47 protein-coding genes (1 of these 47 running past the window's edge) are annotated in these 57,671 nt (G+C 64.0%); 20 read left to right on the top strand and 27 right to left on the bottom strand.

The window, feature by feature from the left end; translation table 11 throughout:
- The 3 genes from VT84_RS00235 to VT84_RS00225 form a co-directional block, all read left to right on the top strand.
- Nucleotides 1-3,726, top strand: the 3' portion of a protein-coding gene (locus VT84_RS00235) for a beta strand repeat-containing protein (protein WP_082838080.1). It extends 1,320 nt beyond the left edge of the window; only the last 3,726 of its 5,046 coding nucleotides appear in the window; the start codon falls outside the window, past its left edge; the stop codon is at nt 3,724-3,726.
- 198 nt (nt 3,727-3,924) lie between these two features.
- Complete coding sequence (locus tag VT84_RS00230; protein WP_052549277.1) at nt 3,925-6,846, top strand: serine/threonine-protein kinase; 2,922 nt, start codon at nt 3,925-3,927, stop codon at nt 6,844-6,846.
- Nucleotides 6,847-7,056: 210 nt separating this feature from the next.
- Complete coding sequence (locus tag VT84_RS00225) at nt 7,057-8,142, top strand: sugar kinase (protein ID WP_082838079.1); 1,086 nt, start codon at nt 7,057-7,059, stop codon at nt 8,140-8,142.
- Between the two features lie 58 nt (nt 8,143-8,200).
- Here the strand turns inward: VT84_RS00225 and VT84_RS40385 are convergent, their stop codons facing one another.
- A complete protein-coding gene (locus VT84_RS40385; RefSeq protein ID WP_052549280.1) occupies nt 8,201-9,148 on the bottom strand; it encodes an FKBP-type peptidyl-prolyl cis-trans isomerase in 948 nt (315 codons plus the stop codon).
- A gap of 96 nt (nt 9,149-9,244) precedes the next feature.
- Between VT84_RS40385 and VT84_RS00215 the strand changes: the two genes are divergently transcribed.
- Nucleotides 9,245-10,126 carry a tetratricopeptide repeat protein gene (locus VT84_RS00215; RefSeq protein WP_082838078.1) on the top strand — a complete coding sequence of 294 codons (882 nt, stop codon included), beginning with the start codon at nt 9,245-9,247 and terminating at the stop codon, nt 10,124-10,126.
- 137 nt (nt 10,127-10,263) lie between these two features.
- Here VT84_RS00215 and VT84_RS00210 read toward each other — a convergent pair whose 3' ends face one another.
- Nucleotides 10,264-11,700 (bottom strand): MATE family efflux transporter, encoded by a 1,437-nt coding sequence (locus tag VT84_RS00210; protein WP_239465623.1) that lies wholly within the window; start codon nt 11,698-11,700, stop codon nt 10,264-10,266.
- A gap of 922 nt (nt 11,701-12,622) precedes the next feature.
- Between VT84_RS00210 and VT84_RS00205 the strand changes: the two genes are divergently transcribed.
- Complete coding sequence (locus VT84_RS00205) at nt 12,623-12,982, top strand: hypothetical protein (protein WP_052549285.1); 360 nt, start codon at nt 12,623-12,625, stop codon at nt 12,980-12,982.
- 135 nt (nt 12,983-13,117) lie between these two features.
- Here VT84_RS00205 and VT84_RS00200 read toward each other — a convergent pair whose 3' ends face one another.
- Entirely contained in the window at nt 13,118-14,533 is a 1,416-nt protein-coding gene (locus VT84_RS00200; RefSeq protein ID WP_052549287.1) for a DUF1501 domain-containing protein, read from the bottom strand.
- Nucleotides 14,534-14,536: 3 nt separating this feature from the next.
- The gene (locus tag VT84_RS00195) at nt 14,537-17,548 is read right to left on the bottom strand and encodes a PSD1 and planctomycete cytochrome C domain-containing protein (RefSeq protein WP_082838076.1); all 3,012 of its coding nucleotides are present in this window, start codon (nt 17,546-17,548) and stop codon (nt 14,537-14,539) included.
- Nucleotides 17,549-17,960: 412 nt separating this feature from the next.
- Between VT84_RS00195 and VT84_RS00190 the strand changes: the two genes are divergently transcribed.
- Together VT84_RS00190 and rseP are read left to right on the top strand one after the other, a co-directional pair.
- On the top strand, nt 17,961-19,166 hold the full coding sequence (locus VT84_RS00190) for a 1-deoxy-D-xylulose-5-phosphate reductoisomerase (RefSeq protein WP_082838075.1): 1,206 nt from the start codon (nt 17,961-17,963) through the stop codon (nt 19,164-19,166).
- Nucleotides 19,127-21,514, top strand: a complete 2,388-nt coding sequence (rseP, locus tag VT84_RS00185; RefSeq protein ID WP_162271541.1) for an RIP metalloprotease RseP — start codon at nt 19,127-19,129, stop codon at nt 21,512-21,514. The genes VT84_RS00190 and rseP overlap by 40 nt, the downstream gene beginning before the upstream one ends.
- Before the next feature lie 57 nt (nt 21,515-21,571).
- Here the strand turns inward: rseP and VT84_RS00180 are convergent, their stop codons facing one another.
- From VT84_RS00180 to VT84_RS00165, 4 genes are all read right to left on the bottom strand, one after another.
- Nucleotides 21,572-22,453 carry an enoyl-CoA hydratase-related protein gene (locus tag VT84_RS00180; protein WP_082838073.1) on the bottom strand — a complete coding sequence of 294 codons (882 nt, stop codon included), beginning with the start codon at nt 22,451-22,453 and terminating at the stop codon, nt 21,572-21,574.
- A gap of 8 nt (nt 22,454-22,461) precedes the next feature.
- Nucleotides 22,462-23,130, bottom strand: a complete 669-nt coding sequence (locus VT84_RS00175; RefSeq protein ID WP_082838072.1) for a hypothetical protein — start codon at nt 23,128-23,130, stop codon at nt 22,462-22,464.
- 167 nt (nt 23,131-23,297) lie between these two features.
- Nucleotides 23,298-24,602 (bottom strand): serpin family protein, encoded by a 1,305-nt coding sequence (locus VT84_RS00170; RefSeq protein WP_082838071.1) that lies wholly within the window; start codon nt 24,600-24,602, stop codon nt 23,298-23,300.
- A 119-nt stretch (nt 24,603-24,721) separates the two neighbouring features.
- Nucleotides 24,722-25,714, bottom strand: coding sequence for a 2-hydroxyacid dehydrogenase (locus VT84_RS00165; protein ID WP_082838070.1), 993 nt, complete (start codon nt 25,712-25,714; stop codon nt 24,722-24,724).
- Nucleotides 25,715-25,959: 245 nt separating this feature from the next.
- On the opposite strand from VT84_RS00165, the gene VT84_RS00160 reads away from it, so the two are divergent.
- Nucleotides 25,960-27,093, top strand: coding sequence for a hypothetical protein (locus VT84_RS00160; protein WP_157469021.1), 1,134 nt, complete (start codon nt 25,960-25,962; stop codon nt 27,091-27,093).
- A gap of 91 nt (nt 27,094-27,184) precedes the next feature.
- On the opposite strand, the gene VT84_RS00155 is transcribed toward VT84_RS00160, so the two are convergent.
- Complete coding sequence (locus VT84_RS00155) at nt 27,185-28,411, bottom strand: TolC family protein (RefSeq protein ID WP_052549302.1); 1,227 nt, start codon at nt 28,409-28,411, stop codon at nt 27,185-27,187.
- A 206-nt stretch (nt 28,412-28,617) separates the two neighbouring features.
- Between VT84_RS00155 and VT84_RS00150 the strand changes: the two genes are divergently transcribed.
- The gene (locus tag VT84_RS00150; protein ID WP_052549305.1) at nt 28,618-29,061 is read left to right on the top strand and encodes a response regulator; all 444 of its coding nucleotides are present in this window, start codon (nt 28,618-28,620) and stop codon (nt 29,059-29,061) included.
- Nucleotides 29,062-29,291: 230 nt separating this feature from the next.
- On the top strand, nt 29,292-29,711 hold the full coding sequence (locus VT84_RS00145; RefSeq protein WP_052549307.1) for a hypothetical protein: 420 nt from the start codon (nt 29,292-29,294) through the stop codon (nt 29,709-29,711).
- Between the two features lie 47 nt (nt 29,712-29,758).
- On the opposite strand, the gene VT84_RS00140 is transcribed toward VT84_RS00145, so the two are convergent.
- On the bottom strand, nt 29,759-30,316 hold the full coding sequence (locus tag VT84_RS00140) for a 3'-5' exonuclease (RefSeq protein WP_052549309.1): 558 nt from the start codon (nt 30,314-30,316) through the stop codon (nt 29,759-29,761).
- Nucleotides 30,317-30,473: 157 nt separating this feature from the next.
- Here VT84_RS00140 and VT84_RS00135 point away from each other — a divergent pair, with 157 nt between their 5' ends.
- From VT84_RS00135 to VT84_RS00125, 3 genes are all read left to right on the top strand, one after another.
- Complete coding sequence (locus VT84_RS00135) at nt 30,474-30,956, top strand: hypothetical protein (protein WP_204249692.1); 483 nt, start codon at nt 30,474-30,476, stop codon at nt 30,954-30,956.
- A gap of 86 nt (nt 30,957-31,042) precedes the next feature.
- Nucleotides 31,043-31,558 (top strand): hypoxanthine phosphoribosyltransferase, encoded by a 516-nt coding sequence (gene hpt / locus VT84_RS00130; RefSeq protein ID WP_052549311.1) that lies wholly within the window; start codon nt 31,043-31,045, stop codon nt 31,556-31,558.
- An 87-nt stretch (nt 31,559-31,645) separates the two neighbouring features.
- Entirely contained in the window at nt 31,646-32,740 is a 1,095-nt protein-coding gene (locus VT84_RS00125) for a glycosyltransferase family 4 protein (protein ID WP_052549314.1), read from the top strand.
- A 13-nt stretch (nt 32,741-32,753) separates the two neighbouring features.
- On the opposite strand, the gene VT84_RS00120 is transcribed toward VT84_RS00125, so the two are convergent.
- The 6 genes from VT84_RS00120 to VT84_RS00095 all read right to left on the bottom strand — a co-directional run bounded on the left by VT84_RS00120 (nt 32,754) and on the right by VT84_RS00095 (nt 38,622).
- Entirely contained in the window at nt 32,754-33,338 is a 585-nt protein-coding gene (locus VT84_RS00120; RefSeq protein WP_052549316.1) for an anthranilate synthase component II, read from the bottom strand.
- Between the two features lie 201 nt (nt 33,339-33,539).
- Nucleotides 33,540-33,827: a hypothetical protein gene (locus tag VT84_RS00115; protein WP_052549318.1), complete on the bottom strand. Its 288-nt coding sequence runs from the start codon at nt 33,825-33,827 to the stop codon at nt 33,540-33,542.
- A gap of 24 nt (nt 33,828-33,851) precedes the next feature.
- The gene (locus tag VT84_RS00110) at nt 33,852-34,061 is read right to left on the bottom strand and encodes a tautomerase family protein (protein WP_052549320.1); all 210 of its coding nucleotides are present in this window, start codon (nt 34,059-34,061) and stop codon (nt 33,852-33,854) included.
- A gap of 37 nt (nt 34,062-34,098) precedes the next feature.
- The gene (locus VT84_RS00105; RefSeq protein WP_052549322.1) at nt 34,099-35,091 is read right to left on the bottom strand and encodes a sugar phosphate isomerase/epimerase family protein; all 993 of its coding nucleotides are present in this window, start codon (nt 35,089-35,091) and stop codon (nt 34,099-34,101) included.
- 297 nt (nt 35,092-35,388) lie between these two features.
- Nucleotides 35,389-37,137 carry a hypothetical protein gene (locus tag VT84_RS00100; protein WP_082838068.1) on the bottom strand — a complete coding sequence of 583 codons (1,749 nt, stop codon included), beginning with the start codon at nt 37,135-37,137 and terminating at the stop codon, nt 35,389-35,391.
- 291 nt (nt 37,138-37,428) lie between these two features.
- Complete coding sequence (locus tag VT84_RS00095) at nt 37,429-38,622, bottom strand: hypothetical protein (RefSeq protein ID WP_082838067.1); 1,194 nt, start codon at nt 38,620-38,622, stop codon at nt 37,429-37,431.
- Between the two features lie 684 nt (nt 38,623-39,306).
- Here VT84_RS00095 and VT84_RS00090 point away from each other — a divergent pair.
- The gene (locus VT84_RS00090; RefSeq protein ID WP_082838066.1) at nt 39,307-41,727 is read left to right on the top strand and encodes a sigma-70 family RNA polymerase sigma factor; all 2,421 of its coding nucleotides are present in this window, start codon (nt 39,307-39,309) and stop codon (nt 41,725-41,727) included.
- 122 nt (nt 41,728-41,849) lie between these two features.
- On the opposite strand, the gene VT84_RS00085 is transcribed toward VT84_RS00090, so the two are convergent.
- The 3 genes from VT84_RS00085 to VT84_RS00075 form a co-directional block, all read right to left on the bottom strand.
- Nucleotides 41,850-42,782, bottom strand: coding sequence for an RNA polymerase sigma factor (locus VT84_RS00085; protein ID WP_232069932.1), 933 nt, complete (start codon nt 42,780-42,782; stop codon nt 41,850-41,852).
- A 132-nt stretch (nt 42,783-42,914) separates the two neighbouring features.
- Nucleotides 42,915-44,117 (bottom strand): MlaD family protein, encoded by a 1,203-nt coding sequence (locus tag VT84_RS00080; protein ID WP_082838065.1) that lies wholly within the window; start codon nt 44,115-44,117, stop codon nt 42,915-42,917.
- A 153-nt stretch (nt 44,118-44,270) separates the two neighbouring features.
- On the bottom strand, nt 44,271-44,540 hold the full coding sequence (locus VT84_RS00075; protein WP_052549334.1) for a hypothetical protein: 270 nt from the start codon (nt 44,538-44,540) through the stop codon (nt 44,271-44,273).
- Between the two features lie 134 nt (nt 44,541-44,674).
- On the opposite strand from VT84_RS00075, the gene VT84_RS00070 reads away from it, so the two are divergent.
- Nucleotides 44,675-44,908, top strand: a complete 234-nt coding sequence (locus VT84_RS00070) for a hypothetical protein (RefSeq protein ID WP_052549336.1) — start codon at nt 44,675-44,677, stop codon at nt 44,906-44,908.
- An 80-nt stretch (nt 44,909-44,988) separates the two neighbouring features.
- Here the strand turns inward: VT84_RS00070 and ligA are convergent, their stop codons facing one another.
- From ligA to ndk, 5 genes are all read right to left on the bottom strand, one after another.
- Nucleotides 44,989-47,034 carry an NAD-dependent DNA ligase LigA gene (gene ligA / locus VT84_RS00065; protein ID WP_052549338.1) on the bottom strand — a complete coding sequence of 682 codons (2,046 nt, stop codon included), beginning with the start codon at nt 47,032-47,034 and terminating at the stop codon, nt 44,989-44,991.
- A gap of 82 nt (nt 47,035-47,116) precedes the next feature.
- Nucleotides 47,117-47,542 (bottom strand): type II toxin-antitoxin system VapC family toxin, encoded by a 426-nt coding sequence (locus VT84_RS00060; RefSeq protein WP_239465621.1) that lies wholly within the window; start codon nt 47,540-47,542, stop codon nt 47,117-47,119.
- On the bottom strand, nt 47,539-47,841 hold the full coding sequence (locus VT84_RS00055) for a hypothetical protein (RefSeq protein WP_082838063.1): 303 nt from the start codon (nt 47,839-47,841) through the stop codon (nt 47,539-47,541). Before VT84_RS00055 ends, VT84_RS00060 begins: the two co-directional genes overlap by 4 nt.
- A gap of 104 nt (nt 47,842-47,945) precedes the next feature.
- Entirely contained in the window at nt 47,946-48,236 is a 291-nt protein-coding gene (locus tag VT84_RS00050) for a hypothetical protein (RefSeq protein WP_157469018.1), read from the bottom strand.
- Between the two features lie 144 nt (nt 48,237-48,380).
- On the bottom strand, nt 48,381-48,827 hold the full coding sequence (gene ndk, locus VT84_RS00045; protein ID WP_052549346.1) for a nucleoside-diphosphate kinase: 447 nt from the start codon (nt 48,825-48,827) through the stop codon (nt 48,381-48,383).
- Nucleotides 48,828-49,397: 570 nt separating this feature from the next.
- Between ndk and VT84_RS00040 the strand changes: the two genes are divergently transcribed.
- Complete coding sequence (locus VT84_RS00040) at nt 49,398-49,835, top strand: acyl-CoA thioesterase (RefSeq protein WP_157469015.1); 438 nt, start codon at nt 49,398-49,400, stop codon at nt 49,833-49,835.
- A 6-nt stretch (nt 49,836-49,841) separates the two neighbouring features.
- Here VT84_RS00040 and VT84_RS00035 read toward each other — a convergent pair whose 3' ends face one another.
- Nucleotides 49,842-50,777, bottom strand: a complete 936-nt coding sequence (locus tag VT84_RS00035) for a UDP-glucuronic acid decarboxylase family protein (RefSeq protein WP_052549352.1) — start codon at nt 50,775-50,777, stop codon at nt 49,842-49,844.
- A gap of 541 nt (nt 50,778-51,318) precedes the next feature.
- On the opposite strand from VT84_RS00035, the gene VT84_RS00030 reads away from it, so the two are divergent.
- The 4 genes from VT84_RS00030 (at nt 51,319) to VT84_RS00015 (ending at nt 55,369) form a co-directional block, all read left to right on the top strand.
- Complete coding sequence (locus tag VT84_RS00030) at nt 51,319-53,658, top strand: WD40 repeat domain-containing protein (RefSeq protein WP_082838062.1); 2,340 nt, start codon at nt 51,319-51,321, stop codon at nt 53,656-53,658.
- 80 nt (nt 53,659-53,738) lie between these two features.
- Nucleotides 53,739-54,143 carry a hypothetical protein gene (locus VT84_RS00025; protein WP_082838061.1) on the top strand — a complete coding sequence of 135 codons (405 nt, stop codon included), beginning with the start codon at nt 53,739-53,741 and terminating at the stop codon, nt 54,141-54,143.
- A gap of 64 nt (nt 54,144-54,207) precedes the next feature.
- Nucleotides 54,208-54,453: a hypothetical protein gene (locus VT84_RS00020; protein WP_082838060.1), complete on the top strand. Its 246-nt coding sequence runs from the start codon at nt 54,208-54,210 to the stop codon at nt 54,451-54,453.
- A 22-nt stretch (nt 54,454-54,475) separates the two neighbouring features.
- Nucleotides 54,476-55,369, top strand: a complete 894-nt coding sequence (locus VT84_RS00015; protein ID WP_082838059.1) for a sterol desaturase family protein — start codon at nt 54,476-54,478, stop codon at nt 55,367-55,369.
- Here the strand turns inward: VT84_RS00015 and VT84_RS00010 are convergent.
- Both VT84_RS00010 and VT84_RS00005 read right to left on the bottom strand, forming a co-directional pair.
- Nucleotides 55,291-56,058, bottom strand: coding sequence for a class I SAM-dependent methyltransferase (locus tag VT84_RS00010; RefSeq protein WP_082838058.1), 768 nt, complete (start codon nt 56,056-56,058; stop codon nt 55,291-55,293). The two genes, VT84_RS00015 and VT84_RS00010, sit on opposite strands and share 79 nt — an antisense overlap.
- Nucleotides 56,059-56,090: 32 nt before the next feature.
- Nucleotides 56,091-57,671, bottom strand: a complete 1,581-nt coding sequence (locus tag VT84_RS00005; RefSeq protein ID WP_239465617.1) for a DnaA ATPase domain-containing protein — start codon at nt 57,669-57,671, stop codon at nt 56,091-56,093.

Here is a 57,671-nt window from a genome sequence, read left to right as displayed (position 1 = left end):
ATCACCTTGCTGAGCGCCTCGTCATTCGGGGCGGCATTGAACGCCGAGCTCCTGCTCTCCGGCCCTATGGGGGGCGCGTTCGCGTTCACGAAGGTCGATCAAGGGAACATACGCATCGCCCGTAACAACAGCGCGACCGGGGTGCCCACGGGGTTCGCCCCGTTCACGGGTAGCACGTTCGTTAACAACGGCACCCTGGAGATCGCTGACGCGCTGGCCCTCGGCAACACGGGTACCGTCACGGTAAACTCGACCACGGGCACCTCGGGCGCGGTCGGTCCCCTTCAGATCGAAGGGAACTACACGTTCGCGCGCCCCCTGGTTTTGAACGGCGTTGGTTTCAATACAGTCGGAGCGGTTCACGTCATCAACCCGGCCGCGGGTGGCACCTCCGCTATCACGTTCAGTTCGACCGTCACCCTCGGGTCCGCGGCGTCCCTCAAGATCGACGGGGGCGACGCCCTGTCGATCACCGGGGTCATCCGCGACGGCAGCGTTCCCGCCGGGGGTGTGATCCCGAGCTTGGAAAAGACCGGGGCCGGCACCCTGACCCTCGCGGGCAACAATACCTACCTCGGGTCCACGGCCCTGCGCGAGGGGCTGACGATCATCACGTCCAACCAATCCCTGGGCGGGGCCAACGGAGCCGGCACGCGCGTGTTCAACGGTGCCGCGCTGCAAATACCCAGCGCGATCACCATGACTGAGGATCTGACGCTCTCCGGGACCGGGATCTCCGGCGGCGGCGTGCTGCTGGTCGGAGCGGGGACCAGCCAGATCACCGGCCTGATTACGCTCCTCGGCGTTAACACAACGCAGGCCGATATTAATGTGGCCGCGGGCGGCTCGCTCACGTTCGCTGGTGTGGTGAGCGGCGACGCCGACCTCCACAAAATCGGCGCGGGCGAACTGCGGCTCAGCGGGACCGCGAGTAACACGTTCCTCACGACCACATTCGTGGACGACGGACGGCTCACGCTCGCGAAACCGGCCGGGTTGATCGCACTCGGCGGCCAGGTGTTCGTTGGTGACGCAGCCGGCACCAACAATTCGGCCGAGCTGCGCCTCGAAACGTCTAACCAGATCCCCGAATCGGTCAGCGCGGTCACGATCCTCGTGACCGTCCGTCAGGACGGGTTGCTCAATCTGAACGGGTTCAATGAGACGCTCGGCGCGCTGACCCTCGTCGGTGGCGAGATCACGACCGCGACCGGGGTGCTCACCCTCATCAGTGATGTGAACGTTACGGCCGCGACCGAGGTCGCGAAAATCTCCGGCAACCTGTCGCTCGGTGGAGCGGTCCGAACGTTCAACGTCGGCAACGGCGCCGCCGACCCCGACCTCCAAATCGACGCCGTTATCAGTAACGGCCCGGGGATCATACTGACCGGGGGCGGGACGCTCGTGCTCGGCGGGGCCAACACGTACACCGGCCCCACCACCGTGACCGCGGGCGTGCTGCGGTTGGGCGCGCACAACGTGCTGCCCGACACCACCACCGTCGCACTCGCGGGCGGAACCACGCTGGACATGAACAGTTTCATAGACTCGATCGCGGCCGTCACCGGCGGCGCCACTACCACGCTCGCCCTCGGGGCCGGGGCACTGATAGTCGGGGTCGGTAACACCACGTCGACCTTCGGGGGGGTGATTACCGGGGCCGCGGGCTCGTTGCTTTCAAAGATCGGTACCGGGACGCTCACGCTGACCGGGGCCAGCCCCGCGTACACCGGAACGACGTTTGTGGGCGGCGGCGGGACGGTGCTCGTGAACGCGAACCAGAGCGCGGCGCGCGTGACCGTTCTGAGCGGCGGCGCCCTGGGCGGCACCGGCACCGTTGGGGCGATCACCGTGAACGCGGGGGGGCAACTCTCGCCGGGTCAGAGCCCCGCGGTCCTGAGCGCGAACGGGGACGTTGTGCTCAGCGCCGGTTCTTCGTTCATCGTGGAGGCGGCCGGTACGACCGTGGGCACCCAGTACGACCAACTCGCGGTCACCGGCACGGCCACTCTCAACAACGCGACCCTGGTGTTCAATCCGAGCTTCACCCCCGCGGTCAACGACTCGTTCGTCATTCTCACCGCGACGGGCGGCGTTACGGGTACCTTCAGCGGACTGGCGGACCTCGCGACCTTTACCACCGGGACGCGCGTGTACCAAATTCATTACAACGCGAACGACGTCACCGTCACGGTGCTCGCGCTCGCCTCGACCGCGACGATCCAGTCGAGCACCAACCCGTCACTCCCCGGCCAGTCCGTGACGTTCACGGTCACCATCACCCCTGCGGTGGCCGGCGACCCGACGCCAACGGGCACGGTCCAGTTCTACGATAATGGTGTGTCGATCGGTACCGTGGCGCTCTCCCCAACAGGCACCCTCAACCTGGCGTCGGCATCGCTCACGACCGCGGCGCTGACGAGCGGGTCACACAACATCACCGCAACGTTCACCCCGTCGTCGTCTTACCAGGCTCGCACCCAGACCGATCTGGCCCTCGTGCAGGCGGTCACCGTCGTTTCGACCGTGAGCATGCAGGCCCTGAACGGGCCGAGCGTCTTCGGGGACACGGTCGGCTTCCTCGCCCGGGTCGCCCAGCAGCCCGGACTCGCGGTCCCGAACGGGACGATCACCTTCATCAACTCCACGACCGGCGAGGTTCTGGGCGTCGTGGCCCTCGACGCGACCGGCGGGGCGGCCATCAACGTCAGTACCCTCCGCGTGGGAACTAGCATCATCTCGGCCGTCTACTCGGGCGACGCCTTCTACCGGGCCGGGTCCGGTACCGCCACCCAGATCGTTGATCGGCAGTCGCGGATGGTGGTCGGCACGGACGCGGGGCCGCAAGCGACGGTCCAGGTCTTCGACCCGCGTACCGGGGCTCTGCTCCGGGTGCTCACGCCCTTCGACGGGTACTCGCTGGGCGTGAAGGTGGCCGCGGGCGACGTGAACGGGGACGGGATCGACGACATCATCGTGTCCGCGGGCGCGGGCGCCCCGGGCGGTCACGTGAAGGTGTACAACGGGGCCGATTACTCGGAACTGGCGAGCTTCTTCACGTTCGTCGGGTACACGGGCGGGGTGAACATCGCGGCCGGGGACGTGAACGGGGACGGGTTCGACGACATCATCGTGGGCACGGCCATCGCCAACGACCACGTGAAGGCGTTCTCCGGGCGCAACCCGGCGGACACGCTCCTGAGCTTTTTCGCCTACGGCGGCGGGAACCCGGTCGGGGTCACGGTGGCCGCAGGCGATGTGAACGGAGACGGGCTGGCCGACGTGGTCACCGGGTCCGCCACGTTCGCCGGGCACGTGAAAGCGTTCTCGGGCCAGAACAACGGGCAGCTCCTGGGGAGCTACTTCGCTTACGGGGCCGGGTACTTGGGCGGGATCTACGTCGCGGCCGGGGATCTGGATGGCGACGGGCGCGCCGAGATCATCACCGGGGCCACGAACGCACCACACATTAAGGCACTCGACGCGATCACCGGAGCGGAGCGCCAGAGCTTCATCGCGTACCCGGGGGCGACGTTCGGGGTCCGCGTCGCGGCGGTCGACCGCGACGGCGACGGGCTGGCGGACATCCTCACCGGCGCGGGCGGCAGCGCCCCACACGTCAAACTCTTCGACGGCCAAACCCTGGACCTGCTCGACAGCTTCCTGGCCGTGCCGCCGAACCAGTCCCCGTCCCCGGGGATCTTCGTCGGTGGCAGTTCCAAGTAAGTTCGCTCAATTCGACCGCCCCGGCTCGCGAGCCGGGGCGGTTTCGTTTTTACACCACCCACGCTCCCAAATTTCTCGGTGTTCGGCGCGAATCCCTTACTGTTCGGCGGTGCCTCTCCGTCTTAATCTCTTGGCACCGTGCCGTTTCGCGGTCACAATAGTTGTTATTCGTCTCCGCGCCCCCGCGAGCCGAGCACCATGTCCGAAGTCAACCCGGCGGATTTCGCCGCTCCCAAAACTCCGACCCGCGCGCCGGCCCCCGACACCTTTACGGGCGGGCGCACCGGACCGAACGGCCCCAATCGGTCCACACTTACACACACTCAGCCCGCGCGCATCGGACGATTCGAGGTGCGCACGCTGCTCGGCGAGGGCGCGTTCGCGCGCGTGTATCTGGGGTTCGACCCGGAACTCGAACGGCAGGTGGCGATCAAGGTTCCGAAGGTCGACGAACTGACGCCCGAATTTCGCGAATCGTTTCTCCGCGAGAACCGACTGGCCGCGATCATCCACCACCCCAACGTGTGCCCGGTTTACGAAGTCGGCACCGACGGCACCCTGCCCTACATCGTGATGCGCGTGGTGCCCGGCACGCTCGCCGGGGTGCTCCGGTACCGCGACGGGCTCCTGCCCCCGCGCCACGCACTCGCGATTGTGCGAAAGCTCGCTCAGGGACTGGCCGCGGCGCACGCGCAGAAAGTCGTTCACCGCGATTTAAAACCCGCGAACGTGCTGTTCGACGAATCCCAACGCGAGGTGCTCATCGCCGACTTCGGCTTGGCCCGGCTCGTCGATCAGGCGACCGCGGCCAGTAACGGGGTGCCCAAGGGGACGCCCGCGTACATGTCCCCGGAACAGGCCCGCGGAGCGGCGGCCGAGATCGGGCCGCTGTCGGACGTGTACAGCCTCGGCATCATCCTCTACGAGATGCTCACCGGGCGCGTGCCCTTTTCCGGGTCCGTCTGGGAGGTCATGCGCGATCACTGCGAGACCGCACCGGTTCCCCCGTCGCGTGTCGTTGCGGGACTCGATCCGGTTCTTGATGCCTTGTGTCTCAAGGCGCTGGCCAAGCGCCCGGCGGAGCGTTATCGCTCCGCGAAAGAGTTCGCTACGGCCCTCGGGACGTATTTGCGCTCGAACGAGCGCCCGGAGGCGCTCCCGGTCCCCGCGGAACCTGAAGAAATCCCGGCGCTGGAACTCGTTGAGGGGCCACTCGCGGACGAGGTTCCCGATCTTCCCACCGTGCCCGTGGGCCGATCGGCGAAGTCTTCTGCTAAGCACACACCCGTTCCGCGTTCGGTTCGCGAATCGCGCACCCAAAAAGCGGCTCCTCCCGTGCCGGAGCCGCGCGCCACGTCGCGCCTTACGGCCCTGCTCGTTTCGGGCGCCGCACTGTTTGTTGGCGGAGTGGCGGTGGCACTTCTGGTGATGCAGAAGCCCGAACCCACGAAGCCCTCGGACCCACCGGTCGCGCAGAACGACAACGTGGGGCCGGCTCCGCCCGTTGCCGATCCGGGCACTTCAACGCTCGTTGCTGCGAAGCCGGTTCCCATTCCCGAAGCACCGGAACCGCACCCGGTTCTGGCGCTGAAACCCGAGATCTCTCCCGCTCCGAAACAGGTGGAACCGGTGCCGACGGCGCCGGAACCGAGGCCGGGAATTGATGCCGAACTGCGGCGCGACTGGAGCGATTATCTCACCGCGTCCGGGGGCGAAACGGCTTACCCGTTCTTCAAAGACCGGGGACCGACGCGGTGGCGCGCGTGGCGCGAAGCGGCCGAGGGCGATTGCGTGTACGGCATGGTTCTGTACGCGAACTGCCTGGAAAACGGTATCGGCGCCGCGAAGAGCCTGAAGAAGGCCGCCGGGCTGTACCGCAAAGCGGCCGAGGCCGGTGAACCAATCGCGATGACCGAGTTGGGCGGGTGCTTCCAGGACGGGAAGGGCGTTCCGAAGGACGAAACCGAAGCGCTCGAATGGTTCCGCAAGGGGGCCGAGGCCCAAGAGCGGATGGCGATGTATCTCCTCGGGATCACGTACCGGGACGGGCGCGGGGTGGATAAAGACCCCAAGGAAGCGGCCGAATGGTTCCGCAAGGCCGCGGAACTCGACGGATCGGCCGCGATGGTCGAGTTAGGGTACTGCTACGCGAACGGATCCGGGGTGGACAAAGACTCCAAGAAATCGGTCGCGTGGTTCCGCAAAGCCGCGGGCCTCGGGAACGCGATCGGGATGGACGAACTGGGTTACTGTCTCGCCAACGGACGCGGGGTCAAGAAGGATGCCGCAAAAGCCCGCGAGTGGTACGAAAAAGCGGCCGAGAAGGGGTACTCTAACGCCCAGAACAACCTCGGGCTGCTGTACGGCAACGGCCTGGGGGTCTCGACCGACTACGCGAAGGCCCGCGAGTGGTACGAAAAGGCCGCGGCGCAGAACCACTCTGGTGCCCAGAACAATCTCGGTGTGCTGTACGAGAATGGCCTCGGCGTCACGCAGAACTACACCACGGCCCGTGAGTGGTACGAGAAATCGGCCGAACAGGGGTACGCCATCGGGCAGTACCACCTCGCGCTGATGTACTACCGCCCAGCGGGTGTGACGCAGGACTACCCCAAAGCACGGGAGTTGTTCGAGAAAGCCGCGGTACAGGGGGACGCGAACGCGCAATTGTACCTCGGGTTCATGTACGGCACGGGTCGGCACGACAGCAAGAGCGGGGCGCCCGATCACGCGCAAGCCCAGGAGTGGTACGAGAAGGCCGCGGCACAAGGGCACGTACAGGCCCTTCACAACCTCGGCGTTCTCTACAGTTCGGGCAAGTACAAGGGCGGGAACGGGAAACCGGACCACGTGAAGGCCCGCGAGTGGTACGAAAAGGCCGCCGAAAAGGGGCATGTCGGGGCCACGAACAACCTCGGCCTCATTTACGAACACGGGCGCGGTGTTACTGCTGATCCGGAGGAAGCGGTTCGACTGTACCGCAAGGCCGCGGACCACGGGGACAAGAACGGGATGACCAACCTCGCGCGGTGCTACGAGAAAGGCATTGGGGTCGCGAAGGACGAAAAGCTGGCCGCGTCGTGGCGGGAAAAGGCCGCGAAGGTCGTCGCGGATAAGTGAGCGCGCCGGTCTGAGCTCTCGATAGTGCTCCCCGATCCGTGCCTCGCACGCGATCCAGAGTGTACGACCCGTTCGAGCGTTAGTTTCACGTGTGGCACCGTGTGGAGCACACGCTTTTGGGCCATCCAACCACTGCCGTTTTACCCCGTCTTGTCCGGTCATTCTCCGGCGATAGCGTAGACCTTATACGACGTTTCCCGGAGTTCCCTCATGCCTCTTCCGATTCGGACCGACGACTGCGCGCTCGACTTCCTCTCGCTCGGGGCTTTGATTCACCGGCTCGACCCCGGCGTTACACCGTTCCGCAAGGCGCGCGCGTTCGATGTCCACGTTTCCGGCGGCGAGTACAACGTCGCCGCGAACCTGTCCGACTGTTTCGGCCTGCGCACCGGCATCGCCAGCGCAATGGTCAACTACCCGGTCGGTGAGCTCGTGCAGGCGCGCGTGCGCGAAATGGGCGTCACGCCGTTCTACAAGCACTTCGAGCACGACGGCGTGCGCGGGCCGAACATCGCGACCGTGTACAGCGACCGCGGGCAGGGCGTCCGCGCGCCGGTCGTGTTCTACAACCGCGCCAACGAAGCCGCTTCGCTCCTCAAAGTCGGCGACTTCGATTGGGCCAAGATCATGGCCGGCGGCGTGCGGTGGTTCCACTCCGGCGGCATCTTCGCGGCGCTGTCCGAGAACAACCCGGAACTCATCATTGAGGGCATGAAGGCCGCGAAAGCGCAGGGCGCGATCATCTCGTTCGACCTGAACTATCGCGGGAAGTTGTGGAAGCCGGTAGGCGGCGACAAGCGCGCGGTGGAGACGCTCCGGCGCATCGTCGCGAACGTCGATTGCCTCATCGGGAACGAAGAAGACATGCAGAAGGGGCTGGGGGTGAAAGGCCCGGAGGTGACGAAGAAAGAGGAGTCGAAGCTGAACCCGGACGTGTTCTTCGGCATGATCGAGAACACGGTGAAGGAGTTCCCGAACATCAAACTGGTGGCGACCACGCTCCGCGAAACGCACTCGGCCAACCGGCACGATTGGGGTGCGGTGCTGTGGCTCGACGGGAAGCGGTACGTCAGCCCGACGGCGCAGCTCGACGTGATCGACCGCATCGGCGGCGGCGACGGGTTCGCGGCCGGCACCATCTACGGTCTTATGAGCGGGCGCGACACCCAGCAGGCGCTCAACCTCGGCTGGGCACACGGCGCGCTGCTCACCACCTACCACGGCGACACCACGATGGCCACGCTCGCGGAAGTCGAAGCGTTCGCGGCCGGCACCGGGGCGCGGGTGCAACGGTAAGTGCGGCACTTACGAGTGCCGGGAGCCGGCGCCCTCGGCACTCGCAAATGGCTTCGGCTTACTTACCCCCCAATCCGAACCCCAGCAGCTCGATTTCAAACACGAGTGTTGAATTGGCTGGAATTGCGCCTTTCGCCTGCATACCGTAGCCCAAACTGGCCGGGATTACTAGCTTGCGAACGCCTCCCACTTTCATTCCCGGGACGCCCTGCTGCCAACCCTGAACCAGTTCGCCGAGAGACATATTCAAAGGGCCTTTACCCTCTAACCAACTGGAATCAAACGGCTTTCCGCCGGTTGTAAGCCAACCGGTGTAATCCATCACCACACGTGCCCCTTCGGGGCATTCCGGGCCGTCCCCAACCTTGAGGTCGCGGCACTTCAAACCATCTTTGCCGATCGGCTTTAAGTTCGGGTCATCGGCGCCGGGTTCGGTTCCGTCACTCAGTTTGGTGAGGTCCGTCGGAGCGGGGTACCGGCGCGCGCGGGGCGGCGGAGAAGACGAGAGCAACTCGACCTCGAAGACGAGCGTGCTGTTGGCCGGGATCTTCCCCTTCGATTGTTTCCCGTAGCCCTTATCTGGCGCGATGACCAGCTTGCGAATCCCCCCCGGCTTCATTCCGGGAATGCCCTCTTGCCACCCGGCAATCAGCTCTTTGAGTGGGAACGTCGCGGGCTGCCCGCGTTCTTTACTGCTGTCGAACACGGTTCCGTCGGGAACCCACCCCGTGTAATGGATTTTCACATCGGCACCGGGCTGGCACTCGTCCCCCGCTCCGACTTTCAGGTCGCGGTACTTAACACCCGCGCTGATCTCCTTCAGGTCGGGGTCTTCGACAGAGCCGTTCGAGCCGTCGGACATGTTCTTCGGCGCGGCGGCATCGGAGACGAACACCACCAGTCCCACGAGGATCACGATCGCCGCGATCGCGAGGGCCGGCACGAGGATCTGCTTGATCTTCTGTTTGTCCAGTCCGTCGGGCTGGGTCTTACCGGGTTCCGCCATTGAGTGACTCCGAGCGCGATTGAGGAAGATGGAAGTTGTTATAGGGCGGCCCGCCGGAATAGGATCATCCCCACTGTTTCCTCACGAGGGGTACCCATGCGCGTGTTTGTCGTTGCCGCGATCGTCGCGGGCGCTTGCCTCACCACGAGCGCGAGCCGGCCCGGGCGCGCCGAAGATAAGAAGGACGAGAAGAATGATAAGGAGCTAGCCAAACTGCTCGACGATATTGAAACCGCGATGAAAGCGCAAAAGTACGCGGACGTGATTCCGCTCGCGAAGAAGGTCGCCGAACTCGACCCCAAGAACCCCGCGGCCCCGTTCGCCGCGGCTACCGCGCACACGCAACTCCGCCAGAACGCGGAGGCCGTTAAAGCGTGGACGAAGCTCCTGGCGCTGGAACCGAAAGCCGTCCGCGCCTACGACTCGCGGGGCGACGCGCAACTGAAACTCGGGAACTTCAAGGAGGCTCTTGCGGACTTCGACGAGTACCTCAAAACGGACCCGAAGTTCGGCCCGGACCACTGGCGCCGCGGCATCGCGCTCTACTACGCGGGTCGCTTTAAGGACGGCGTGGACCAGTTCGAGCAGCACCGCACGGTGAACGGCGAGGACGTCGAGAATTCCGTGTGGCACTACCTCTGCAACGCCCGGGCGACCACGCCCCAGAAGGCGCGCGAGAACCTCATCCCGGTCACGAAGGACGCCCGCGTGCCGATGAAGCAGGTGCTCGAACTGTTCGCGGGGAAGATTAAACCGAAGGACGTGATCGATGCCGCCGAGAACGAAAAACTCAAGGGCGAAGCGCTCAAAGAGGCCCGGTTCTACGCGAACCTCTACGTCGCGCTCTACTACGAGTCCGAGGGCGACACGAAGAAGTGTCGCGAGCACCTGAAAGAAGCCGTCGAGAAGTACGAGATCAGTCACTACATGTGGGACGTGGCCGCCGTTCACCTGAAGTTGCTGAAGGACAAGAAGTAACCGGGTGAACCCCGCCCACAAGGGTGGTGGGCGAGTGAGCGAGCCTCCAGAGGCTCGCTCACAAAGGCAGGATGGGTGGCATCGTTGTAGTTTCACCCACCGCCCTTGTGGGCGGGGTTCACCAGCCACTGCCCATACTACACCGGCTGTTCGCATTCCACGCCCGGTTCGATCACGCGCATCGACTTCCACTTCCCGCTACGGAACCGGAACCAGAAGCACGCGCTCATACCGAGAATGTGTAGCGTAGCGAACACCCAGCACCAGTACACGCTCCCACCCATGAACACCGTGATCGCGGTGGGGATCACCATCAACGGCCATGCAAGGGCGAACGTCAGTTTGGTGACGTATTTCGTGTCCCCGGCACCGCGGAGCGCGAACGCGAACGAAACATTGATTGCGTCCGCGACAGAAAACACCGCAACACACAGCAGGAGCGTCGGTACGAGAGCGACGACCGCAGCAAACTTCTCCTGCTCCTCCGGCTTGTCCGGTCGGAACGGCTCGACCAAAAGACTCGGGATCGTAACGTAGGCGAGCGCAATGAGACACATGTACCCGAACGCCCACTTCAGCCCGGTGTAGGTGCTCTTCTCCGCCAAGTCCGGGCGGTTCCCACCGAGACGTTGACCGACGAGAATGCAGATGGCTTGACCCATTCCCATCATCGGTAAGAACGCGATCATGTTCAGCCGGATCGTGAGCGTGGTGGCCCCGAGCGCCGCGAAACCGAGGTTCCCGACGAGTACCGTGAAGCAGTGGAACACCAGCACGTCCAGGAACACCTGCATCCCGGCCGGACCGCCGTAAATCATCAGCCGGCGGAACAGCTCCCGCTCCGGCTTCCACCCGGCGAGCGTGCCGAACTCGTCGCGATACTTCCTGCGGAGCATCAGCGCGAGCGCGAACAGGGCCGCGGCCCACGACCCGGCGACCGTGGCCCACCCAGCGCCCTCGATCCCGAGTTCCGGGAACCCGAGCCGTCCGAAGATCAGAACCAGTGCAAGTGCAATGTTCACCGCGGTGCCGACGGCCTCAATGCCGAGTACGGTCCACGTCTGTCCCCGGCCGGAGAAGAACCCGTTGATGGCTCCCATTACGAGCATCGGCAGCGCGGCGAACGCCAAACACTTGAGGTAAGTGGCTTCCAGCGGTTGGATGTCCGCCGGGTGGCCGCTGACCGCAATGAGGAACGGGGCTGCCGGTACCATCACCAAAAACAGCAGGCCGGCAACGATCGCGAAGTGAATCCCCTGCCACACGGCCGCGCCGACGCGGTGGGGGCGCTTTGCCCCCGTGTATTGCGCGACGAACGTCGACGTGTACCCCGCGGTGACCTGTAGAAGCCCGAAGAACAACCAGTACCACATCACCGCGGGGAACGACGCGGCCATCTCCAGCGGGTCGTGCCACGACAGGAGCACGGTGTCCACGAACACCTGCACCGTCATGAAGCTTTGGCTGACGATGAGCGGCAAAGCAAGTTTGAGAAGCTCCTTCGATCCGCCCGGAACTGCCGTGGGCGCGCCGGGCGAGTTCGATTCGGTCGCGAGCGTTTGACGCTCTGCCACAGCCACTTCACCGGCCTCATTCGCACCAACCGGCTCCGAATATGGGCTGGTCGGTACCCCGAGGTTCGGGGTCGGAACAACGGTCGGATCGAGATAGGCGGCGGGTTGGGCGCTTTCGGTCGGGGAGGGTTCAACCGGATTGATTCCCATACGGTCCGTCGTCCTTGTTTTGGGGGCCGGGCGAATCACTTGGCAGCAACAGCAGACATTCCGAAACTGCACCGGGCGCCCTTAATCCTGAAGCGTGATCGGGGCTGGCGATGTCTCCACCGAGGCCGTCATGTTGCCGCTCGTCACGGGCGCGTTGCCGCGAATCTCGATTCCGTTATGAGACCCCGACACGCGAGCAGGTTCGGGCTTCTTGCCATTTTCAACGACCGGGACCGAAAATTCGATGTCGTAGGTCTGCCATACGGATCGGCGCGTTGACACGCACGGGCGTCAGAGGCACGGTGCTGCAAATCGTACCGCAATCGTTCTTTCCGCTCTTCAGCCCGTAGGTACCGAGAATCTGTACCTCGTACCGTCTCTGCACTTACAAGCCAGAATTTCCCCGTCCTTGAACTCGCCAAAGCCTCACGAATCGGCGACCGCAGTGAACCCGGTTAGTTGAAGACAGGACGGGTGTGAGCGCGGACGCGCTTGATTGAGAGGTTCCGTGGAGAGCATCCAGGTATTGTATTGGAGGCGCCGCTCAACAATCCAACCCGCAACAGATCGATCTCTGATTGTAATCTCTTACCCGTGTCATTTCTTCTGTTCACCGAGATGTCATCTCTTCAAATCGCACGGGAATATTTCTCGCCTCGGGGCATCTCAATCTGTGAGGGGCAACGACGGGTGCGAGTTGCTCTCAACGACCGGTCAAATCAACTTCGCACCTATTACCATTCCACATCACAACGTGTTGAGGGTACGTTCCATGTTACGGACGTGCGTGATCTGCTGCGCGCTGGTCGGGGTTCTCAGTTTGGCGGTCGGGTGCAACCTGTCAAAAGAGACAAACTCCAAGCCGACAAAGAAGGAAGATGCGGTGGCCCTCTATAAATCGGATCTGGACAAGGTTGAAAAGCAAATCAACGACCTGAAGACAAAGGCGGAGAAAGCTGCGGGTGAGGAGAAGACCAAACTGGAAGCAAAGTTGAAAGACGCCTCCACTAAGCGCGACGCGGCCAAAAAGAAGCTGGAAGAACTGGAGAAGGTTGCGTCCGACAAGTGGGAAGCCGTGAGCAAAGAAGCCAAGACCGCGGTCGAAGACCTGGAGAAATCGGTCAAGGAGTAACCAGTTCGCCGCTCCATGACGATCGAGCCTCGGTCGTCATGGAGTACTCAACGATCCACGTTGGTACCTGAAGGCGTGGCACCCATCCGAGTACGGGAGGCCCCAATCGCCCGCGAATACAGCATGCGAACCGGCTCAGGCGATCGCGTCCTTGATGACGTGCCCGAACACGTCCGTGAGGCGGAAGTCGCGGCCCGCGTGCCGGTACGTCAGCTTCTCGTGATCGAAGCCGAGCTGGTTCAGGATCGTGGCCTGCACGTCGTGGACGTGAACGCCGCCCTCTGCCGGGTGGAACCCCAGTTCGTCCGTCTTGCCGAGCGTGGCGCCCGGCTTGATCCCGCCGCCCGCCATCCAAATCGTGAATGCCTGCGGGTGGTGGTCGCGCCCCAAACTGCGCCCGAGCACCGGGTTCGATTCCACCATAGGCGTGCGCCCGAACTCGCCGCCCCAAACGATCAGCGTGCTGTCGAGCAGCCCCTTGCGCTTCAGGTCGGCGACGAGCGCCGCGGACGCCTGATCGGTCGCCTTGCAGTTGTTGCGCAGGTTTCCGACCACGTCCGAATGCGCGTCCCAGCCTTCGTGGTAGATGGTGATGAAACGCACGCCGCGCTCCACCATCCGGCGCGCGAGCAGGCACGCACGGGCGAAACTCGGCTTGTCCGGGTCGGCGCCGTAGAGGTCGAGCACCTTCTTCGGCTCCTTCCGCAAGTCGGTGAGTTCCGGGGCGGCCGTCTGGAGCCGGCCGGCCATTTCATACGCCGCGGTACGAGTTGCGATCTCGGGATCGCCCACCGCGCCGAGCCGCTTCTTGTTCATTTCGGCCACGAGATCGAGCGTATCCTTCTGGAGCGCGGCATCGAACCCGGCGGGTGACGACACGTTCAGGATCGGGTCACCCTGATTGCGGAACCGCGTACCGGTGTAAATGGTCGGCAGGAACCCGCTGCTCCAGTTGGCCGCGCCGCCGCTGATCCCGGCGCCGGTGGACATCACCACGAACGCGGGCAACTCCTTAGTCGCGCACCCGAGCGCGTACACCGCCCATGACCCGATGCTCGGCCGCCCCGGTTGCGAGAACCCGGTGTTGAAGAAGATTTGGGCCGGGGCGTGGTTGAATTGGTCCGTGTGGACGGCCTTCAGGAAGCACACGTCGTCGACCGTCTTCGCGAGGTGTGGCAGCATCTCGGACAGTTCCGCGCCGCACTTCCCGTGCTTGGCGAACTTGAATTGTGGCCCGAGAACCGCCGCATCCGGGCGAATGAATGCGTACCGCTGCCCCTTGATGACCTCGGGCGGGAGCGGCTTACCTTCGAGTTTGGCGAGCGCCGGCTTGTAGTCGAACAGGTCGAGCTGGCTCGGCGCGCCGGTCATGAACAGGTGAATGACCGCCTTCGCCTTGCCCGGAAAGTGTGGCTCTTTCGGTGCGAGCGGATCGACGGCGCGCACGGGTTCTGCTCCGCGGGCGTTGCCCACGAGCAACGACGCGAGCGCGGCCTTACCGAGCCCGTACCCGCAGTCGCGGAAGAAGTGCCGACGGGTGATCTCGATCACGACTCACTCCCGGGTTACGAATTCGTCGAAGTTCAGGACCGCCCGGGCCGTGGCGGTCCAGGCCGCACGCACCACAGCTTCTTGCGCGGTGCCAGCGACAGTCGCAGCGCGCTTCGGGTCATCCGCGAACCGTGTGTATTGCGTCTCGTAGAACTTGGTCAGTAGCGCCAACTCTTCGGCGGTTGGTGGGCGCACGAGGCACAGCCGCACGAGGTACTGCACCCGCTCGGTCGTCGAGCCGTTGTGTGCGGCCGCGCGCCGGCCGAGCGACTGCGCCACTTCGAGCAGTACCGCATCGTTCAGCATCGTGAGTGCTTGAAGAGCGGTGTTTGACACCTCGCGCCGAGCGGTGCAAGCTTCACCGCTGGGGGCGTCGAACGTGTTGGACATCGCATACGGGGCCGTGCGCTTGGTGAACGTGTATAGCCCGCGCCGGTACCGGTCCTCACCCTCGCTCACCTTCCAGGAGAGTTGACCGTATGTCCCCTCGGTCGTCACTCCCGGCGGTTGCGGCGGGAACACGCTCGGGCCGTACATTTTCGTCGAGAGTAGCCCGGCGGCTGTCAGCGCCGAATCGCGGATCTGCTCCGCTTCGAGGCGCACCCGCGGGCCGCGCGCTAAAAGCTTGTTTTCCGAGTCTTTCGCCAGCAATTCGGGCGTCACTTCGGACGCTTGTCGGTAGGTCGCGGACGTGACGATGAGCCGGTGCAGTTTCTTCACGCTCCACCCGCTCTCGCGGAACTCCAGTGCGAGCCAGTCGAGCAGTTCCGGGTTCGTGGGGACTTCACCCTGGTACCCGAAATCGTCGAGCGTGCGGACAAGCCCGCGGCCGAAGAACGAGTGCCAGTGGCGGTTCACCGTGACTCGCGCGGTGAGTGGGTTCTCCGGTGCCATCAGCCACTTCGCAAACGTGAGCCGGTTCACTTCCGCGCCCTTCGGCAACGGCGGCAGCACCGTGGGGACACCGGGCCGTACTTCCTCCTTCGGTTCCAGGAACTCACCGCGGTGGTGGCGGAACGTCGGTCGTGGGTGGTCCGTCGGGCGCTCGCGCATCACGAGCGTCGTTGGGGGCACGGGAAGTTGTTTGCGGAGCGCATCGACCTCGTCGCGTGCGGACTTCAGTTCCGGTGCGATCGTGAGCCAGTGGCGGAACAGAGTGGCCCGTTCCGCGCGAGTGAGCGATTCCGCGGGGCGCGTGAAAAGCTCCTCCACCTCCGCAGGCAGGTCACGGGCCGCGACCGGGCGGCTCTCGGTCGTCACCGCGAGGCGGAATCGACCGAGGCTGGCGGCGTAGTGGCGCTCGAAGAGGAGTTCGAGTTGTGCGCCCTTCGTCGTGAGTGGTTGCGCGAGGTTGAACACCGCGGATGAAGCAACGCCCGCCCGTCCGCTCCCGGCCCAACCGGTGAACGGGTGGCCGTCCAGTGCCATTTTCGCGCCCAGATTCGCGCGCACGTGCGACTCGGAGCCGCCCCAAATCGCCACCGGCTTTCCGTTCGCGGTGAGCGTGAACTCGCTCAGCAAGAAATCGCCTTTCGGCCCCTCGTAGTACGCACGGCCGGGACCGGACCCGGGTAGACGGTCGTCCGGTAGCGCTTCAACTCGGAACGCGGTCACTCCCGCGGGCAAGTCATCGAGCGCGAGCGTGTATAGGTCGCGCTTCTGAGCGTCGCCGCTCGCGAACACGGAACCGTCCGCTTGCAGCGTGAGCTTCGTTGGCGCGGCCTCTATCTTCGTTGGCCGCACCGTCGTCCACTTCACCGCGTGCTTGCGCCCCGCGGACGCCCACTCCTCGAATGCGGTCGCGAGCACTTCCGGGGCGACTTTCTTAACCCCCTCCTCTTGTGCGGCGCGGATCTTCGATTCGATTTCGGCCCGCTTCTTGGTGAGTTCCGACGTCGGGACTGAGAGTTCCGGTTCGTCCGCGTTGTTCAGGAGCGCGAACAGGCGGAAGTATTCGGTGTGCGTGATCGGGTCGAACTTGTGCGTGTGGCACTGCGCGCAGCCGACGGTGAGCCCAAGCCACACAGTTCCCGTCACACTCGTGCGATCGGTGATCGCGTAGTAGCGGAACTCCTGCGGGTCGATGCCGCCCTCTTCGTTCAGCATCGTGTTGCGGTGGAACCCGGTCGCGATCTGAGAGGCAAGGGAGGGAGTAGTCCCCTTTTCGCCCCTAAGCATGTCCCCCGCGAGTTGTTCGATCGTGAATTGATCGAACGGCATGTCGTCGTTGAGCGCGCGAATGACCCAATCGCGGTAGGGCCAAATGGAGCGCCCGCGGTCTTTCTCGTAGCCGTTGGTGTCCGCGTAGCGGGCGAGATCAAGCCACTTTCGTGCCCAGCGCTCGCCGTACCGCGGCGACTTCAGCAGCGCATCGACCACCTTCTCGTAAGCGTTCGGCGATCGGTCCTTTACGAATGCGTCAGCTTCTTCCGGTGTGGGCGGAATGCCAATCAAGTCGAGGTACACCCGGCGAATAAGTGTGTAACGGTCCGCTTCGGGCGACAGCGTCAGTCCCTCTTTTTGGAGGCGCGCCGCGACGAACGCATCAATGGGATTGCGGACGGTTACCTTCGCGTTTGTGATCTCGGGCACGGGCGGACGCTTCGGCGGCACGAAACTCCAGTGGGCCGCATACGGCGAACCAGCGGCGATCCACGCCTTCAGCGTCTGCTTCTCCTTGGCGGTGAGAGCAACTTTCGTCGACGGCGGGGGCATCACCTCGCCTTCGTCGGTCGTTTCAATGCGCCGAAGGAACTCGCTGTCGTTCGCTTTGCCGAGAGTGGCTTCCGCCCCCTCGCGCGTATCGAGCCGGAGCTTGGCCTTGCGGCTCTTTTCGTCCGGGCCGTGGCACTTGAAGCACCGCGCCGCCAGAATCGGCCGCACGTCGCGGTTGAAATCCGGCTGCGCGTTGGCGATTTCAGGAGCGGGCTTCGCGGGCGGATCGGCGAATGCCCCCGTCCCCGCGACTGCGCCGGCGAGCAAAACAAATACGAACGCGGGCCAGAAGGCCTTCATGGAATCGCCTCGTATCTCTGAGCTACTCCGCTGTAACCGTTCGTGCAGTTGTCTCTCAGTATCGTAGGTCGCGAGCAACTGAGGGCTGTGACCGCGTATTAAGCATCTAGCGGTGTCGGTCGGCGGGGTGGGTGAAAACCGTTTGTAGTGGTAGGCGAAGGTATTGTGCCACTAATCGTGCTCGAACGGAACCCGAAAGTGATTGTAGTTACGAAGTTGCTCGGTTCAGTGCTTTGGGAGGGAACACGAAAGAATCGCTCTGCGTTTGGGCGAGTTCGTTCGCGCCGGGTCAAAATGAGTGTTCGGGTCGCGCCGGGCACTCCGTTTGCGCCCACCTTGCTGCTTGCTTCTGCCCGGTCGTACAATGCCCGGTATCATTTGCGGGTCTGACCCACGGTTCACGGTGCGCGCGATGCCGTCCCCCACATTTACCGCCCAACGCCCGCGGCGGATCGCGCTACTCGGCTCCACCGGGTCCATTGGAACTAGCACGCTCGACGTGGTGAGACACCTCCCCGACCGACTCGAAGTTGCGGGACTCGCGGCTCATTCCAAATGGGAACAACTCGCCGGCCAGTGCCGGGAGTTCAAACCGCGGGTCGCGGTGCTGTGTGACCCGGTCGCGTTCAAACAGGCCGACCGATCGGCGTTCCCAAAGGAAACCGAGCTACTGTGCGGCGAGGACGCCGTCGCCCGACTCGTGACTGACGCGGCGACAGATGTCGTTGTGTCAGCAGTAGTTGGGGCCGCAGGACTTGCAGGAACGTGGGCCGCACTTGAAGCTGGGAAAACGGTCGCGCTCGCGAACAAAGAAACGCTCGTTGTGGCCGGGCCGCTCGTGACCGAACTTGCGGCCGAGCGCGGCGCCAAACTGCTCCCGGTCGATAGCGAACACTCGGCGATCTTTCAGGCGCTCACTGGGCACACGCCGGCCGACGTGACCCGCGTGGTGCTCACCGCCAGCGGCGGGCCGTTTCGGGGCAAGCGCGCGGCGGATCTCGAAGCCGTCACCCCGGCCCAGGCGCTCAAGCACCCCACCTGGCAGATGGGGCCGAAGATCACGATCGACTCCGCGACACTGATGAACAAGGCGCTCGAGGTCATCGAGGCGCGCTGGCTGTTCGGGCTGGCCGCGGAACAGATCGACGTGATCGTTCACCCAGAATCGATCGTCCACTCGTTCGTCGAGTTCGCCGATGGCTCGGTTCTCGCGCAACTCTCTCCGCCCGATATGCGGCTGCCGATCCAGCTCGCGCTCCTGTACCCCGAGCGTCTCGGAGGCCCGGCCAAACGCCTCGACTGGCAAAAATTCTCCGCGCTGAACTTCGAGCAGCCCGACCGGGAGACGTTCGCCGCGCTGGAGTTAGGGTTTGAAGTGGCCCGGAGCGGCGGAACCTGTGGGGCCGTGCTCAACGCCGCGAACGAGGCCGCGGTCGGTCGGTTCCTGAACGGTGAGTTCGCTTTTCTCGACATCGCCCGGTGCTGCCGGGCGGTGCTCTCTTCGCACGACTATGAAACCCGCCCCACGCTCGAACGGCTCAAGGCCCTCGATGCGTGGGCGCGGCAGGAGGTAGCCCGTTGGACCCGAACCCGAACGCCGGTAGCTCCGTCCCCGTGAACCCGCCGGGGGCGCCCGCGCCCGGTGGCGAACCGGACCACAGCGGTGAGGTCTCCGCGGTCAAGTCGTGGGTGCGCGAGAACGCCTTCTCGTTGGTCACCACCGCCGTCGTGGTCGCGCTCGTGTGCGCGTACCTCGACCCGATCGACACCCTCAAGGTGGTGCTCGGGCTGGGGTTCATCATTTTCATTCACGAACTCGGGCACTTCCTCGCGGCGAAGTGGTGCGACGTTCACGTCAACATGTTCAGCATCGGGTTCGGCCCGGCGGTCCCGTTCTGCCAGTACAAGTGGGGCGAGACCACGTACAAGATCGGCATCATCCCGCTGGGCGGGTTCGTGCAGATGGTCGGCGAGGGCGACGGCGGCGACAACGAGGAAGCCGAGGACGACCCGCGGAGCTTCCGCAAGAAGAGCGTGGGCCAGCGGATGCTCATCATCTCCGCGGGCGTGGTGATGAACATCATCCTCGGGATGGCGTGCTTCGTTGCCGCGTACCTGCACGGCGTTCAGGAGAAACCGGGCACAATCAACACCGTCGAGAGCGGCGGGGCCGCGTGGCGCGCCGGGATGCGCACCGACGACCACATCACCGAAATCGGCGGGCGCAAGAACCCGTACTTCGACGACATCCGCCCGATCGTGATGAGCACCCAGAAGGACGAACAGGTACCCATCGAGTGGGAGCGGAACGGGGTCGCGTCGGGCGCCAAATCCGTTTCCCCGCTCCGCGAAGAGGGGCAGCGGTTCCCGCAACTCGGGGTCTCGCCGCCGTACAACTTGGTCCTCATGACCGGGCCGAAGCGGTCGACGTTCACACCGCTGACCGCCGGCTCACCGGCAGCGGCCGCCGACCCGAAGTTCCTGCCCGGCGACCGCGTCGTTGCAATGAGCGACCCCGCGAACGCCGCGACTGTGACGCCCGTCGCGACCTACAGCGATTACCACCGTCGCATGGTAATGCTCGCGGGTAAGGACGTGACTTTCCACGTAACCCGCGTTGGATCGGGAAGTGAGACACAACCGACCACGATTACCGTCAAGCCTGCGTACCGGTACGACCTCGGAATGCGGATGCGGATGGGCGAAATCAGCGCCCTGCGCGCGGGTGGCAGCGCCGAAAAGATGGGCGTGATCGCCCACACCGAAGGCGCCCAGCCGAAGCGCGGCGACCGGATCAAGGCTGTCATGCTGCCGCCGGACGAGAAGGGCAAGCGCGTCTGGTACGTCAACGGTTTGGATTGGAAGAAAAAGGAGTTCGAGACGCCCGATCAGAAGGCCGTGGATGTGCGCCCGCTCGACCCGCTGCTGCTGCCGCACCAGTTGAACCAGTGGGCAGCGGGTAAGACCGGTCCCCTGTCGGTGGAACTGGTTCTGTCGCGCGAGGCGCACCCGACCGACGAACAGGTCCGGCTGAAACTCGACTTCGATCCGTCGTTCCGGTTCGACCGTGAGGCGCAGTCACTCCCGAACAGCCCGTTACCGATCAGTGGGCTGGGGTTGGCCTACTGGATCGAACCCGTCGTCGACGACGTCGCACCAGACGGTCCCGCGGCCAAGGCTAAAACGACGCCCGGCGAACTTCCGGATGGGTGGTATTACCGCATTCGGCGGTCCCTGGGGCTGGATCCCCGAGACGTGGAACCGGGCGGGGAAGAGAAAGCGCTCCGACCGAATGACACCATCGTCGGTGTGCGATTTAAGGGCCAGGGGGCTGACGGCAAGCCGGTACCTGGTGAGTGGAAAGACGAACTCCAGGCGCACCCGTGGGCGGCAGTAGATTTCACTTATCAGAGTCTTCCGCCGTTCGAGATCGATCTGAAAGTGAAGCGCAGCGAGAACGAGACGTTCACGGTGACGCTCCAGGGGCGGCCGAACACAGACTTCCCGACCAGCGAGCGCGGGCTGGTGTTCCAGTCCGAGAACCAGATCCAAAAAGCGGCCGATGTGGGCGATGCGATCGAACTGGGCGCCCGGCGCACCGGGCGGTTCATCAAGGTCGTGTACATGAACCTGTACGCGATGGCGTTCGGGCGCGTGAGCGTGAAGACGATGAGCGGGCCGCTGACGATCGCGACCGTGTCCTACCGGTTCGCGGGCGAGGACTTCTGGCAGTTCCTGTTGTTCCTCGGCATGATCTCGGTGAACTTGGCGGTGGTGAACTTCCTGCCGATCCCGGTGCTGGACGGCGGACACATGGTGTTCCTGATACTCGAAAAGATCCTCGGGCGACCTGTACCCGAGCGCATGTTCGCGATCGCGATGTACACCGGTCTGTTCCTGATCCTGTCACTGATGGTGTTCGTGATCTTCCTCGACGTGGGCCGACTGTTCTTCGGCAAGTTCTAACGGTTGTGTTCCCAGGCCGCGGGCAGAATGCTCGCGGCCTTCTTCTTTCTCGCGACTTTACTTCTTGCGACTCGCAAAGAACTCAGCGATCAGGCGCTTCGATTCGTCCGACCCGGCCAAGCGCATGAACGCTTCGGTTTCGAGTTTGATCGCATCGTAAAGCGGTAGCGCGGCCCCTTCGTTCGTCACGCGAATCGCTTCTTGAGCTGCGGTCGTACCGGCGGGTACTGTGCTAAAGGTGGTTCCGGGTAGCGGGGCGTGCTTCTTCACGCGAACCGTGCGGGCGTCAGATTGTCGATTTGCCACCGTCGCGGCTTCTTCGATCAACAGGCCCGCGTCTACCGTTTTGTCAACAAGCCCCGTCGTTGCCGCGTTGTGACCCGAATCGCTTCGCCCCGAAGTCACCATCTCAATTGCTTCTTTGGTGCCCACAATTCGCGGTAGCCTCTGCGTTCCTCCCCAACCGGGAATTAGCCCGAGTTTGACCTCTGGTAACCCGAGTTGCGTCTTCGGGTTCGTGCCACAGACGCGGTAATCACACGCGAGAGCGACTTCCAGTCCACCGCCCAGTGCCGCGCCGTCGATCGCCGCACACGTCGGGAACGGGAGCGCCTCCAGTTGTTCGAGGACGCGCAAGCCTAGCTCGATGAACGCTCGCACGTCGGGGTCGTTTGGGCCGGGGGCGTTCACGAGGAGTTTCAAATCGGCACCGGCGATGAAGATGCCCGGCTTCGCGCTCGCGAGCACCAGCCCCTTCACATCCGCGCGATGGTTGAGGGCAGCGAGCGCGTTACCGAACTCGACCCACAGCTCGCGCGTGAGTACGTTCGCTTTGCTACCCGGCTGATCGAACGTGAGCACCGCGGCGGAATCGGGGCGGACGGACACCGTGATCGCTTCTGACATGGCGGCACCGGAGCGGCGGGCGACGCGGGCCATTGTACCGCTCACTGCCACCGGCGCGGAATACGTTCGCCCGGTTCGCGGCGCACTAGGGGGTGCTGGTCCAGCCCCAGAACGGGTAAGAGCCAGTCGTGCGTCTGGGTGCCGACGAACGCGCCACTCTTCGCGTACTTGGCGGCCAGCTTGCTCGTGTCGGGTTCGCCCACGCGGAGCACCGGTTGGATCAGGTGCTGCAAGTTCGGGTCGGCGTAAGTCACCGCGTGAACGCAGTGCTGTACCTTCCGGTTGCCACAAAACGAATCGATGCTCCGGAACCGCACCGCGCCACTGTTGAGCGTGCGGACCTGCTCGACCGCGAGTTCGTACCGGAGCGCGTCCGTCTCGAACGGTCCCCACATCGACATGCGCGAACCGTTGTGCTCAGCTTTTGCGAACGTCTCTTCCAGTGTGTAGTTCTTCCCGGCCACGGGCCGCACCCGCAACGGCTGCACCGGCCCCTGCGCCGGGAGCCAACTGATGGTGACGTGCTCGACGGCGAGTTTCCCGTCCGCCCCCGGCGTCGTTTTCACGAACGTTGCCCAGGTGTGCGCGGTGCGCGGGTGGAACGGCACCGACTGCCCGGCAAACAGGATAAAGTAGTACCGCGGCGCAGGTGCTTCCGGTACAGGCGGGGGCGAAACGGGCGCGAGCAGCGCGGCGAGCCAGACGGACATGAGTAACTCCCAGATGACTCTACTCAACATCATCGGGGAGCTTTGCGGAACTTGTGCCGGAGCTGACGATTTGTGGGCGGACCGAGCCACAAGCGGCCCGCGTATCCGGCACGCATGTAACAGCCCGCACGAAAATACTCCGGCGCTCCCGTGCGGGCGAGCTGAGGTCACTTCGCGGGACCGCAATACCGCCCCAGGAACAGCGTCGCGTTGGTCGCGTTGTCGCGGATCGCGAACACGAACGGCCGATCGGCCCGGAACTCCTTCGGCTGCGGGTTGGCGCTCACGATCTCCCGCCCGACGACCACGGCAGTCGCGGCGGCGGCCTCGGTCCCGGATTCGTCCACGTCCACGAACGCCTTGTGCAGAACGTGCGTGATGAGCAGGTGCTCGTCGCTGGTGTGCATCCCGGTGAAATCGGCGTCCCGGAACGCGGCTTTCATGCCGAGATCAATCAGGGCCGCGTTGAGCGAGTACTCCGTTTCGATTTTGAACCGCGGGAGGAACACGTTCACCGTTTGTGGTTTCATCGCGACGTTCGTTACTGTCTTGCTCGTGAGTATCGTGACGATCTGCTCAACCGTGGTAGCACCCTTCGGCAAAAACACGAGCATCGAGAGCTCGTTGTTGGTGTACGGCAGCTCCAGCACTTGCACCGGGTTTGAAGCGCGCGTGAGCCCGAGGTCGAACTCGCCGTACTCGAACCGGCCCGTTTGGGCCATCAGCGGAACGTCGATCTTCGTCCCGTCCCCGCGGGTGAACGGCGCGTCCTTCGTGTTCTCCTTCGCGAACCGGTGCAGCCAAGCGCTTTTGAAGTAAATGGCGTTCGTCAGCACCATGCGCGTGAGTGGGGAGAGCACGCCGTCCGGGATCAAGTTTTTGATCTTCTTCTGCGTTTCCTTCTCGACCCACGAATTGATCCGCTGGCGGGACTCGTTCGGTTTGCGGAAGTCGGTTTCGACCACACCCGATCCGTAGTGCTTGCGCGTGAGGTCCAGAAACTCTTTGCGCCACGGGTAGTCCTTCATCGCCCAGATCGCGTTCGCGACGTTCAGCTCGTAACCGCGCTTGACGAACGGGACGATGGGTTGGCCCTCACGACTCGGGAGCGGGCGCGTCGGGCGATTCAGATGGGCAATCATCGCGCCGAACGCCGGGTGCGGGTCTGTTGGTAAATGCAGCGTTTTCTGCATCTCTTCGAGTGTCTTGCCTTTCGCGCCGGCGCTGGTCATACCAAGAGCGGCTTCGATGCTGAACGGCGAGAAGAACGTGCTGTTGTCGCCCTTCGCGAGTCGGCGGTGCAGTTCGTGGCCGAATGCGTTGATCCCCGCGGCGAGTTCCTTCGCTCCGCGCAGAGGATCTTCACCGTCGAGGTTGGGACAGGCGCGGAGCCGCGAACCAAAGAGGCCGCTCGCGGTGAGGGCGCTAGCGGCGGTCAGGAAGCGGCGACGGGTGATGTGAGACGGGTGCATCGGACTGGTTCCTGGCGTTGCCCAGCGGCCCGTGTGACCGCCGGTGCTGACACCAGTTCGACGCGACCGTGCGCCCCTCGGATTTTTTGGTTACAGAGGCGTTACTGGGCCGAAAGCGCTCACTTCCGCCGCTTCTCGGCGACGTCAGGATTCACCCAGTTCGGGAGCGGCTCCCCGCGCACGCCCGCGAGCAGATTGTTCGCACACAAGCGCGCCATTGCGTTACGTGTCTCAATGGTCGCGCTGGCGATGTGTGGAACGATGGTGCAGTTCGGCAGCTTGTAGAGTTCGTGGGTCGTGGGCAGCGGTTCGGGATCGGTCACGTCCAACCCCGCGGAGAAGATCGTTCCGCATCGGAGCGCCTCCGCGAGCGCGGACTGATCGACCAGCGGCCCGCGCGACGTGTTCACGAACACCGCGGTGCGCTTCATCTTTTTGAACTGAGCCGCCCCGAACAAACCCTTCGTCGAGGGATTCAGGTCCGCGTGAACGGAAACGAAATCGCTGCGTTCGAGCAGCTCGTCGAGTTCCACCCGCGTCGCACCGAGAGTTTGGTCGGCGTCCGCCTTCGGTCCGCGCGCGGTGTAGAGTACCTTCATGCCCCACCCGCCGTGCAAGCGCTTCGCGGTCGCGAACCCGATGCGCCCCATGCCGACGATGCCGAGCGTGCGCCCCGCGAGGTCCGAGCCGAGCCACCCGAGCGGCTCCCAGGTGAGCCAGCGCCCCTCGCGCGCGTCGGCCGCACTTTCACCGATCCGGCGCGCTGCGGACAGCAACAGCGTGACCGCGATGTCGGCGGTCGCATCGGTGAGCGCCCCGGGCGTGTTCCCCACGCACACGCCGCGCGCGGTACATGCGGGCACGTCCACGTTGTTGAAACCCACGGCGAAGTTGCTCACGACCTTCAACCGCGGCGCGGCATCGAGTAGCCCCGCGCCCACGCGGTCGGTGAGCAGCGACACGAGACCGTCGCAGTCCTTGGCGCGCCGGAGCAACTCGTCCGCTGAGGGCGGGAGCTGTTCGGGCCACACGTCCACATCACACACGGCGCGGATCGCGTTCAGTCCCTCTTCGGGAATGCGGCGGGCGACAAATACTTTGGGTTTGGTCATGAAAATCGTGAGGTAAAGACGGGCCGGGCGACCGAGAGGAGGAGGTCAGGGTAAAGTGTATGTCCTGTGGTGAGACGGGGAAACGGCGCGACCGGCGGTACCGACTCCGGGTCTGGGAAAGTGGCGCAGACACGGGAAGAACGGCCGGCTATTTCTTCCCCCGATTCGACCTGGCGCTCGGCGACCCCGTGGGCATGGAACCCGCGGTCCCCCTGGTGGCCGCGCCGCGCAGAGGAGCACTCACCATGTCGTTGTCCCGCTGGAAGTTGATGGCCGGCGTTTTAGGCGTTTCGATCGGCGGGCTGGCCGCAGCCGCGAGCCAGTGCCCGAAACTCGACAAATCGAAGGGGCGCCAGCCCGAAGAACTGCTCGCCTTCGCCGACACAGTCAAGCTGCCACCGGCCGGTGCGCCGTCGGAACCCACTGCACCGTCGCTCCCGGTGCCCGGCCCGGCGGTTCCGCCCGCACCCGACCTGCCCAAACTGCCTGGCACGCCGCCGACCGACAGCGGCAAGGCTCCCGCCGTAGTACCCAGCGGGCCGGCCTCGATTCCGGATTTCCCGCCGCCCCCGTCGCCGGAACCGAAGCCCGCGAAGGGACCGGACCTGGTTCTGCCGGGGAGTACTCCGCCCGCGCTGCCGAGCACGCCGTCGGCGCCCGACTTGAAGCTCCCGCCCGCGCCGGCTACCCCGACCGAACCGAAGCCCACGAAACCCGATGCGCCGAAGGTTCCCCCGGCGGCCCCGGCGCTCCCGATGGGTGAACTGTTCCCGCCCGCGCCCGAGAAACTGACCCCGCTGCCGGGGAGCGTTCCGCCCGCACCGCCGAGCACTCCGCTGCCGGGCAAGCCGCCGGTCGTGGGTGCGGGCGGAACTCCGATGGTTCCGCCGACGGGCGTTGTGATCCCTACCGGCGGGAACGATGCGCTCCAACCGCCGAAGGCGGACACCCCGCCACTGCCGATCGAAACCCCGAAAGTCGAAACCCCGGTGGCCAAGCCGGAAACGGCGCCGGCCGCAGCGACGAAGTACCGCATCGTGCTCCGCGTGGGCGAGGGTGAACCGACGTTCGAGGTGAAGAACGGTGACGATCTCGTGCTGAAGGTCGCGTGCGAGAAGGTGGACATCAAGTCGCCGGAGAAGGGCGCCTCGGGGCTGTCGGCCGTGACCGCTCGCGGGAAGGTCCGGTTCGCCGGGTTCGGCGTGGAAGGTACCTGCACCGAACTGTCGTTCATGGCCGGCACCGGCGAGGTGAGCATGAGCGGTGAAGTGAAAGTGCAAATGAAGGACAAACTCGGCCGCGTGGAGTCGGAACTGACCACCACAACCCTGAAGTACAAGATTGACGCCAGCGCCGTCGGTGCCAGCATCAAGCCGTAATGAGATTTGAGACGCAGAGTTGTGGTTCGTGATTGAGCGGCGCATGAATGTCGCCGGCTTCAATCACGAACCACAACTTCATTTTCCAGCATCAATACCGTCCCTGTTCGCGCACCAGTAACCCCATCGCCTGGCGCAACTTCACTTCGGCTTGGTGCCATTCGATCGCACTGGAAAGTAAATCCCCTCGCGCCTTGAACAGATCTAGTTTCGCCGTCACGAGATCGGCCGCGACGTTGACGCCAGCGGCTTGCTTCTTTTGAAGTTCGACGATTCGGGCTTCGACCGCCCGTACATCGAGAGCACGCGCCGCGACCGCGGATCGGTACCCGCGGAGAAGGGTCGCGGTTGCGCGAATTTCGGCTTCGGCCTGCCGTTCGCGTGCGGCCAGCACCCCCGCGACCCGAGTGGCTACGGCTGCGCGCTGGTGTGCGGGTTCTTTGGCAAACGGCGAGAACAACTGCACGAGCGGATTATCCGGCTTCAAATTCGCGAGGAGCGGATTGATTCCGGTGAGCACCGCATTCGTCATATCGCCCGCGCCGCCGTGCCCCGTGAGTACGCGCAGTGCGTTCAGATCCGGCCGGTAGTGCAGACCGGTCGTCACCGCCAACGACACGTCCACGTCGTCGGGTTTCACTTTCAGTGGATCGGTGGGCCAGAGCGGGAGCGGATCGTTCGCGTTCAGTCCGAGTCGAGCGCGGAGGCTCGCGTTCAGCGCGCCGGCTCCTGCTTCGAGTTTCGACTGCTGGGCTTCGATGTCCAACAACTTGCGCCGCAACGCGGGCATGTCCGCGCGGTCCTTGAGACCGACTTTTTCGGCTTGCTCGGCGTCCGCGAGTTGCGTTCGGAGTTCGGCTCCAGCCGCGCTGAGCAGATCGAACTGTCCCTCCGCTTCGGCCAACTTGAAGAACTCTTCGAGTGCCTCGGCCGCAGCGCGGTTGCGAAGCTCGTCGGCCGCGTGCCCGCGAACCAAGCAACTCACCTCTGCAAACTTCGCGGCCTTCTTCATCAGCTTTGGGTGAGAAGGGGCCTCGTTTTCGGAGTGCCGGTCGAGGTCGTCCGCGAACGGGGCACTGGCAATTGCGAGACGCTGGCAATCGGCGGATGTGAGCTGGCGATACTCGCCCGGACGCTGAATCGGTGGAGCCGATTCGGTTGATACCGCGGACACGTCCGGTGTGATTGCAGTCCGCTGCGTGACGGGCAACTGAGGGCCGGCAACCGTTGGTCCAACGGACGGCCCCTTCAGCGCGTGGCACCCCGCGAGCGCGAAAACCGCGCAATACGCCAACCGGGTTACGGTGAAAGGTGCCACAACGGAATAATCGGCACCATCGCTCCATGTTCTTCAGACGAAGCGCGGGGTCACGGAACGCGCTCTCGCTCGGACTGCTCGCCCACCCTTCCTACCTCCCTCAAGTGCTTTAGTCGGCGCGCCGTGTGCATCGATTATTCCGATCAGGTCTTCCGTCCGGGGGTCAGGCCGGAGAAGGCGCCGTCAGGACCGACACGGAGCGCGCGATGATCCCCGAGGTTTCCCCGCCCCCCACCACCGTTTCGCGCCGCGTGCTGATCGTTGAAGACCTCGAAGATAGCCGAGAATCCCTGCAAGAACTGCTTCAAGAAGCCTTAAAAATCGAAGTCGATACGGCCGCGGACGGGGTGCGCGGGCTGGAGCTATTGGCCGAGCGCCCGTATGCCCTCGTCGTCACCGACTTGCGAATGCCGAAAGCGAGCGGAATGCGCGTGCTCCGCGAGGTCCAGGATCGCGCACTTTCCTGCGCGGTTGTGGTGATGACAGGTCACGGATCGGTGCGCGAAGCAGTCGAGGCGATGCGCCTGGGCGCCTACGACTTCCTCCAAAAGCCCCTGGACCCGCAGAAGTTCGTTCTTCTCGTCGATCGCGTGCTGCGCGAGCGCGAACTGGTCGCAGTCGGTGGAAGAAAAGAGCTTGGACAGGATTAACAGGATTCACAAGATCCGAAATAGGTGCACAGAACCAAAGCAGCGCTGCACCGTTGACAAAATAGACAGGACAAGGGCTCAACGTGCGGCCGGGTTTGAAATCCAGTCGATCCTGTTAATCCTGTCCAAAACTCTTCGCTTCTGACAACCAGAAACACGCACTTCGTCTCAAATCGTATGATGCCTTCGCCCGACTCACCGGTCGGGTTCACATCACTCGGAGGATTCCCATGCTGCGATTCGTTCGCGCTGCGCTCGCGGTTACTCTTGCTACCTTCGCGTTCGGTTCTCTCGCCGGGGCCAAGAAGCTCGACGAGAAGAAAGAACCCAAGGGCGAGGTGCTGAAGAAGGTGACCGACGTGAACTACGAGTTCGACAAGGACAAGAAGAAGTTAACGGTGAACGCAACCGGCCAAGTTCCAACCGGCGGATGGACGGACGCAAAGCTGACGCCGCGCGTGATGAAGGAAGCGCCGAAGGACGGCATCTACGAGTACGATTTTACCGCGGTGCGCCCGACCGGTATCGCGGCGCAGGTTATCTCGAAGGTAAAAGCGAGTCACTCGTGGGACAACCCGCCGGGCGACATCAAAGGTGTGAAGGTCTACGGCGTCGGCGGAGGCGCGAAGACGATCAAATTCGACAAGTAACACGTTCCCTACAGCGCGCACTCGTCACGATCGCGGTCACGTCACGTCTAGTTCCGCGTTCGCTTTAGAAACTCGGCCAGGAGTGCAGCAATGTTCCACGCATCATCGTGGCCACGGTGGTGCGTCCCTTCGAGCTTGAGGCCGTAAAGGGCCAGTGCTTGAGGGAGGCCGACCTCCGCCGGCAGCCCCTTGGCGATGGAACAGAGCGTCTTCACGTTCAGGTGGCTGGGGCCGAACGGGTAGCGCACGCCCTCGTCGCGGCACTGCTTATCGAACTGGCGCCGATCGTAGTCACCGAAGCTCGCCCACAGCCGCTCTTGGGACAAATACTCGGTCTCCAGAATCTTGCACGCATCCTTGAACAAGATGCCGCCGTCCACCTGTTCCTGGGTGAGCGTGGTGAGCTGCGTGCAGAACGGGCTGACCTTCGAGCGCTCCGGGCGCACGAGGATGCTCCGCTTCTCCAGGCGCCGGCCGCTACTCAGTTCGAGCGGGGTCAGGCCGATCTCGATGATGTCGTTCGCTTCGCCCCGCGGTGGCGTCCCCCCATCCCAGCACGTCGATTCGATGTCGATGACGAGGACGTGGTCGAGTCGTTTGGCCATTGCGCGTCCCGTTCCAAGTGGTATACCTGTGCCGGTGCCCCGCAGCGCGAGGGCATGTGATATCGTATGGTCAGTGTAGCAATCGTGCTGTACCTTCTGGCGCGGCGTGTGCATTGCGAACTCACTTGCGTCACAAACTCGAACACGGAGAGACCAAATGGCAGACGACACTCAAGACGGCACCAGCGGCGCGGACAAAGACACCGAGGTATTGGGCGCGGTCGGTGGCGCGGCTGGGGGAGCAATGGCCGGGGCCGCGGCCGGGTCGATACTCGGTCCGCTCGGTGCCGCTGTGGGTGCCGCTGTGGGCGGTGTGGGTGGTGCGATTCTCGGTAAGGATGCGGCAAAGGGTAAATCGGTTCCCGCGGTGAAGAAGACGGTCAAGGCGGTGAAGAAGGTCATCGCGAAGAAGCCCGCGGCGAAGAAACCGGCCCCGAAGAAACTCGCCGCCAAGAGCACGGTGGCCAAGAAGCCGGCACCAAAAGCAGCATCGGCCAAGAAGCCCGCGGCGAAGAAACCGGTCCCGAAGAAGCCCGCAGCAAAACCAGCAGCAAAGAGTGCTGCGGCCAAGAAGCCCGTTGCGAAGAAAACAGTGGTCAAGAAGCCGGCCCCGAAAAAGGCCACACCGAAGAAGAAATGACGATCTCGCACGCTGTTCGAGCGGGCCGAACTTGAAACGCGGCCCGTTAGCTTCCACACTAGTGGCATCCCCGTCGGAGCCACCCAATGGAAGTGCTCATCACCGCCGACCGGATTCAGGCGCGCGTGGAGGAGTTGGCAACCGAGATCGTGTGCGCCTACGACGGCAAGCCGGTTACCGTTGTGGGCATCCTGACCGGCTGCCTCGTGTTCACCGCCGACCTGATCCGGCGCATCAACCTGCCGCTGCGGGTCGCGTTCATCACCGCGTCCAGCTACCGCGGCGAAACGGTCGTTCCCGGGCGGTTAGAGATCCGCGACGAGCTCTTGCCCGACATCACGGGGCGGCACATCCTGCTACTCGATGACATCCTCGATACGGGCAAGACGCTCACGCGGGTGGTCGCGCACCTGATCGACCGCGGTGCGGCTTCGGTCAAAGTGGGTGTGCTCCTGCGCAAGATCGGGCGCCAGGAGGTGCCGTTCGAGCCGGATTTCGTCGGGTTCACGATCCCGGACAAGTTCGTCGTCGGTTACGGGCTGGACTTCAACGACGAGTACCGGCACCTCCCGTTCGTCGGGGTGCTTTTGTCGGGCGAGTAGGGTTCGTATTTCGCCTTTCGTGGCTCACGATTAGAGTGTGCGTTTCGCCCGTATCCGTATCGTTTCCGGGAACCCAAGTCGAAACTCGTGAAGCTTTTCTTTTTGGCGTCCGATCTCGGTGACAGTGACACGGCGAGTCAACTCGCGCTGCTGGCGTGCGCGCTACCACGCGACCAATTCGAGGTCGCCGTCGGGGTGCTCGGTCCCGCGACCGGGGCCGCGGCCGATGCGCTCCGGAATTCGGGCCTTTCGGTCAGCGCGCTGCCGGTACGAGCCGCGCTCGACCTCAGCGGCATGCGCCGGCTCCGGCGCGCCGTTCAGGGGTGCGGGGCTACGGTCTTTCACGCCTTCGGAACCAACGCGGTCCGGATCGCGCGATTGTGCCTGGCGCGGTTCGACGAGGGCACGGCTCCGCGGCTCGTGGCGACCGGCGCGGTCAACCCGGGGAACGGCGTGAGCGGGTGGCTCACCGCGCGCCAGGTTCGGCGCGCGGACCGCGTGATCGCGACCAGTTGGGTTCAGGGCGAACGGTACCGGCAAATCGGGGTGACCAACGACCGCCTCACGCGAATCGCCCCGGCCGTGGCGCTGGTCGAGAAGTGCGCCGATCGGACCGAGTTCTGTCGTGCGATCGGCGCCCCCGGGGACGGGCAACTGATTTTCGCCGGCGGGCGCCTGGACGCCGCACACGGGGTGAAAGAGTCGGTCGGGACGTTCGACATGATCCGCTACAGCTCGCCCGCGCTCCAGTTGGTGCTGACCGGCGACGGCCCGGATCGAGCAGCAGCCGAGGGTTTGGGTCGGGCGCTCGCGTTCGACGACTACCGCGTCCGCTTCAGCGGAGCCCGGCCCGATCTCGCGGCGGCGACACTTCTGGCGGATCTGGTATGGGTGACGTGTGAGCGCGGGGGCGAACACCTGGCACTGCGAGCGATGGCCGCGGGCAAACCTGTCGTCGCTTACAACACACCAGAACTGAGCGAGATCGTAGACGACGGGGTAACGGGGTACCTGATTCCGACCGGCGACCGCCCCGCGCTGGCTGCCAAAACTCAAGCACTACTCGCGGACCCGGAGACAGCGGCCCGGATGGGGGAAGCGGCCCGCGCCCGCGCCGCGGAGCGGTTCGGTGTGGCGCGGTTCGTCGACCAACACGTGCGCGTGTACCAAGAATTGGGGTGAAGCTCCGCCGCTCTCAGCGCGAGCCGCGCAGGGCCAGGAAGTTCCGCAGGATGGTCGGCCCTTCGAGCGTGAGGAAGCTTTCCGGGTGGAACTGGACACCGTGGAGCGGCCACGTCTTGTGGCGCACGCCCATGATCTCGCCCTCGGCGGTCCAGGCCGACACTTCAAAGTCCGGGTTCGTCCACGTCTCTTTCTTGATGACCAGCGAGTGGTACCGGGTCGCGTCGAACGGGTTCGACATCCCCGCGAACAGCCCCTTCCCGTCGTGGTGAATGGGCGACACCTTTCCGTGCATGATGCGGCTGTTGCGAATCACCTCGCCGCCGAACGTGTGACCGATGCACTGGTGCCCCAAGCACACCCCGAACACGGGTACGGTCGGCGCGAACCGCTCCAGTACGGCGTTGGAGATCCCGGCTTCCTTCGGCGTACACGGGCCGGGAGAAATGACGATGTGCGTGGGCGCGAGCCCCGCGATCTCGTCGAGCGTGATCTGGTCGTTGCGCACGACCTTCATGTTCAGGGCGGCGTCGAGTTCCCCGAACCGCTGGACGAGGTTGTAAGTGAACGAATCGTAGTTATCGATCAGGAGGAGCATGGAAAAAACGCGGAGCGCGGGGTTCGGAACGCGGAATCAGGAACCGGCCGGGCCGGTGCGAGATCGCCCGCGAGGGATCGGGTTGATACCTTCTTGCCGTTCTCCTCGATGTAGTATTTGTATCGCGCGCCCCGGAAGTGCCACATGGCTTCTCGAACGGGACCGAGCGGTTTCCGTTCCCGGTTCGGAGCTTCGGCGTTATCACCCCTGTCGACCGGGCAGCTTTTGGGCACTGTTGGCAGTGACATCGAACTTGTCCTTCGCGTCCGCGTCCGGCACCACTTCGAGGTAGGCGTCCGTCGCCGGGACGTCGTACCAGGCGCCATCGGCGAAATCGACGATCGCCCGCCCCCCGTAATTCACGGTCACCACGCGCCCCACTTTGTTCGCGAAGCGCTCGTACTCGGCGTGCCCCGGCTTCACCCGGACGAACTTGTCCGTCCACGCGCGCTTGAGTGCTTCGGCTTCGTCGTAAGTGGGGAATCGCATTGTTTGTGCTCCCAAAGGCCGAGGTCAACGGTTCCCTTCGTTCTTCCGATACTCCGTCGTCAGCATCCCGGAGAACCCCCAGTTTTCCGGGTCGATTTCGTCGATGACGATGTGCGTGAGTTCCGGGCGCTTCCCCAAAACGCGCTGGAGCGTTTGCGTGATCTCGGCGACGATCTGCGCCTTCTGCTCGGCGGTAACGCCGTCCCGTGTGATCCGCACGTTCACGTAAGGCATCGGTGCATTTCCTGAGTGGTGACGGAACCAGAATACCCTATCCCCGGAACGCTTTGGGGCCGTGTGCCGGCGGGTCGAAGTCGAGCTGTTTCAGGAACCGCAGAGCGTCCGCGGCGCCGTACTCGCGATCCATTCCCGGGTCGTGCCAGTCCACCGAGAGCGGTCCGTCGTACCCGATGGCGTTTAACCCGCGGATAATCGCGGCCCAATCGATGCCGCCGTGACCGGGCGACCGGAATTGCCACCCGGCACGCGGGTCGCCGCTCGGCCAGTACCCGGCCAGCACCCCGGCGCGCCCATTCAGTGTCAACTGAGCGTCCTTGATGTGAACATGATAAATGCGGTCCGGGAACCGACGCAAGAACTCGACCGGATCGACCCCCTGCCAGTGCATGTGGCTCGGGTCGAACGTGAAGCCGAAATCCTCGCGCCCGTCGAGGGCGTCGAGCACCAGTTCCGCGGAGTACAGATCAAACGCGAGTTGCCCCGGATGCACCTCGCACGCGAACCGCACCCCGGCTTCACGAGCGGCGTCCAAAATCGGGTGCCACTGACGGGCGAATTGCCGGAGTGCGTCCGCGATGACGTCCTGCCGGGGCGCCGGGTAGCCCGCCACGTACCCCCAGATGGGCGAACCGGTGAACCCGCTGACGACCCCCGCCCCGAGCCGCTCCGCGAGTCGGAACGTCGCCTTCATCTCCTCTGCGGCGCGCTGCTGGACCCCCGCGGGGGCGCCGTCGCCCCACACGTAATCGGGCACGAGCGACTGGTGCCGCTTGTCGATCACGTCTGAAACCGCTTGTCCGACTTTGTGGTTCGCGATGACGGGGACTTGCAGGTCGTGCCGCGCGAGTAAATCGAGGCGGGCGGGTGGGTACCCGTCGTCGGAAAGCCCGCGCTGTACTTCGAGGTGGTCGCCCCAGCAGCAAAGCTCGAAACCGGCGTAGCCCCATCCGGCGGTCTTCGTCGCGAGCGAATCGAGCGGCAGATCGGCCCACGGGCCGCTAAAGAGCACGATCGGGCGTCCCATTCCCTCACCTGCAACTTGAGAAACGATAGGGCAGAAATCAGAAAACAGATTAGAACCGGATGTGTGGAGCTTTTAGCCCCGTAGGGCACCAGTGTTGACTGGCGCCCTACGGGGCTAACTCGTTTTACAGCTAACTCGCCGGGGTGGAGCAATCGCTTCACCCCAGATACACCAAACGCCCCTTACCGAGGCCAGCCCCGATCTCTGTCTTCTGATCTCTGTTCTCTGCCCCACGGGTTTTACCCCAGAGGCGCGTCGTCCGCCGGCTTCTTCGGTTCCTCGACCGGCGCAGGCGGGCTAACGGCCGGTGCCGGGGCGGGCTGCTCGCGGTCGGCGGGTTGAATGGGAGCGTCGCCGGGGCGGGGGAGGCGACTGCACGACCACCGGCGGCGGGCTAACCACGACCGGCGGCACCACCACGGGGGGCGAAACCGCCGGCTTGTTCAGCAGGCTGCTGCCGAGCGGAACGGTGGCGTCGGCCGGCGCGGGGGTCGGGGTCGGCGCCAGTTTCGGCGGGGCCAGCGGCGCTTCCGGTTCATCGTCCTCGAACACCTCGTCCAGTTCCGCCTCGTCCACCTTCTTCCGCATCAGGAAGTAGATCATCGTCGCGGAGGACCAGAAGAAGCTGTAGCTGAACCCGAGCATCATGAGGAACGCGAGCGTGAGCCAGAAGCACACGAGCCCGGCGCCCGCCGTGTTATACATCCAGAACTCGTTCTTGCTCTCGGTATAGAGTTCTTGGTTCACCGGCTTGTACCGGTAGATCTGACGGATCACCTTCGTCGGGTCGGTCGTTTCCTTCCCGTCGCGGTCCAACCCCGCCCACTCGCCTTGCACCGCGTAGGGGCTGTCCTTCGTCAGAAGTTCGCGCCAGCCGAACGATTCCGGGGCGTAGACGAACAGGTACTCCGGCTTCCGGTCCTGCCACAGCCCGTTGGCGGTCAGGCCCACGGCCCACTTGCCGACGTACACCGCGACCGACGCGAAGAACAGCACGAACAGCGTGACCGCCGCACCGTAGATGATCGCGACGAACCAGTTCCAGAGGTAGTGCCACGGGGCCTGGTAGACGTAGTTCACGGACCGACTCAGGGCGTCGAACGTGTCGCTCTGGTCGCCCTCGACGCTGAGGGTGGTGTACATCATCGGGTACCCGACGAGGCCGACGAGGAACACCGTCATGATGGCCCCGCCGACGATGACCAGCGGCAGCCCGACGCCGAGCAGCACGATGTCGCCGACGAACGGGATCAGCGCCAATAGGCCGTACAGGATCAGCCCGACCACGACCAAGCCGATGATGCCGAGCGGAACGAGCGGGGCCCCGAGGTAGCTCAGGTAGCGCTTGGCGACGAACTGGACCGCTTGCTTCAGCGTGATAGGCCCCTTGTTCGCGAGTTGCACCGCCGCGAGCCGGGTGATGACCCCGCCGCAGAACGCCCAGACCGCCACGTTGCTGAGCAGGATCAGGAACAGGTACAACCGGGTCTGCGGGCTGACCCCGGGCGAAAGGAGCTTCGCGACCGGCAGCAGCAGCTTCACGAGCGGCTCAACGAGAACCGGCACGGACCCGCTAAAGAACCCGGAGACCACCTTCTCGCGGTCCGCGGCCGAGCCGCCGAGCGCGTCGGTGAAGAACAGGAACGGGTTCGGCCCGCGGTACTCGTACCACGGCAGCGTGCGGAGCCGCCCGCCCGGGCCGGCCAGCGCGTCGAGCACCTGCCACTGTTCGTAGTCGCGCTTGTACTTCTCCGCCCCGATGCGCGCGAAATCTTCGTCCGTGTAATTGGCGTCGTTGGCCTTTTTCTTCCCCTCGTAGTTCCGCTTGATCGTGCTCGCTTCGTACTCCCGGTCGTTCTGGAGCGGCGCCTTGTAATAGAAGACGTTCGAGAGCAGCCACCAGGAGAACGACATCACGAGGATGCCGAAGGCCGCGACGAACAGCTTCCTCGGGTCCAGGGCAATTTGGAAGGACCGAAATACGTTCGTCCACGGTAGGGCCGTGCGGTAACTGAACCCGCCGGATTGGTCGCGCCCGTCGGCCATGCTGGCTCCTAAAGTCTTGAAGTGTGTCGCGGGCCGCGAACCGGTGGGCGTCCGCGGGACAGGGGGGGATTATACCCGCCCTAACGGTCTCGGCAATTGCCACAAGAAATGATGAACACGTGGTGCCCTACTGGTAATGCCAGTCGTGTCTGTTGTTCGGATTTTATGCCGCGTGCGTGGCGCGGGCAGCCCTCAAAATCGGCACAAGCGCCAAGACGGTCCGCCGCTCCCCGCCGACCGGTGGGGAGCGGCGAACCGCATTTGGGGATTTGGATAGTCGTCCCGCTCGGGTTAGAAGAAGAACCCGATGCCCACGTTGAACCCGTGGATCAGCCGGAAGACCTTGGTCCCGTAGTTCGGATCGATGTTCCCGAAGTTGTACCCGACCGGTTCACGCATGTACCGGGTGTTGAAGAACGACATCCCGGTGTACCCCAGTTTCAGTTGCACGCCCTCGATCGGGTACATCCACAGGTTGAGGTCGGCCGTGGCACTCGGCACGAAGTCGAACGACTCGCGGCCGAACTTGGACTGCGTGGTCTTGTCACCCAGCTCGTACTTGGCCCGCTGCTTGGCCACGTCCATGTACGCGGCGGCCGTCAGGTCGAGGCTGGCCGAGAACATGTTGCCGAGGTACACCTCGTGCCCGCACCCGACGAACAGACCGTACATCCGCTGCGAGAGCGAGTTGGTGTACACGGCCGAGCTCTGCGGCGTGGAGTTCCCGGAGCTGTCGATGTCCACCGTGCGCCAGGTGAAGCGCTCGAAGAACCAAGCGAACCGGGCACCCGATAACCCGTACACGCTGCTCATTTCGGTCGCGAACATCGGGATGCGCATCCCGAGTTCCGCCTGTTGGTACCGCTGCGTGAACTTCGTGTCCATGATGTCGGCCGCGTTCCAAATGCCGACCGTGTTCGCACCGCCGTTGGTGCTGTTGTCGAACGCGGTGTCCTGCAGCGGCCCGTTGAACAACTGATTGAAGTTGTACACCGGGGCCGACAGGAACGTGTCGGCGAGGTCGGGTCGGGCGCGGTACCCGAGTGGGTACTGCGAGGCCCCGGCCGAGTAGTGGGCGTCGTACAGTTGCAAGTAATTCGCGTAGATCCGGGTACCGGTGTCGAATTTGTACCCGATCTCCACCTTGAACCCGGGCTGGAACTCGCGCCGGCCCATTTTGCTTGTGTTCAGCGCGTCCGCCCCGGTCCCGACGAACGTACCCGGGACGCCGGTGATTGCGCCCTGAGCGTCGAAGAACCCGCGCACCCCGATCGACTGGTTCCCCAAGGCCCGCGTCTGCGTGAGCATGACGAACTCGGCCCCGAAATAGAACCCCGGCTCCCCGGCTCTCCCGGTCGGGATCGGAATTACGGGATCGCTGTTAAGAGGTGTTTGGAACCCGCCCTCCTGGGCCGCGACCTCGCCCGGCCACCCGATCGCGACCACGGCCGCCAGCACGGCTCCCCCGATGTACCGATGGCGCATAACCCGGCTCCCCCTTCAACGGACTGCATGAACGACCGGCCGTTGCAGGCTCCCCAACCTGCTTCGACCCGGCCCCCCGGTTCGTCCGGAGGGCCGATCCCCTGAATACGGCACTTTGCGCACGTGTTGCGGAAAGTCGCGGGGACGATAACGCGGGCTCCGATCCGGTCAAGCGTTTCCACCCGAAAATTGGCACTTCATCGCGGAAAAATCAGGCTTCCGGGGGCACGCGGCGCGAAGTTGAAGGGGCTGTTGGTGCGGGGGTAAACCGGGTCGCGGTACCTGTGGTCGCGACCTGGGTAACCGGCGCAGAATTGGTACCCACGGGGCAGTCTTTGGAGGTGATTTTGAGGGATCGAAAGAGGAATCGTGACCCCGTTTGGGTTTCTCTGGGAATGGAGAGAGGGTTCCCATCCCGTTTCCGACCATGATTTTCGACACTCCAGTTATTGCATCACCTCAACGGATCGTGCATTCACAACACCTTTTGCGCGGCGCACGTGCCTGCGAGCCGGGTAAAATCGAACTACTTTCCGTGGGTTCCCAAAAATCACTCCGAGCGCGCGTGCGTTCGCGGGCAATACACGGTGACGGACACGAGTGGTTACGGGTTCCGGACTGAAAGGTCGCACCCTTAGCGGGGGACGCTCTTACGGTCCGGGGCCGTTGAAAGAGGCTCTTATTATGCCCACCGGGCAAGCCGAACGGTTGATGCCCACGCTCCGACGGGTCGTGACGGCCCGCCAATCGGCCGCACGCACGGACGGCGAGCTGCTGAGCGCGTTCATTCAGAACGCGGGAGGAGCAGAGTACCCCCACGAGGGTGCCCGTTCCCCGGAGGCGGCCGACGCCTTCGCGGAACTGGTCCGGCGGCACGGGGGGATGGTGCTCGGCGTGTGCCGGCGCGTCGCGGGTGATTACACCACCGCGGACGATGCGTTCCAGGCCACGTTCCTGGTGCTGGCCCGGCGCGCCGCGTCGGTGCGACCCCGGGAACGGGTCGGGAGCTGGCTCTACGGGGTGGCGTATCGCACGGCGCTCAAAGCCCGAATGGTTCTGGCCCGTCGCCGGTCCCGCGAAAAGCAGGTGGACGTCATGCCCGAACCGACCGCCCCGTCCACTGTGCCCGCGTGGAGCGATCTCCAGATCGTCATCGACGAGGAACTGGCCCGGCTCCCGGACAAGTTCCGGCTCCCGGTGGTGCTGTGCGACCTGGAAGGCCGGCCGCAGCGCGAGGTGGCGAAGCACCTGAACGTGCCAGCCGCCACGCTCGCGACGCGCCTGGCCGCGGCGCGTCGCACGCTCGCGGCGCGGCTCACGCGCCGGGGCGTGGCCCTCTCGGGGGGCGCGCTCGCGGGGCTTCTGGGGCAGCACGCCTCCGCGTCGGCGGTGCCGTACACGCTGGCCACGGGCGTCGTGCGCGCGGTCGAACTGGGGGCCGCACAGGGAACACTGAACGCACTCGTGTCCGCTCAGGCCGTTCACCTATCGGAAGGAGTGATACGAATGATGATGATCGCCAAACTGAAAGCGGTCGCGGTGCTCGCCGCGGTCGCCCTGGCGCTCGCGACCGGGCTGGGCGTGGGGCTCGTACCGGCGGCCGCTGGTGATCGGCCCGGCGCAACGAACGAACCGAACGCGGCGAAGGCGATTCCGGTAACGGCGGAATCGATTGACGAATACGTCGCGGAGCGCCTGAAGAACATCCGGGCCGAAGAACCGGGTCTCGACGACCCGACCTTCCTCCGGCGTCTCAGCCTCGACGTGCGCGGGACCGTCCCCACCTCGGTGGAGACGTGGTTCTTCGTCTCCGACGGGGACGAGGACAAGCGCGCGAAGGTGGTGGAGTGGATCACCGACGACGAAGCGAAGCGGGCTGCAATCGCGAAGAAACTCGGCGTGCCGATCGAGCGCGTCCGGGTGGTTCGCGCCCGTGTGGTGACGGACGACGTTAAGGGCGTAAGCGTGGTCGAAGTCGTAGATGTTCCAGACGTTACGACTACGAAGGTCGTCGAGACACTCAACCTCACTGCGGACGGCAAGAAACTGATGGTGAGTGACGACGCGAAGGTCGTGTGGGGGGACAAGGTCGTCACCAATAAGGACTCGCGAATCAATCGAACCGTCGTGCGCGTGGCCGACGAGAAGACCGTGAAGAAGGACGATCACCTGGGGGTTTGGTCCGAGGTTGTGGTGGGCTCGAAACCGGCGAAAGACACGTTCTTCCAGTCTTGGACTGCGACGAGCGAAGACAAAGACGTGTTCCTGACGTGGGTATCCGACGGGAAGCAGAGCGGCGACAAGTTCACCACGACCGTCGATCTCTTCGTCGCGACCCCGGATAACACGGACGCCGAGTTCCTGAAGCGCGTGCTCACCGACGTGCGCGGGAACGGGCCGACCGCGCTGGAACTGAAATACTTCACCGAGGACAAAGATCCGAAGAAGCGCGAGAAACTCATCGACACGCTTCTGAAAGAGCCGGCGGTGCAGAAGAAACTCGGCGACGAGTGGAAGAAGAAGATGCTGGCCCTTAAGTCCTCGAACCAGAAGGGCCAGGTGGAATTCTTCTACCTCGTGACACCGGACCACGTGATTCCGGAAGGGAAGAAACAGAACCTAGTTGTTCCCCTGGAGCTGACCCCCACGAAGCCATTCGTCGTGCCGCTCCCGCCGACCACACCGAAGGTACCGAAGCCGCCGGTTCCGCCGGCCCCCAGCGCGAAGCCGTTCGTTGTGCCCGACGCTCCCGCGGCTCCGGCGAAGCCGGCCACCCCGAAAACGCCGGCCGCACCGAAGGCGCCCCAATCCGACCGCCTGGAGAAGCTCGTTGGCGAGCTGATCGCGGCCCAAAAGAGCGACGAGGCCATTCTGGAAGCCATCACGCTCGCGACCCTCAGCCGGTTGCCCACGGACGCCGAGAAGAAGCTCGTCCTGGCCGTTGCTGGCACCGCAGGTGACCGCAAGACCGCATGGGTCGCGGTGGCCCGCGCCCTCGCCGGGACGGATGTGAAGAAAGTGGACGTTGTCGTCCCCAAATTCCGAGTTGAACTGGTCGACCCGGCCGCACCTTCGGCCCCGCCCGTTCCACCCGCGAAGCCGTAGTCAATGAACTGCTAACTCAGCGGGCCGACCCCAATGGGTCGGCCCGCTTTTGTTTGGTGAGATCGGATAAATAGTTCTGACAGGATCTGCAGGACCAACACGATCCGGAACAAGCCTCAATTTCATTCGATGGGGAGTGTCTTGCCCTTTGTAGCGAGCAGACGGCCGAGTTGATCGGCGCTCAGGCGCGGGTCGTCCGTGAGGAGCGCGCCGAGTTCGGTCAGCACGAAGTCTTCCAGTTCGTCCCCGGCCCAGCCCTCGGCAATCAATTTTCCGCCAACGAACTCGAGCGCGCGGTCGCGAAGCTTGTCCGTGCGCCGGGTGAGCGTCCCTTCGTTCAGGTTGAACAGCTTCGCGGCCTCGCGCTGGCTCAGCCGGTACCGCCAGCGGAGCCCGAGCAGCAGGCGCTCGTCGTCGTCGATGGAGCCGAGCCACTCGCGCGCGGCGGAGACAAACGTCTCGTGCCACCGGTCCGAGCCGTTCGATTTCGGTGTCTCCATCGGGAGCGCGATTTCGTCGTCCGGCAGAGCGGTGACCCCGGTGGTCTGGCGCAACTTCGAGAGGTGCCAGTTTTGGAACACGCGGATCAACCACGGGGCCAGCGGGCGCTGGCCGTCGTAGCGCGCCAGCACCGGCAACGTCCCCTCGCTCTCGGGGGCAATCAGGTTGCTCCAGAACTCGGTCACGGCCGTGTCCTGGCGTTCTTCGTTGCGCGGGTAGAGCCGCACCGCCCGGGCGCGGAGCGCGTCCACGAGCAGACAATCGCTGCGCCCGGTGCGGGCGTTGAACAGCGCCTCCCACGCGGCGCTCTGCCCCTCTAGGCACCCGACGCACACGAGCCAGTCGACCGCGTACAGCCCCTCCAAGTATCCCGCCCACGAAACCGGCACTTGGTTCTTGGGAAGGAAGATGTGGAACGTGCGCTGGAGGTGCGCCAAGAACACCGGTTCGGCGAGCTTGACCGCGGGCATCTGGAGCCGCGCGAAGTGGTAGAGCAGCGTGACGCGGCCCTTGTCCGCGGGGCTGAGCGTCGGCAGTTCCGGGGGTGCAATCACGGCCAGTCCAGGGAACGAATGGATCTCACGACAAGGACATCATACGCGCACGGAACTGGCTCGCCCCGATCGGCGCGCCGTCATCGCATTCGCTCCGCTGGATACCCGAGATTCGGGCTCCCGCTTTTCTTTTTATCGCGGCGTGAACACCAATATCTGTACGTTCGAGGGTGCGTTCGGATCCGGGTCGGTGGGCGCGAGGTTCATTCCCATTCCCAGCGGGATGATCTTGCGCCGAGAAAACGTGCCCAATTTGTGCGCGCCGGCCGCTTTCAGATACTCTGCCACGACCTCTGCCTGCTTCTTGGTTAGCTCCTGCGCTACAGCGGGTGCGGTCGCTTGGTCTTTCGGATTGTGGAACCCGACTACGACGACTTCAGACCCACTGGCCTTGTTACCTTTGAGTGCGTTTGCCGCTCCGTCCAGGTGCCGGCGCCCCTCGCCGGTTAGAGTGGCGGTACCCGGCTCGAAGAGGTCTTTGGACTGATACCCCATCTGCGTGCGGGACATCGTCGGGCGGACGAGTAGTGCCACCGAATCCTCGACGTAGTTGCGCACGATCGGGAGCCGACTCAGGGCGTCACTGCCCTGCTTCACGGACTTCAGCGTGTCGCGCCCGTCGGCCACGAACCCGCGCAAGTTCCCCACCTCGTTCTCCATCGTCCCCACAGCTTTATCCGTCCGGCCGACCAACTTGCGCAAGTCACCGAGCGTTCCCCGCGCGTCTTCATACAAGTCGTCGTCACGGACGAGTTTCGCGAACGTTCCGTTGCTACCCTCAATGTCCTTAATGAAGTCCTTTGCGGTAGCGACAGTTTCGCGTGCTTCCGACGCGAGTGATTTCACCTCGGTCGCGGTTCCTTTCGCTTCTTTCGCGAGGTCTCGCACTTCGGCAACAGCGTCCTCAAAGGCAAACGGCTTCACGCCCCGGAGCCGGCCATCGGCGAGCGCGCCTTTGTTCGGGTCGCCGGGCTGAATGCTAATCACCTTCGAGCCCAACATCCCGGTTCCGTGGATCTGGGCCGAAGCGTCGGAGTACAAACGGTTGGCGAATTTGGATTGGAGACGCATCCGGACCGTAACTTCCGCTCTGGGGCCGTCGTGATCGGGGTACTCGACCGCGACGACTTGCCCCGCGTCCACGCCGCGAATGCGAACGGGGGTGCCGGGAGTAACGTCGTGGGCCTCGGGGAAACCCGCGGTGACCTCGACGGTATCGGCCCACAGCCCTTGTTTGTCAGCAATGCGCGCGATGCCGTAACCGCCCAAAACGAGCGCGGCGACGACGACCAAACCCAACGTCACCGCCTGCCAGCGCGAAAGCGATTGCGACATGACACGGCTCCCGGAAATCGGTTCCGCAACATTATACCCTTCGGTGTGTCGTTCCACGGATTGACGTTTTGTACTTCGGCAGGAAAAGACGATCGGCGACGTAGTCTACGTCGCCGATCGTGAAATCAGGTGCGTACCGCCAAGCACTGACGTTCACACTTCTTCCGGCCCCTGCTCGAACCCGACGCGGACGGCGGCCCGGACCCAATCCCATTCCGCCGTTTCGCCCCGCAAAAACCACCCGGCTCGGAGATCCGCTTCTACGTCCGAAAAGTCTTGATCCTGGTACTGCGACTTGGCCCGTTCCCCGTAGCGCATCGCCCGCCGCAGTAACGCGGGGTCGATCGACGGCGGTTGCGTCTGCGTCACCGCGTGGAACAGGTTAATCGTCAAATCAGTCGCGTCGTCGGGACTGTTCGACATGAATGACTCCGCAGCGTTAACTGGATGAAGACGAAACATGCGAATGAGATGCCATATTTAGGAATCGGCACTCCGTTCGCATAACAACAAGCGTCGAATTGGCGAAAATGTTTCATCCCTTTCGGGAGAAAACAATGCGGTTTATTAGTGGTTTGTTCCTGATTGCGCTGGTCGCAGTTCTGGCGCTTCTGACTTACGAAAACTCCAGCGTTACCCGCGTGAACGCCTGGTCGTGGAACTGGGACGTGCCGCTGCCACTACTCGTGGGGGGCGTGTACGTTCTCGGCATGGTGAGTGGCTGGTGGCTCATCGGTTTAACGAAACGCTCTTGGCAACGGGTGACCGAACCCGACCGCGCGCGAGCGTAACATCAGTACGAGCACGCAGGAAGTCACCAAATACTGAGCCGCGGGCGCAAACATTCGCACCCGCGGCTCGGTGTTTCGCATTAGCCCGCGCCGACGATCTGGCGGAACTCGTCCTCATTAATGATCTTCACACCGAGTTCCTTCGCTTTGTCGTGTTTGCTACCGGGCTTGTCGCCGACCAACAGGAAGTCCGTCTTCTTCGACACACTCCCGCTCGCCTTCCCGCCCGCGTCCTTGATCGCGGTCTCGATACCGACGCGATCGTAATTCACGAGCGTTCCCGTCACCACGATCGTCTTGCCCGCGAGGGGAAGCCCGCCGACCGGCGCGGCCTTCTTGTCGTGCGTCATCTTGATGCCGAGTTCTTTTAGCTCCGCGATGAGCTTCCGACCATTCTCGCCGTCGAAATACGCACGCAGATACTTCGCTCGTTCCGGTCCCCACCCCTTTACACGCGCCAGATCCTCGGGCTTTGCGGCGATAATGAGATCGATGTCCGGGAACTCTTCGACGAGGTCGTCGGCCATCTTCTCACCAACGCTGTAGATCGCCAGTGCAGGGAGCAACCGGGCCAGCCCGCGGTCCTTACTCGCAGCGATCCCGTCGAGTAGCTTCTGCGCCTTCGTGTCCGCGAATTTCTCCAGAGCGAGGAGTTGCTTCTTGGTCAGCCGGTAGAGGTCCGCGACCGACTTCACGAGACCGGACTCGACGAGCTGAATCGCGACCTCGCGCCCGAGTCCGTCGATCTCCATGCGCGTCTTGCGCGCGTACCCTTCCAGGCGCTTCCACATGCCCCCGGAACACGACTCGGGGTTGCTGCAAATGAAGTTGTAACTGCTCGCCGACTCCTGTTTGACGACCGGCCCGCCGCACTCCGGGCAGTTCTCCGGCCACGTAATGATCGTTTCTGTACCCTTGCGGTCCGCTTTGATGACGTCCACAACTTGCGGGATGATCTCGCCCTTCTTCTCGACCACCACCGTGTCGCCGATCCGGACGTCCATCTCCGCGACCCACGAGGCGTTGTGCATGCTCGCGTGCGTGACCGTGGTGCCGGCCAGTTGCACCGGCGGGTCGAACGTGGCAACCGGCGTCAGTTCGCCGAACTTGCCGATGTGGAACACGACCGCGCCGAGCTTCGTCGTCCCCTGTTCGGCCTCGAACTTGAACGCTCGCGCCCACTTCGGCACTTTCGCCGTGTACCCGATGCGCTCGCGCTGCGCCCAGTCGTTCACCTTCACCACGATGCCGTCGGTGTCGTAGGGCAGCTCCTTCCGCTTCGTGTCCCACTCCTTGCAGTACGCGATCACCTCATCAATGCTCGCGCACAATCGCTCGTGCGGGTTTACGGGGAACCCGAACTCCTTGAGCTTCGCGAGCATCTCCGACTGCTTCTTGATGACCAGCCCGTCGATCGCGCCAGACCCGTAGGCGAACATGCTGAGCTTCCGCTTGGCACACTCGCGGGGATCGAGCAGCTTGAGCGTCCCCGCGCTGAGGTTACGAGCGTTCTTGTACGGCTCCTGCTTGTTCTTGGTTTGTTCCGCGTTGATCCGGGCCAGTTCGCTGCGGGTCATGTACACTTCACCGCGCGCCTCGAAGATCGCCGGCGGGTTGTTGGTGTTGAGCTTCAGCGGAATAGCGGCGATCGTTTTGACGTTGTGCGTCACGTCGTCGCCCACGCTCCCGCTCCCGCGCGTGGCCGCGAACGCGAGCTTGCCGTTCTCGTAAGTGATCGACATCGACACGCCGTCGATCTTCAGTTCCACGACGTATTCCACAACCGCACTGGCCCCGAGTGCTTTCTTCACGTCCGCGTCGAACTTCCGCAAGTCGCCTTCGTCGTAACTGTTCTCGATAGACAGCATCGGCACCTTGTGCGTGACTTGCTTGAACCCGGGGATCGGCGCCCCGCCGACGCGCTGCGTCGGGCTGTCCGGGGTGACGAGTTCCGGGTGGGCCTTCTCGATGTTGGCGAGTTCTTGGAGCAACTTGTCGAACTCGCGGTCCGAAATGACCGGCGCGGCTTCGACGTAGTACAGGTAGTTGTGGTGATCGAGTTGCTTGCGGAGTTCGGCCGCCCGGTCCGCGGGCGCGGCGGGCGAAGCGGTAGTGGTTTTGGCCACGGGCGTGAACCTCTGTTGGTGTGTGTTTCAACACCCGGGATTGTGCCGTGAAAGGTGAGCGAGAGCAAGCTTGGGAGCCGGTTCAGGCCGGAGGCGAACTGGCGATCGTCCAATTTTCCGTGTGTAGCCCCGGCACCGCGGAGAGATCGGAATCCGTGGTGACGACAGTACATCTGCCAAGCACGACCGCGATTGCGGCAATCTGGATGTCAATCTGCTGCATCGGGCGACCGATGCGTCGCAGTTCGGCAGCCAAGCGCCCGTATTCTTCCGCGGCATCGTTCGCATACGGCCAGATCTTCAGCGACGTTAACGCGGCGCGAAGTTCGCGAAGCGCTCGTTCCCGTGACGCACTGTGTTCGGCACCGTAGTGAAGTTCTCCGAGAACCGGGACGCAGATACCGATGACGTTCCCCTTTCGCACCTCATCTCGGGCGCGAGCGAAAACGGGATCGCGGCGCGCGATGTATGCCCCGGCGATACCGGTGTCGAGGAGGTAACGTTTCACTCCCACGGTTCCGCCGCCTCTCGGTTCCACTTTTCCCACTGGTTGAGTTGAAACGCCTTATCTTCCGCTCGCATCTTCTCCCACGCGGCAAATTCTTCCGGCGTCATCCAGGGTTGAAACTGGTCCATCAGCAAGAGGCGCTTTTCGACTGCTTCGTGGCTATTATCGTCGTCATCGGGGAGAAGCGAGGCCAGAGGCGGCCTAATCAGCTCAACAACGACCTGCGTTCCATCAGGTAAATCGGTCGGAGTCTCCAAAACGACCTGCCCGCCGCGGATCGTTCCGCGAATTGTGCTCATGCGTGGCCCTCCTTCCGAAAGCGTCACTCTCATTGTACCACGAGGGCGGATCCGGCTCGTGGAGCTAGAAGCCACCCTCGTTTGACGAATTTGGTGCGAATCGCTTATCGGCGGAAAGCCTGTTTGCTGAACTGACCCGAGAGCGGATTGTAGACCGTGCCCGTGTATTTCGACTTGTGCGTGAACGGGTTGGTGAAGTGCCCCGTGCGTTGAACAGAACCGATGACCGGTTGGAGCGTCGCATTGGCCGAAACAACGCCCCCGCTGCGAGGATCGACAAATCCAGTTCGGGCGGTGGTTCCACGGGTACTCCCCTTCAGCGGGGACCATCCGCCCGCGTTAGCGGTGCCCACGAACACCAGCATCACCAATGTTGCGATCAGCGCACGTCTCATGATTCCGTCCTCGGTGGTGTCACATCTTTCCTCGCTTCACTATTTTTCGGCCGAGAACAGGCACCAAAAGCAAAACCTTCCGGTCGCGGGCGCGCACGGAAGGCAACGGAAGGTCGGTTTGTGCTAACTGGCGCGGATCGCTCATTACGCGACCCAGTTCGCGTCCGTCGAGGTGAACGCGACCAGTTCTTCCGGGGTGAACCACAGCGCGATTTCGATCGCGGCGTTTTCGGTGCTGTCACTGCCGTGAACGAGGTTGTTCTGCACGCTCAGCGCGAAATCCCCGCGGATCGTGCCGGGGGCCGACTTCGCACCGTCGGTCACGCCCATCAGGTTGCGGCACACCGCGACCGCTTCGCGCCCCTCCCACACCAGCGCGACCGTCGGCCCACTCGTGAGGAACGTGAGCAGGCTCTCGTAGAACGGCTTGCCCTTGTGAACGGCGTAGTGCTTTTCGGCCAGTTCACGCGACACTTGCACCAGCTTTAACCCCGCGAGCCGCAAGCCCTTGCGCTCGAATCGGGTGGTGATGTCGCCGACCAACCGGCGCTGCACCGCGTCCGGCTTCAAGAGGATCAGGGTTCGTTGCATGGCGGATCTCATTTTTACAGGGAGAACACAACTCGCGTACCGGTCATGGTGCGGAACGGGCGCGGGTTCGTCCACCGACGGTACGCCAAGTTCCCGGTTCCCGAGTTCGGAGTTCCCGAGTCTCAAAACGGCCCTGCGAGCGTCTCACCGTCCGGTCATCGTTGGAACCCCGGAACTCTGAACTTGTTTCGTCGCGAGCGCGCCGGTAATGAGGACGCGATAAGAGGTACTGTGCGGAACGGGCGCGCCGACTTCGCGGTTCTCGCTATGAACCGGTGCGGGGTGCTGGTGCCGCGTTGAAACTCTGGGTGAGCGCGCGGCGAAGAACAGCCGAAACAGCTTTCGGCGAGGGTCGATAGCCGTTTCGCGTTCCGTTGGCGAGTGCGAGGGGCAATAGTGGAAACTGAACCGGTCGTTCACGACGGCGTGCCCATTCGCCCGGAAACAGTACGATTGGCCAATGGATCTGTGCTCGCCGCCGGTGCGCCCCGCGATCCGCGGCGCTTTGGCGAAGCCGGTTCCCGCGCGAGCGATTCCAGCGGAGCGGAGCCGGTCAACCGATTGCCCGTCATGGCCATCACACACAGTCACAAACTCGTTCTCCCGGCCGACGCGAACCACCACGGGACGCTGTACGCGGGTGCGATGCTCCGGCTCGTATTGGAAGCTGGCTACGCGACCGCGTGGAAGCACATCGGCCCGGAAGCGAACCTCGTGCTGCGCCGCGTGCTGAATATGGAGTGCCTGCGCCCGGTGCCGGTGGGCATCGTGGTGGAGATCCAGGGCGCCGTGCTTCATCGCACGGCGGCCTATCTGGTGTGCGGATTGGTGGGCGCGCCGTGGGACGACAACGGGCCGTGGGCGGAAGCCCTCTTCGGCTTCGCCCAAGTGAATCCGGACGGCAAACTCACGCACTTTCCCGAACGGCTCCCGGCCGTGAGCACGCCCTCCGGGGCGGTTTGGGATCGCCTGGAGCGCCGCATGAATAAGTTTCTGCGGCTCCGGTGAGAAGGCTCACTTCCCCATCTTGTTGCGGAAGAAGTCCATTGTCCGTTTCAGCCCTTCATCGCGGCCGACCTTCGGTTCCCAACCTAGAAGTTGCCGTGCGCGGGTAATGTCCGGCTGACGTACCTTTGGGTCGTCCTGCGGCAGTGGTTTGAACACGATTTCGCTCTTGCTGCCCGCGAGCTTCCGAATCTCTTCCGCAAACTCCAGAATGGTGATTTCGGCCGGGTTGCCGAGGTTGACCGGTTCGTGGAAATCCGTGAACAACAGCCGCCAGATCCCCTCGACCAAGTCAGACACGTACTGGAAGCTCCGCGTCTGGTTCCCTTCACCGTATACGGTGATCGGCTCGCCGCGCAGCGCCTGATACATGAAGTTCGGCAGCACGCGACCGTCGTTGAGGCGCATGCGCTCGCCGTAAGTGTTGAAGATGCGAATGATGTGCGTGTTCACGCCGTGGGCGCGGTGGTAGGCCATTGTGATCGACTCGGCGAACCGCTTCGCTTCGTCGTAGCACCCGCGCACGCCGATCGGGTTCACGTTGCCCCAGTAGCTCTCCCGCTGCGGGTGTTCGAGCGGATCACCGTACACCTCGCTGGTGCTGGCGAGCAGGTAGCGCGCGCCGTGCGTCTTCGCGAGACCGAGCGTGTTGTGCGTCCCCAGCGAGCCGACCTTCAGCGTCGGGATCGGGTGTTCGAGGTAATCGACCGGGCTGGCGGGGCTGGCGAAGTGCAGGACGTTGTCGAGTTTCTGCTTCACTTTCAGCGGCGCGGAGATGTCGTGCCCGATGAACCGGAACCGCGGGTTCGTGCGGAACGGGTCGAGGTTCGCGAGGTCGCCGGTGATCATATTGTCCACGGCAATGACTTCGTGCCCCTCGGCCAGGAACCGTTCACACAGGTGAGACCCGATGAATCCGGCTCCGCCGGTAATGAGCGTGCGCACGCGCGCCTCCGTTGTGATGCGTGATGGGCGGGGTTGGGATACCGACACACCGCGCGCGCCGCAAGGGGCGCGGAACGCGACACAATGCAAGGTGACGTGAGAGGAACAACCCGAGGTGAGCCGCTTGCTCTTACCGCGGAACGAGTGAAGTCGGACGGGCGCTGGTTTACTTCCCGACCCGGGGCGCGGAAGGCTCACGGCACCGCCGGCCAGAAGTGGAATACTTCTTCGGCGGAACCACGACCCGCGGGGTTGCCCCAGTCCGCCGGAGAAGTATTCCACTTCTGGCCGAAAGCGGTGCTGGAACAGCCTTCCCCGAGGCGAATGCGAAGCAGTACGCTCGGCTGACGCAACATCAGCCTGCTGTAAAACAGCGAGCTAAACCGATCCTCGTGCACCCAAAAACGCGATTGCGGTTCGTGTGCGGAGGGCGCCCGTCCGACTTCACCAACAGACGATACCCGCACCGCGTTCCACTGACAACAGGTTCGTCTCGCGGCGAACCGCACCGTTCGGCTACCATGCGGCGGGAGGGTTCCCGATGTCGCGTGCCGCGCTGTCGCTAGCTCTGCTGTTTTTCGCACAAATCGCGCCCGCGGCCGACCTGCCGCCGGGTGCCGTCGCGCGCCTGGGCGACGACCGGTTTCGCGCGGGGAGCGCGGTGACACACCTCGCCCTTTCACCCGATGGAAAGCAGTTCGCAACAGCACACGATACCGGTCGAGGATTAGTCACCGTAGCGGTGTGGAACGCAGACACGGGCCGACCGGTTCACGAGCACATTGTAAACGCCAAATTGTTTCGGGGGCTGGTGTGGGGAACAAGCGGCGCATTCGCCGTCGCTTGCCGTGCCGAACCGGGGCCGAAGGGCAAAATCGCAAAAGGGTTTCCAGACGATTTCTGCGTGTGGGACATTACCGATCCCAAAGCCGGGCCGCCGTTGGTGCCTTCGGGGGTATTCATCGAGCGAATTAGCGCGCAGATTCACGATGCTCGGTCCGAAATTTACCCGGCGTACACCAATTTCCAGTTCAGTGCTGATGGAGCACGGCTCGCAGCACAATGGCAGTCAGCGGACGGTAAGCACGCGGCCCACGTGTTCGAGTTGAAGCCGGCAGACAGTACCGCGAAACTCACGCGGGTTAGCGTCATTGATCTCGGTGCGGAAGGCGCGAACGCGGTGCGAATATCGGCCGACGGCAAGACGTTGATAACGTTCCGCACGCTCGCCGAACCCGGTGGCACGGGGGGCACGGAGTTCACTGCGACTGCGTGGGATGTGGCCACGGCGAAACCGGCGCGGCCCGTTCGGGTGTCGAGTACCGCGGGACCGGCCCCACGAGCTCCCAAGCGAGACTCGGGGGAAATCCTTCACCGGTTGATGCTCGTACCCGATGGCCGTGCGCTCGTGCTTCACGCCGCGGGAGAACATCAATGGGGGTTCGATCGAGCCGATACCGGCTCACGATTTAAAAAGCGCGAACTGATCCGACGGCCCTACGCGCCAACAGAAACGGGAGCCGAAAAAGTCGGCTCGTGCGACACCGGTGCATACGCTTTTTCTTCTTCGGGCGAGACACTGGTGGTCGCGATCGACCGCGAAACACTCGTCGTTGATGCTTTTGTTGGAAAGGAGTTGGGCCGGCTCGAAGGGCACGCGCACCCGGTCGTTGCGGTCGCGGTATCGGCCGACGGTGCGCGCATTGCGACCGCCGACCTGTACGGCTTGGTGCGACTGTGGGACGCGAAGAGCCTGCGCGCGATCCACGACGCGCCGGGGCACCGGGCACCGATCGAGCACGCGGAACTGTCGCCCGACGGCAAGCGCCTTTTAACGTCGGCGACGGACGAAACCGTCCGATTGTGGGACGTGGCGACGGGGAAAGAACTCCGCGCGTTCACCGGGGTGCCGGGGCGCCGGCGTTCGGGCGATGAATTCTCGAACTGCCCGACGTTCACCCCGGACGGTACCGCGATCGTTTTCAGTACGAATGATCGCTTGATCGCCCGCGACCTGCTCACCGGGTTGGAAGTGCCGCTCCCCGGCGACATGGCCAAGTTGAAACCGCGCCGCGCCGTGTTTTCTCCCGACGGCAAGGCGGTACTAACGTGGGCGCGCGACACGGGGGCGGTCGAATTGTGGGACTGGCCGGGGGGCAAGAGGCGGTCCGAGTGGGACGAAATGCACTCGGCACACGCTCCTGGGTTCTCCTCGGACGGTGCGGCAATATCCTTGGACCAAAACTCGCCCAAATGGTGGAACACCAAGACCGGCAAGGAGCTTCCGCTTTCAGCAGCTGAGAGCCAACAATTCGTGTTTGCTTCGCCAACAGCGCTGCGAACCAAATCATCGGACGGACGGCAGGTACTGCAAAACGATTCGGGCGAAGTTCAAATCTGCGAGGTGGTAACCGGGCAAGTCCGGCGCGAACTCCGCGGCCACCGCGGGAGCCAATACGTACTCGGGTTCACCCCGGACGGAACGAAGCTCCTCACCGCGGGCTGGGACCACACCATTCTCGTGTGGGACGTGCGGCTCCAGTCCGTGCCGTTGCCGGACGCGCTCAAGAAAGAAACGAGCGCAGCGAAGTTATGGGACACGCTTGCGAGTGGCAAAGCGGACACCGCGTACCTCGCAATGTCGCGCCTCGCCCGCGAACCAGAAGCGGCGGTCAAGATCGTGAGAATGCGCCTCAAACCGGCCGCAAGAAGTGATCGCGAGACCGACGAGAGCCGGATCACCGATTGCCGTGCGGTCGAGTTGCTCGCGGCACTCGGTACCGACACTTCGCGTGCCCTTCTGAAGGAACTGGCCGCCGGTCACGCGGGGGCATTCCGCACTCAGGAAGCGAAACGCGCGATCGAGCGTAACAAGCCGTAACATGTCGAATCACGACCCGAACGGGAGGCGAACCGGCCGCGTACAATCGGCATCGGAAGCGAACTTTGGAGGGTCACGCCATGAGTTGGAAGAAGGTCTTCCTCAAGGTCGCCGCATTTGTACCCGCGATCGTTCTTGTCGGTGGGTTCGTCGGCGTTCGGGCCGGGCTAATCCAGGTCAACTCGAAACCAGAACCGACCCCCGAACCAACCGCAACCACAGCGCCTGAAAAGCCCGTTGTGGCCGATGAGGTGCCGACCTACATGTCCGGCTCCAAATCGATCGTGTTCACGACGCAAATCCCCGCCGGGTCGACACCTGCCGCGCCGAACAACACCCCGTTCGTACCCACACAAGGCGGTCCCGAAAAGCCTCCGGCCGTCATGTACGGTTCCAAATCTGCTCCAATAGTCGTTCCACTCGAACTGACACCAGGCACCAAGCCAACTTCACCATCCGCGCCGCCGAGCGCACCCAAACCGTGACCGGGCGCGAAATTCGGGCGTGAACTATGATTGCCGACACGCACCTTCCTCGCGAGGTCGGCACATGGAACGTTCCCAGCGGCTCCGCAAGGCCGTAGCGCTCATCAGTGCGGTTCTGTTGATTTCCGCATTCGTCCTTTACCGCGCCGGCTTGGGCGGCGGGTACATGACCAGCTCCAAATCGACGTTCATGTTCGTCGGGAGCAACATCACACCGCCGACGCCCGGCGACACGAAAACACTGACCGAACCGATCGCCGTCGCCCCAGCACCACACGACGCACCGTCAGCGGCGAAACCGAACGAGTGAACCCACATTCGCGGGAGCACACATGGACATCGTCTCTCTTCTGCTCGCGACCGGGCTGAGTCTGGTGTTCCTCGTCGTCGTGTTCCGCCCGCTCGAACTCGCTTTCCCCGCGAAGAAGGGCCAACGATTCTTCCGCCCCGACTGGTTCACGGACCTACTATTCCTGCTGGGCCAGTACCTGCTCTGGAACGGCCTCGTCTTCTGGTGCCTCACGCAGACACGCGGCACACTGACCGAAATCGTGCCCCACGAGTTCCGGAGCGCCGTTGCAGCACAACCACTGTGGCTCCAGATACTAGAAGTGGTGTTTCTGAGTGACTTCTGCGTGTATTGGGGGCACCGGTTGCAGCACCGCGTGAGCTTCCTCTGGCGGTTCCATTCGGTTCACCACAGCGCCGAACATCTCGACTGGCTCGCCGCCCACCGCGAGCACCCGCTCGATACGGTGTACACCTTAACGCTCATCAACTTGCCCGCGTTCGTGCTCGGGTTCCCGCTCGAAGCGCTCGCGGGGTTCATCGCGTTCCGCGGTGTATGGGCGATTTACATTCACTCGAACGTGCGACTGCCGCTCGGCCCGTTCCGGCCGCTTCTCGGTGCGCCGGAGCTGCACCACTGGCACCATGCTCGGGACCGCGACGCGGGGAACTACGGCAACGTGTGCCCGCTCATGGACCTGATCTTCGGAACATATCGCTGTCCGGACCACGAGCCGGAGAGCTTCGGGATCAACACCCCAACTCCGAGCACCTGGCTCGGGTACATGGTGCAACCGCTGCTTCCCAAAATCCGCGAAACTAGCGTGACCGAAGAGGTGAGCGAACCAGAGCCAATGTCTCAAACCCGGATCGCGCGAGTCGCGGCGAAGCAAGAAATGTATTCCGACAACTTCCAGCCCTCTCCGCCGTCCTCGTAGAACCCGGCGAGCAGGAACCCGGCCTCAAGTTGACCACCGATCTGGTCCGCGAGCGTGTGTCCGAAGCAGAGCGGCTCGTTGTTGTCCGTGTACCGGCGCCGCTCCTCGTCCGTGATGCTGGTGAGGTCCGAATACGGAATCTGGTGCCGAACCACGAACTCACCGGTCTGCATCTTCGCGTCGTCGAATAGACACAGGACCGGATTCACGAAACCCGCGAGTAGAACCCCACCCGAGCGCAAGACGCGCGCCGCTTCGCGCCACACAGGGCGAATGTCCGGGACGAAGCCGTTCGAGCAGGCGTGGAAGATCAGACCGAAGGTCGCGTCCGGGAACGCGGACAGATCCCGCATGTCGCCTTCGACGGTCGTGAGTGTCAATCCGTCACGGGTAGCCACTTCTTGATCGCGTGCGAGTTGAGCCGGAGAATTGTCAAACACAGTCACGTTCGCGCCGGCCGCGGCCAGGATCGGTCCCTGTTGTCCGCCACCAGAAGCCAGACACAAAACATCCAGCCCTTTAAGCGGCGGGAACCAATCGCGAGGAACCGGCTTGGTCGGAGTGAGGACGACGGACCACTCTCCCCGACGCGCTGCGGCGATCACCTCTGGCCCAACCGGAACGGTCCACCGGTTTCCCGTAGCGACCTGGTGGTCCCAGGCCGCGCGATTGTAGTTGCGAATGTCCATGTGTCGTTCCTGTTGCAGTTGGAACGAGTATCTTACCGTTGCAGTTCGCGCTCGATGCGGTCGATCAGCTCTTTCACTGGCCACTCGCGGTCACCAATCGCCACGCTCGCGTTCTTCTCCACCCACTCCCGCACCTTCTTCTCCGCCGCTACCGCGGTGCTGTGAGTCTTGGCACCGAAGTGCTTGCTGACTTCGCCGTAGGTTGCGGCCGTGTGCTTGCGGGCCAAGTAGATTGCGACCATGCGCGGGTGACTCACAGCCCAAGTGCGGGCCTTCGACTGGAGCGTGCCCGCGGCGAGCCGGAGTGTCGTACACACGGCCGCGTCCACGTCGGCGACCGTGACTACGCGCACCGCGTGCCGGAGCAGATCGCCGAGTGCTTCGCGTGCGGTTGCCATGTCCGCCGGGCGCCCGGTCACCTTCGCGTAGTGGCGCAAGCTGTTCACCGCACCTTCGAGTTCCCGCACGTTCCCACGAAGCGTGTTCGCGAGAGTCTTCAGCACCGCGTCCGGAATCGCCGGGCCCGCGCCACATGACTTCTTCCGGAGAATTTCGAGGCGCGTTTCCGGGTCCGGGGGGAGCAGTCCCCACACCGCACCACCGAGGAGCCGGTCGAGCAGTTCGGGCATCAGTTCATCGGCTAGCCGCGGGTGGCAGTCCGTCGTGACCACAACCTGTCGCCCGTCTGCCACGAGCGCGTCGAACGTGTGGAGGAACTCCTCCTGCGTGGCCTTCTTGCTCGCGAGGAAGTGCAGGTCGTCGAGGAGCAGCGTGGTGCATTCGCGGAACTGGCGCCGGAACGCGGACATCTTCCCGAGGCGCGACGCCTGCACGAACCGCGTGGTGAACTCTTCCGCGGTGACGTAGCACGGGCGTTGGTCGCTCTGCCGCTTCAGCCCGGCGAAGATGCCTTCGAGCAGGTGCGTCTTCCCGGTTCCGACCGGACCGTGGATGACGAGCGGGTTCGCCCCCTGCCCGGGTTCCTCGACCACGCTGAGCCCGGAGGCGTGTGCGACGCGGTTGCACGGCCCGCTCACGAAGTCCGCGAGCGACTTCCACCGGCGCCCGGTGCGCTGGGACGCCATCGGCCGGGCGAGTGCTTCCGCTTCCGGGTCGGGGCGCTTCACCTTCGGCTTCGGTTGGGCAACAGGGTCGCCGAACAGGTCGACTTGGGGAAGTGCGGAGCGCGGAGCTTCGACTTTCTTGTCTTCGCGCCGAGCCCCTTCGGTGCCGCGCTTCGCGCTTTTCTTGTCTTCGCTTGGTGCTTCGGGTTCCGCGTTCTGCGCTTCTTCAGAGAGGGCACCTTCCACGGTCCAGTGCAGAGCCGTGTCCGAGCCGTACACCTCCGCGACCGCGGACCGCACCGCGGCGCCGAAGGTGTGTTCGAGCCACTCTTGTGTGTGCTGGTTCCGGGCGGCAACAATCACGCGATCGCTGTGCGGGACGAACGTCGCGTGTCCCTGGAACCACAAGTTGAAGCGCGTGGCTCCGACGCGGGCCGAAACCGCATCGGCCAGAGCCTTCACGGACGGACCGGACCGCACTGGGGCGACCGGAACCGACACGGGCGCGGCTTGGTAAGCGAGATCGCGAGTAGCGAGTCGGGGTGGCAC

It is taken from the genome of Gemmata sp. SH-PL17 (genome assembly GCF_001610855.1).
Lineage (GTDB): Bacteria > Planctomycetota > Planctomycetia > Gemmatales > Gemmataceae > Gemmata > Gemmata massiliana.
This window is presented reverse-complemented; position numbering and strand designations above follow the sequence as displayed.

Bases quoted from the DNA above. Each gene is read 5' to 3' on its own strand.
- VT84_RS00230 (WP_052549277.1), top strand. From the start codon at position 3,925: ATGTCCGAAGTCAACCCGGCGGATTTCGCCGCTCCCAAAACTCCGACC.
- VT84_RS00225 (WP_082838079.1), top strand. From the start codon at position 7,057: ATGCCTCTTCCGATTCGGACCGACGACTGCGCGCTCGACTTCCTCTCG.
- VT84_RS40385 (WP_052549280.1), bottom strand. From the start codon at position 9,148: ATGGCGGAACCCGGTAAGACCCAGCCCGACGGACTGGACAAACAGAAG.
- VT84_RS00215 (WP_082838078.1), top strand. From the start codon at position 9,245: ATGCGCGTGTTTGTCGTTGCCGCGATCGTCGCGGGCGCTTGCCTCACC.
- VT84_RS00205 (WP_052549285.1), top strand. From the start codon at position 12,623: ATGTTACGGACGTGCGTGATCTGCTGCGCGCTGGTCGGGGTTCTCAGT.
- VT84_RS00195 (WP_082838076.1), bottom strand. From the start codon at position 17,548: ATGAAGGCCTTCTGGCCCGCGTTCGTATTTGTTTTGCTCGCCGGCGCA.
- VT84_RS00190 (WP_082838075.1), top strand. From the start codon at position 17,961: ATGCCGTCCCCCACATTTACCGCCCAACGCCCGCGGCGGATCGCGCTA.
- VT84_RS00180 (WP_082838073.1), bottom strand. From the start codon at position 22,453: ATGGCCCGCGTCGCCCGCCGCTCCGGTGCCGCCATGTCAGAAGCGATC.
- VT84_RS00175 (WP_082838072.1), bottom strand. From the start codon at position 23,130: ATGTCCGTCTGGCTCGCCGCGCTGCTCGCGCCCGTTTCGCCCCCGCCT.
- VT84_RS00170 (WP_082838071.1), bottom strand. From the start codon at position 24,602: ATGCACCCGTCTCACATCACCCGTCGCCGCTTCCTGACCGCCGCTAGC.
- VT84_RS00165 (WP_082838070.1), bottom strand. From the start codon at position 25,714: ATGACCAAACCCAAAGTATTTGTCGCCCGCCGCATTCCCGAAGAGGGA.
- VT84_RS00160 (WP_157469021.1), top strand. From the start codon at position 25,960: ATGTCGTTGTCCCGCTGGAAGTTGATGGCCGGCGTTTTAGGCGTTTCG.
- VT84_RS00150 (WP_052549305.1), top strand. From the start codon at position 28,618: ATGATCCCCGAGGTTTCCCCGCCCCCCACCACCGTTTCGCGCCGCGTG.
- VT84_RS00145 (WP_052549307.1), top strand. From the start codon at position 29,292: ATGCTGCGATTCGTTCGCGCTGCGCTCGCGGTTACTCTTGCTACCTTC.
- VT84_RS00140 (WP_052549309.1), bottom strand. From the start codon at position 30,316: ATGGCCAAACGACTCGACCACGTCCTCGTCATCGACATCGAATCGACG.
- VT84_RS00135 (WP_204249692.1), top strand. From the start codon at position 30,474: ATGGCAGACGACACTCAAGACGGCACCAGCGGCGCGGACAAAGACACC.
- hpt (WP_052549311.1), top strand. From the start codon at position 31,043: ATGGAAGTGCTCATCACCGCCGACCGGATTCAGGCGCGCGTGGAGGAG.
- VT84_RS00120 (WP_052549316.1), bottom strand. From the start codon at position 33,338: ATGCTCCTCCTGATCGATAACTACGATTCGTTCACTTACAACCTCGTC.
- VT84_RS00115 (WP_052549318.1), bottom strand. From the start codon at position 33,827: ATGCGATTCCCCACTTACGACGAAGCCGAAGCACTCAAGCGCGCGTGG.
- VT84_RS00110 (WP_052549320.1), bottom strand. From the start codon at position 34,061: ATGCCTTACGTGAACGTGCGGATCACACGGGACGGCGTTACCGCCGAG.
- VT84_RS00105 (WP_052549322.1), bottom strand. From the start codon at position 35,091: ATGGGACGCCCGATCGTGCTCTTTAGCGGCCCGTGGGCCGATCTGCCG.
- VT84_RS00100 (WP_082838068.1), bottom strand. From the start codon at position 37,137: ATGGCCGACGGGCGCGACCAATCCGGCGGGTTCAGTTACCGCACGGCC.
- VT84_RS00095 (WP_082838067.1), bottom strand. From the start codon at position 38,622: ATGCGCCATCGGTACATCGGGGGAGCCGTGCTGGCGGCCGTGGTCGCG.
- VT84_RS00090 (WP_082838066.1), top strand. From the start codon at position 39,307: ATGCCCACCGGGCAAGCCGAACGGTTGATGCCCACGCTCCGACGGGTC.
- VT84_RS00080 (WP_082838065.1), bottom strand. From the start codon at position 44,117: ATGTCGCAATCGCTTTCGCGCTGGCAGGCGGTGACGTTGGGTTTGGTC.
- VT84_RS00075 (WP_052549334.1), bottom strand. From the start codon at position 44,540: ATGTCGAACAGTCCCGACGACGCGACTGATTTGACGATTAACCTGTTC.
- VT84_RS00070 (WP_052549336.1), top strand. From the start codon at position 44,675: ATGCGGTTTATTAGTGGTTTGTTCCTGATTGCGCTGGTCGCAGTTCTG.
- VT84_RS00055 (WP_082838063.1), bottom strand. From the start codon at position 47,841: ATGAGCACAATTCGCGGAACGATCCGCGGCGGGCAGGTCGTTTTGGAG.
- VT84_RS00050 (WP_157469018.1), bottom strand. From the start codon at position 48,236: ATGAGACGTGCGCTGATCGCAACATTGGTGATGCTGGTGTTCGTGGGC.
- ndk (WP_052549346.1), bottom strand. From the start codon at position 48,827: ATGCAACGAACCCTGATCCTCTTGAAGCCGGACGCGGTGCAGCGCCGG.
- VT84_RS00040 (WP_157469015.1), top strand. From the start codon at position 49,398: ATGGCCATCACACACAGTCACAAACTCGTTCTCCCGGCCGACGCGAAC.
- VT84_RS00030 (WP_082838062.1), top strand. From the start codon at position 51,319: ATGTCGCGTGCCGCGCTGTCGCTAGCTCTGCTGTTTTTCGCACAAATC.
- VT84_RS00025 (WP_082838061.1), top strand. From the start codon at position 53,739: ATGAGTTGGAAGAAGGTCTTCCTCAAGGTCGCCGCATTTGTACCCGCG.
- VT84_RS00020 (WP_082838060.1), top strand. From the start codon at position 54,208: ATGGAACGTTCCCAGCGGCTCCGCAAGGCCGTAGCGCTCATCAGTGCG.
- VT84_RS00015 (WP_082838059.1), top strand. From the start codon at position 54,476: ATGGACATCGTCTCTCTTCTGCTCGCGACCGGGCTGAGTCTGGTGTTC.
- VT84_RS00010 (WP_082838058.1), bottom strand. From the start codon at position 56,058: ATGGACATTCGCAACTACAATCGCGCGGCCTGGGACCACCAGGTCGCT.